The organism is Salinisphaera hydrothermalis C41B8, assembly GCF_000732535.1.
GTDB lineage: Bacteria > Pseudomonadota > Gammaproteobacteria > Nevskiales > Salinisphaeraceae > Salinisphaera > Salinisphaera hydrothermalis.
The window spans coordinates 1-57671 of sequence record NZ_APNK01000014.1; the positions used below are offsets into that span (position 1 = coordinate 1).

Consider the following 57671-nt stretch of genomic DNA (forward strand, 5'->3'; position numbering starts at 1 on the left):
GTAGCAATCCAAGCTTAAGCCATGCGGTCACCGCCGCCTTTCACGCTTATCTGCGAAGAACCTAAAAAAAGGGCGCATCCATCGTGACGGATGCGCCCTTGAATGCTGCGGCGGCCGCCACGGGCCGCCTACAGTGCCTGCGGCCTAGCAGGAATAGTACATATCGAACTCGGCCGGGTGCGTGCTCATCTTCAGACGCAGCACTTCTTCCATCTTGAGATCGATGTAGCCGTCGATCAGATCGTCGGTGAACACGTCGCCCTTCTTGAGGAAGTCGCGATCGGCCGACAGCGCCTGCAGCGCTTCTTCCAGCGACTGAGCAACGGTCGGGATCTTCTTCTCTTCTTCCGGCGGCAGGTCGTACAGATCCTTGTCCATGGCTTCGCCCGGGTGGATCTTGTTCTGGATGCCGTCGAGGCCGGCCATCATCATGGCCGAGAAGGCGAAGTACGGGTTCGCGGTCGGATCCGGGAAACGCACTTCGATACGACGCGCCTTCGGCGAGGAGACCCACGGAATACGGATCGACGCCGAGCGGTTACGGGCCGAGTAAGCCAGCAGCACCGGCGCCTCGAAGCCCTTGACCAGACGCTTGTAGCTGTTGGTCGAGGCATTGGCGAAGGCGTTGATGGCCTTGGCATGCTTGATGATGCCGCCGATGTAATACAGCGCTTCTTCGGACAGACCGCCGTATTCGTCGCCGGAGAAGATGTTCTTGCCGTCCTTGGTCAACGACTGGTGCACATGCATGCCCGAGCCGTTGTCGCCGACGAGCGGCTTCGGCATGAAGGTCGCGGTCTTGCCGAAGGCATGGGCGACGTTCTGCACGCAGTACTTGTAGATCAGCGTTTCGTCGGCCTTCTTGACCAGCGTGTTGAACAGCATGCCGATCTCGCCCTGGCCCGCTGTGCCCACTTCGTGGTGGTGCACTTCGACGGTCAGGCCCATCTCTTCCATCGCCAGGCACATGGCCGAACGGATGTCGTGCTGGGAATCGACCGGCGGCACCGGCACATAGCCGCCCTTGATGCCCGGGCGATGGCCCATGTTGCCTTCGGGATAGCGGGTTTCGCTGTTCCAGTACGCTTCTTCGGAATCGACGGAGAACCCGGCGCCGCGCATTTCGTTGTGCCAGTTCACCGAGTCGAAGATGAAGAACTCGGCTTCCGGGCCGAACAGCGCGGTATCGGCGATGCCGGTCGAGGCCAGATACGCCTCGGCCCGCTTGGCCACGGTCCGCGGATCGCGTTCGTAGCCCATCATGGTGTTGGGTTCGAGCACGTCGCAACGAATGTTGACGGTCGGCTCTTCGAAGAACGGATCCAGCACGGCCGAATCGTCGTCCGGCATCATCACCATGTCGGACTCGTTGATGCCTTTCCAGCCATCAATCGACGAGCCGTCGAACATCTTGCCTTCTTCCATGAACTCTTCGTCGACGACGTGCGCCGGCATGGTCATGTGCTGCTCTTTGCCACGCGCGTCGCAGAAACGAAAGTCCACGAATTTCGCTTCGGTCTTCTTGATTAGTTCGAGCGCCTTACTACTCGCCATGATGACTCCTCTTGGATGGAACTCAGCTGCCCGGTATCGCCCGTACAACAGACGCACTATAAAGGCAGGTTCCGTGCCACGTCATCTACAACGCATCCGCAAACTGGCGACCGGCGTCCGCACCAAAAAAGATCACAAACCGCACCAAAAAAGAGCCGCTCTATATTGGTGCATTAAAATGGTGCAAAGCCCCGGCCCCAGCGGCGGCAAGCCTTCCGGTACAATCGCGGCCTGATCAAACGGTGCACTGGCATGGATTTCCAACAGCTCATTTTCACGCTGCAGCAGTACTGGGCCGAACGCGGCTGCGTCGTCGTGCAGCCGCTGGACATGCCCGTTGGCGCGGGCACGTTCCATTCGGCAACGTTTCTGCGCTCGATCGGCCCGGAACCCTGGCGGGCGGCCTATGTCCAGCCGTCGCGGCGTCCGACGGACGGTCGCTACGGCGACAATCCGAACCGGCTGCAGCACTACTACCAGTTTCAGGTGTTGCTCAAACCGTCGCCCAAGGACATCCAGGCCCAGTATCTCGGGTCGCTCGAGGCACTCGGTCTGGATATGTCGATCCACGACGTGCGCTTCGTCGAGGACAACTGGGAATCACCGACGCTGGGCGCTTGGGGTCTGGGCTGGGAAATCTGGCTCAACGGCATGGAAATCACCCAGTTCACTTATTTCCAGCAGGTCGGCGGCCTCGATTGTCGTCCGGTGTCCGGCGAAATCACCTACGGTCTGGAACGCATCGCGATGTACATCCAGAACGTCGAATCGGTGTACGACCTGGTGTGGTCGGATTCGTCTTACGGCACGGTCTACTACGGCGACGTGTTCCATCAGAACGAAGTCGAGCAGTCGACCTATAACTTCGAGCATGCCCCGGTCGAGGCGCTGTTCCGACGCTTCGACGAACTCGAGGCCGAATGCCTGACGCTGGTGGAATCGAACCTGCCGCTACCGGCCTACGAGCGCATGCTGGAGTGCTCGCACACCTTTAACCTGCTGGACGCACGCCATGCGATCTCGGTAACCGAACGCCAGCGTTTTATTCTGCGGGTTCGTACGCTGGCCCGTGCGGTGGCCAAGGCTTACTACGACGCGCGTGAAGCGCTCGGTTTTCCCATGCTCAAGAAGGACGACGACGCGGCATGAGTGCAGACCTCCTGATCGAAATCGGCGTCGAGGAACTTCCGCCGAAGGCCATGCAGCCGCTTGCCCAGGCATTCGCCGACGGGCTGGCGGCCCAGTTCGACGAGGCTGGTCTCGCGCATGGCGCCGTCCGTTGTCTGGCGACGCCGCGACGGCTGGCGGTGTATATCGTCGATGCCGCCTCCGCCAGTGCGGCCGAACGCGTGGAAAAATACGGGCCCACCGTCGACATCGCCTACGACAGCGACGGCAATCCGACCAAGGCTGGCGAAGGTTTCGCCCGCTCGGTCGGCACCACGATCGACGCGCTGGAAATCGAGGATAGCGACAAGGGCCGACGGTTGGTCTATCGCGGCACGGCCGAAGGCCGGCCCTTGGCGGAGCTGTTGCAACCGGCGGTGGATGCCGCGCTGCGCGCACTGCCGATTCCGAAACGCATGCGCTGGGGCGATTCCGAGGCGGCGTTCGTACGCCCGGTGCACTGGGTAGTCGCCCTGCACGGCGACGCCGTGCTGCCTCTATCGGTGTTCGGCGAACACGCGGATCGCCAGACTCTCGGGCATCGTTTTCATCATCCCGACACCATCGAGATCGCCAGCGCGGGCTCGTACGTCGAACAGTTGAGAAACCCCGGCCGTGTCGTCGTGGATATCGACGAACGGCGTCAGCTCGTGCTCGACGCCGTGGTCGCCGCCGCTCAGTCGCTGGGCGGACAGGCGTTGATCGACGATGAACTCGTGGCCGAAGTGACCGCGCTGGTCGAGTGGCCGGTCGGTATCGCGGGCCGCTTCGATACGCGCTATCTCGAGCTGCCGCGTGAAGTGCTTATCGCCACGCTCGAAGGACACCAGCGTTATTTCCCGGTCGAAGGTGAATCGGGTGCTCTGGTGGCGGGGTTCGTCACGGTCGCCAACATCGAAAGCCGGGATCCGGCGCAGGTGGTCGCCGGCAACGAACGCGTCATTCGCCCGCGCCTGGCGGATGCCTTCTTTTTCTGGGAACAGGATCGTCGCCACGGCCTGGCCACGCGTATTCCGGATCTCGGCCGTGTGAGCTTCCAGCAATCGCTGGGTTCGCTGGGCGACAAGAGTGTGCGCCTGGGCCGTATCGCCGGCGAGCTGGCGGATGCCGTCGGCGCCGATCATACCGATGTTGCCCGCGCTGCCGAACTGGCAAAAACGGACCTCCTCACCGAGATGGTCGGCGAGTTCCCGGAGCTTCAGGGCGTGATGGGCGGCTATTACGCGCAGCTTGAAGGCGAAAACGCCGCGGTTTCAGAGGCCCTGCCGGAGCAATATGCGCCGTCGGGCGCCGGCGCCCCGATCGCGACCACCGCCGTCGGACGCTGTATTGCACTGGGCGATCGCCTCGACACCCTGGCCGGCATCTTCGCCATCGATAAACGTCCGAGTGGCGACAAGGACCCGTTCGGGCTCCGCCGTGCGGCTCTGGGCGTTGTGCGCACCTTGATCGAAGGTGAAATCGCGATCGACCTGCGCCGGCTTCTGGACACCGCGCTGGACCTGCAACCGGTGGCGGCCCCGGAAGGGACAGCCGAAGCGCTATGGATGTTTCACATGGAACGTCTGCGCGGTTATTACACCGAGCAAGGCGTGCCGGTGGCTCACTTCGAAGCGATCGCGTCGCTGCAAATTTCGGATATGCTGGATTTCGATCGCCGAGTACGTGCCGTCGGCGAATTCGCGCAGCTGCCCGCCGCACCCGTCGTTTGTGGCGCGCACAAGCGAATTCGCAATATCCTCAAGCGCAACGCCGACGCCGAAGTGGCCGATGCAGCCGACCCCAATAGCATGGTCGACGCCGCTGAAAGCGCCTTGTATCGCAGTCTATCGGACAGCTCGACTACAGTTGAGGATGCGGCCCGTACGGGCGATTATGCAACGGCGCTCTCGGCAATCGCGCCCCTCGCCGAGCCGCTCGACACGTTCTTCAACGAGGTCATGGTCATGAGCGACGACCCGGCCCTACAGCGCAACCGGCTGGCTCTGCTGGCTCAGATCGACCGGCTTTGTCGGCGTGTTGCCGACATCTCTTGTCTCTCGGTGGAGGCCGCCTGAATGACCGTCTCGACGGCGATTCTCGACCGCGACGGCGTCGTTAATCACGACAGCGAAGCGTTCATCAAATCGCCCTCGGAATGGCAGCCAATCCCCGGCAGCCTGGAAGCCATTGCCCGGCTGAAACATGCCGGGCTGCGTGTCGTCGTGGCCTCGAATCAGTCGGGGCTCGGCCGCGGCCTGTTCGACTACGACGACTTGTTCGCCATCCACGACAAGATGACACGCCAGTTGTCAGAGCTAGGGGTCGCGCTGGACGGCATCTTCTTCTGCCCGCATACCGCCGATGATGCGTGCGCCTGCCGTAAACCGCGCCCCGGGTTGGTGGAAGACATTCTCCGCCGCTGGAACCTCAAACCACTCGACTGTGTGATGATCGGCGACAGTGCCACGGATATCGAGGCGGCGCGGGCCGCTGGCGTCACCGGGTTCGGCGTGCGTACCGGCAAGCCGATCGACCCGAGCGATCCCCGCTGGCGCGACACCCGGATCTTTGACGATCTGTCGTCGACGGTCGACCACCTGCTTGCCGCACGCAGCCGAGCCTGATCCTCCCTGAAGCCCCGGCCCGCACCGGGTTGTTGCGGCGTCGTGAAAGTCGAGGTCGCGTGCGGCTCACCCCATCGTCTCGATTGCCTGTCCGCCATTCCTCGACGCGACGCTCGTATCCGACGTCGATCATCCGCGCGCCGAGACGACACTCCCCGCTTCGGACGCACGCCGTGTGCAGGCACCTCACACGAAATCGATAGGCGTCGGAGCGTGTCGCCCTGATCTACACCCCACTCGGTCGGATCCTGGATCTGGTCCGGTCGGCTCCGTAAAAAGACGCTTCGTCCGTTCACGAACGCCAAACGTCGACCCAACCGACGCGCCACAAGGCCGCTGAGCCAACGATCGAACACCATGCAGGGCACCGGCCGCGCCAAGCCACTAAAAAGACCCTCAGCGAACGCTGAGGGTCTTGGTGCGAGGCGGTGCTTATCTTAGCGCTTGCCGGGACGCCAGGATACGCGGTCGGTCCGCGCTAGACGTCCAGATTCGACACCATCAGCGCATTGCGCTCGATGAATTCACGACGGGGCTCGACGTGATCGCCCATGAGCGTGGTGAAGATCTGGTCGGCGCCAACCGCGTCGTCGATTTTTACTTGCATCAAGCGGCGGCTGTTGGGATCCATCGTGGTTTCCCAGAGCTGCTCGGGATTCATCTCGCCCAGCCCTTTGTAGCGCTGGACGTTGAGCCCGCGTTTGGCCTGCTCGAGCAACCAGCGGTAGGCCTCGTCGAATGTCGAAACCTGCTGCTCGCGCTCACCGCGGGTCACATAGGCGCCTTCGCCGATAAGCTGGATCAGCTCCTGGCCCAGACCGGAGATGCGCGTGTATTCCGGGCTGGTGAAGAAGTCTTCGTGCCACACAAAAATATGCGGAATACCATGGCTGTAGCGCGTGACCTGCAGATGCAGCGGGTGCTCGTCGTCTGCCGGCTCGATTTGTACCTCGTAGCGATGCCGCGGCTCGTCGCGGGCATCGAGTCTTGCCTGTAACGCATTCGCCCATGCCTGCATACGATCGGCGTCGGCAAACAGGCTCGGCGAGACCGGCTCGAGATACGTCATTTCGGTGAGCGTCGCCGGGTCGAACCGACGCGCCAGGCGATCGATATCTTCCAGCATGGCCATATAACGATGCGCCAGATCCGCCAGGGCGTCCTCGGCGATCGGCGGGGCGTCGGCCGAGACCCGGAATTCCGCTTTGTTCAACGCCAGGCGCAGGAGATAGTTCGACAGCTCCTTGTCGTCCTTGACGTAGTATTCCTGCTTGCCCGACTTCACCTTGTACAACGGCGGCTGGGCAATATAGATATAGCCGGCCTCGATCAACTCGAACATCTGACGATAGAAGAACGTCAGCAACAGCGTTCGAATATGCGAGCCGTCGACGTCGGCGTCCGTCATGATAATGATGCGGTGGTAACGCAGCTTGCTCGGGTCGTATTCGTCGCGCCCGATACCGCAGCCCAGAGCCGTAATCAGCGTGCCGACCTCGGCCGACGACAACATCTTGTCGAACCGCGCTTTTTCGACGTTCAGAATCTTACCCTTGAGCGGCAGGATCGCCTGATTATGACGATCACGCCCTTGCTTGGCGGAACCACCGGCCGAGTCGCCCTCGACCAGAAACAGTTCGGAGGCCGACGGGTCTTTCTCCTGACAATCGGCCAATTTGCCGGGCAGGCCCGCGATATCCAGCGCGCCCTTGCGCCGCGTCATATCGCGTGCACGCCGCGCCGCATCGCGTGCCCGAGCGGCGTCGACTACCTTGGCCGCGATCAGCTTGGCTTCGCGCGGATTCTCCAGCAGGAAGTCGTTGAGCTGCTCACTGACCGAGGATTCCACGGCCGCCCGCACTTCGGAAGACACCAATTTTTCCTTGGTCTGCGAGGAGAACTTCGGATCCGGCACCTTGACCGAGATCACGGCAGTCAGTCCCTCGCGGGCATCGTCGCCGGTGGGCGAAACCTTTTCTTTCTTGGCCAGACCCTCGGATTCGATATAGCCGTTGAGCGAACGGGTCAAGGCACCACGGAAACCGGCGAGATGCGTGCCCCCATCCCGCTGCGGAATATTATTCGTATAGCAGAACACGCTCTCTTGATAGGAGTCGTTCCACTGCATCGCGACTTCGACGACGATCTCGTCGCGCTCGGTCGTGAAATAGAACACGGTGTCGTGGAGCTGTGTTTTGTTTTCGTTGAGGTTCTCAACGAACGCCCGAATACCGCCTTCGTATTCGAAGACCACATCGCGTTCGCTGGCCTCCTCGACCAGACGAATACGCACACCGGAGTTCAAAAACGACAGCTCGCGAAGGCGCTTGGCCAGAATGTCGTAATTGAAGGTGATATTCGTAAAGACTTCCGGGCTCGGGTGGAAATGAATCGAAGTCCCGGTTGCATCGGTATCGCCAAGAACGCTGAGCTCGTCCAGCGGTTCGCCCATGCTATACGTCTGGCGATAATGATGACCGTCCCGATGAATGTTGAGTTCCAACTTATCGGATAGCGCGTTGACCACCGACACGCCAACCCCGTGCAGGCCGCCCGACACCTTGTAGGAATTGGCGTCGAATTTACCGCCGGCATGCAGAACGGTCATGATGACCTCGGCGGCCGGCTTGCCTTCACCTTCGTGCATATCGACCGGAATACCGCGCCCGTCGTCAGACACCGTAATGCTCTGGTCACGATGGATCGTGACCAGGATCTCCTTGCAATATCCGGCAAGCGCCTCATCGATAGCGTTGTCGACGACTTCGAACACCATGTGATGCAAACCGGTGCCGTCATCGGTATCGCCGATGTACATACCCGGCCGTTTGCGCACAGCTTCCAGTCCTTTCAGGACCTTGATACTGCTGGAGTTGTAATCGCCGTTGGAATCAGCCATCGAATCAACCCGAAGGTTAGAAATAAACACTTGATTTTAGCACGACTGCCGTGCTTACGGCCCGATCATGTTGATGTGAGCCGTGAATTCGAAATCATGGGACGGGACACACCGCCGGGTTCTGCGTTGTGCCAAGCACCGACCTAATAACCCGCCACCAGCCGACATGTCGCAAACAGCCTTTGCCCGGTGACAGTATTGGGAATCCACTCTCGGATCCGTGTCGGCCAGGAAACGGTTTTCCAGGGATCAGGCCATTGCGATTCGCCCCTGTTTCACGTGGAACATTCGTGTCTCACTCAACTCTCGCGGGATGAGATCGGGGCTCAAAAATGTCAGAAAACATTGTACGCCGAGACGCTCGATTTCCGCGGCGAGAGCAGCACGATAAGTCTCGCCAAGCTCCGCGGCCATGTCGTCGAGTAGCAGAACGGGTTGAACGCCTCGCGTCGATTGGAGAATATCCGCTTGCGCCAACAGCAGCGCCGCAGTTAAAAGTTTTTGTTGTCCACGCGAAACCCAGTCCCGCGCGTTTGTCGAAGCAATGGAAACGCGGATATCCGCCCGGTGCGGTCCTTGTTGGGTAAAGCCAGCGCGTAAATCCTGTTTCAGGCTGCTGGCCATCGCATGGCCAAATCCCTCGTCACCACGCCAGCCCGGGTGATAAGTCAGATCCAGCTCATCGTCGCCGACGAGCTGTCGCGCCGTCACCGGTAATCGGCGTTTTATATGTTCGAGGTATTGTCGGCGACACGCGTCGATAATTTCGCCTTGTTGCACTAACTCGGCGTCCCAGGCGATGACTTGATGTTTGGGGCGGTGAGCACGCAAGGCGCGGTTACGTTGTTTCAGAGCGCGGCGATAACGTCGCCATGCCGGGAAAAAAGCGTGTTCCACGTGAAACACACCCCAGTCCAGAAAATGCCGTCGATATTTCGGGCCCTGTTCCAGCAGTCGATGAACATTGGGGTCGATGTGCTGTAAAGGCAATACGCTGATCAGATCGTAGCGTCTTGTTTCAGCCTGATCGTCGAGCTTTAACTGATGCGTCTGACGGGTCACATGGCAGCCGATGCGATGGCGACTGCCTTCATGATTATTCAGACGTGAACGAATCGTCAGCGCATCGCTGCCATGACAAATAGCTTGCCCCAATCGAGACTGGCGAAAAGACTCACCCCGACCGAGGATATAGATCGCTTCGAGGAAACTGGTTTTGCCGGATGCGTTATCGCCGACAATGCAATTGACCCCGGGCGACAGCTCGATATCGCAGCGTTCAATACATCGAAAATTCTCGATATAAAGCGACTCGAGTCGCATGCACAATCCTGAGTCGGCTACAACCGCATCGGCATGACGACATATCGGCTGTACTCGTCACCCACCGCCTGGAGCAACCCGCTGCTGTCCGGTCCCGACAGCGATAAGCGGAATTCTTCTGTATTCATGGCGCCGAGTGCATCGAGTAAATAGCTGACATTGAAACCGATTTCCATCGGTTCGTGGTCGTAGCTGACCTCAATCTCGTCTTCGGCTTCTTCGCGTTCGACGTTCTGTGCCTGCAGCTTGAGCGTATGTTGGGACAGGGATAACCGCACGCCACCGAATTTTTCGTTCGACAGAATGGCGGTTCGTGATAGTGCCTGCCGGATCGTATCGCGATGCGCCTGCATCTGGCGTTCCGGGTTGTCCGGAATAACGCGCTCGTAATCCGGGAAACGACCATCGATCAACTTGGTCGTGAAATTCAACCCGGCGAGCTGTAAACGAAGGTGTTTGTTCGACAACCAAAGCGTGATCTCGGCTTCGCTGTTACCGAGCAGGCGAACCAGTTCAGTAATCGCTTTACGGGGAACGATTGCCTGTTGCGCTTCTTCGATATCGAGATCGATTGGAGACTCACTCATAGCCAGGCGGTGGCCGTCGGTTGCTACACAACGCACGTGATCGTGCCGCAGGGATAGCAATAACCCGTTGAGATAGTAACGAACATCCTGGTGTGCCATCGCGAAATGAGTCCGGTCGAGCAATTGCTTGAGCATGCTCTCGGGAATATTGATGGCTTGTCCCGATTCGACTTCGTCCAGGTGAGGCCAGTCTTGTGCTGAGAGACTCGCTAACGTGAAGCGTGACCGGCCTGACTGAACACGGGTCTGGTTGGCGTCCTGTCGGCATGTGATCTCGGCGTCTTCCGGCAAACCTCGACAAATGTCGAGCAGCTTGCGAGCCGGTACCGCGATCTCACCGGGTGCCTCGATTACCGCCGGGCATTGGGTCACCAGTTCGAGTTCCAGGTCGGTTGCCGTGATCGTGAGCTGGTTGTTGCCCCCCTGGATCAAAACGTTCGACAGGATGGGCATGGTCTGCCGTCGTTCCACCACACCGATCACGGTCTGTAGCGCGGACAGGATATCTCTGCGTTGGACTGAGAACTGCATGGCTTGGGGTCTCCGAACGGTCTCCGCCTTGTTGTCTTAAGCGCTTAAAGAAAAGTCAGTAGTAGTCACAACAGTTGTGACGAAAATCTGTGAATAACTCGTTTTTATTTTTATATTCAATTATTTACTTTGCTTCTTATGTTGTTGTGAGTGCGGTGTCGAAGCTGTTGTCTGCCTGTGGACTTTTTGTGTGCTGTTTTTCGTCCCGGGGCAGCCTTCGATAACGCACTCGAGTTATGCACGACTTACCCACAACTAGCTGGTGAGAATTCGACTGAGATTGACGTAATCCTCGTCCATGCGGGTATCGGTCTCGCGTAGTTCCTTGACCTTGCGGCAGGCGTGCAGAACCGTCGTATGGTCGCGTCCCCCGAAACCCTGGCCGATCTCCGGCAGGCTGTGGTTGGTCAGTTCCTTGGCCAGTGCCATGGCCAGCTGACGCGGCCGTGCGATCGACCGGGTCCGTTTCTTACCGAGCAGATCGGCGAGCCGGATCTTGAAATACTCCGCGACGGTCTTCTGGATGTTCTCCAGCGTGACCAGCCGGTCGTAGACCGCGAGCATGTCGTAGAGCGCCTGTTTGGCGAAGTCGACGGTGATCGGGGCACCGGTGATCTGGGCCGAGGCCTTCAGGCGATGCAGGGCCCCTTCGAGATCGCGCACATTCGAGCGCACCCGCTTGGCGATGAAGAACGCCACTTCCTGCGGCAGATCGACGTTGTGGGCTTCGGCCTTGGACAACAGGATGGCGACCCGGGTCTCGAGCTCGGGTGGCTCGACGGCCACCGACAGGCCCCACGAGAAACGGGATTTCAAGCGATCCTCGAGGCCTTCGACTTCTTTCGGGAAGCGATCGCAGGTAATCACGATGCGCTGGTTCGCTTCGAGCAGAGAGTTGAACGTGTGGAAAAACTCTTCCTGCGAGCGGTCTTTGTTGGCGAAGAACTGGATGTCGTCGATCAACAGCGCTTCGAGGGTGCGGTAATGCTCCTTGAACTGATCCATCCGGTTATGACGGATAGCCGTGATCATTTCATTGACGAAATGCTCGGAGCGCACATAGGCGATGCGTGCCCGCGGATTATTGGCCAGTAGGCGGTGGCCGACACTCTGCATCAGATGCGTCTTGCCCAGCCCCACGCCGCCATAGATCAGCAGGGGGTTGTAGGCCATATTCTCGGGGTCGGCGGCTTGTTCCGCCGCGGCCCGGGCGATCTGGTTCGACTTGCCCTGAACGAACGATTCGAAGGTATAACGCGAATCGAGATTGTGGCGTTTGGTATCGGTGAGAGCCGGGCCCTCGTCGATTTCGGCTGCCTCGCTGCGCCGGCCACCGCCGACCAGCACACGAATACGCCGGGGTTGCTCGCCGAGTTCGCTCAGAGCATTGGCGATGGGCGCCCGCAGCTCGCGCTCGACCTGATCGCGCACCACCTCGTTGGGGGCCATCAGATCCAGTCCATCTTCGCCGAAGTGGGCCTCGAGCGGGCGCAGCCAGAGATTGACGTCTTTTTCCGGAAGTCGCGTCTCGATGTGGCTCAGACAGCGCTGCCAAAGGGTATTCGCCAACTCGATCGCTCCATTGCGGCAAAACACGGCGTGCCCCGCCGAGCACGACGGCCCGACAAGATAACCCAGCAATCACAACTTATCCACAGTGTTATTCCAGCTTGCAAGCGGGCTCGGACGAGACTAGAATCCCGCGCTCTTTTCCTTGCAATGCGCCGACGCAGGCGCGAGTCGAGAACGTTATGAAACGCACTTTTCAGCCCAGCAATCTGCGTCGTAAGCGTACGCACGGTTTCCGCGCACGCATGGCGACGAAAAACGGCCGTCGTGTCCTGGCCGCCCGTCGTGCCAAGGGCCGCAAGCGCCTGACGCCGTAAAACCGTGAGGCAGCGGCAGGCGACGTTTCCACGCGCGGCGCGCCTGCTTCGACCGTCGCAGTACACCGCCGTTTTTGCCGGCGGTGAAAAATTCGTCTGCGATGGGTTTGTGGTCATTGCCGCCGCTAACGGCAACGATCACGCGCGACTCGGGCTGGCGCTGGCCAAGCGGCGAATCCGCCGTGCCGTGGATCGCAGCCGCGTCAAACGCGTCGTCCGCGAATCCTTCCGGCATGTGCGGGCCGATCTGCCGGCGACTGATATCGTCGTGCTGGCTCGTAGCCGAACGGCCACCATGGACAACGCAACGCTGACCGCGCAGCTCGCCCGCATCTGGCGACGGCTGGCGCGGACCGCGGACTAGCGCCCAACGTCAGGGATACACGCCTCGCATGGACAATATTCGTTTCGCACTGCTTTGTGCGGCCGCCGTCATCTGCTTCTTCCTCTACCAGGCATGGCAGACGGACTACGCGCCGAAGAATTCGCCCGGCAGCGCGCAGCAGACGAGTCAGCAGGCCCAGTCCGACAACGGTTCCGACGTGCCCGATATCGGCACGCCATCGAGCCAGGGCTCCAGCACGGCCAGCAGTGGCAGTGGCGGGAGTGGCACGCCAAGCGCGACGGCCGCTGCACCCGGCGCCGAGCCGACCCCGGTATCCGATGCCGGCCAGAAGGTGCATATCGTCACCGACAAGCTGGACGTCACGATCAATACCCATGGCGGCGATCTGCGTGAGGTCGCGCTGCGGGGCGTACCGCTGTCCGACAAGCATCCCGACACCAATCTGCGCCTGATCAACGATTCGCTGCCCGATTTCTTCATCGAGCAGAGTGGTCTGATCTCGCAGGGCGGGGATGCGCCCAACCACAACACGACTTATCAGTCGGCGAAGACCGAATATCGCATGGCCAAAGGCCAGGACACGCTCCGCGTGCCGCTGACCTGGACCGATAACAAGGGCCACAAGGTCACCAAGATCTACGTCTTCCACCGTGGCAGCTACAAGATCGGGCTCGACTACAACATCCAGAACCAGTCGTCGCAGCCGTGGCCGCTATCGCAATACGTGCGCTACTGGCGTGCCCCGCACGAGAACACCGGCGACGTGCCCTTCTCGCACGCCTTCTTCGGCGTGGGCTGGTATCAGCACAAGAACGGCAGCGACTACTCCTATCAGCAGCGCGGCCGCGACGATCTGGCCTCCGACAAGCTGTCGCTGAACCAGCAGGGCGGCTGGATCGCGATGGTCCAGCACTACTTCATTGGCGCGGTCATCCCGCCATCCGATGCCAAGGTGCGCCTGTTTGCCCAGCCCAAGTCCATCAAGGGCGCCTCGGGCGGTTACGCCGCAGGCTTTGTCGGCCAGCAACACAGCGTTGCGCCGGGCAGCACGAGCGAGCTCAAGTCCACACTGTTCATCGGCCCGAAATACCAGGACCAGCTCGACGCGGTCGCGCCCGGCCTTGGCCTGACGGTCGACTATGGCTGGTTCTCGGTGCTGGCCCGCCCGATTTTCTGGGTGCTGGATCATTTGCACTCGATCGTCGGCAACTGGGGCCTGTCGATCATCCTGTTGACCTTCCTGATCAAGGCGCTGTTCTACAAGCTCTCCGAGATTCAGTTCCGCGGCATGGCGCGCATGCGCAAGTTCCAGCCGCGCATGCAGAAACTCAAGGAGCAGTACGGCGACGACAAGCAGGAACTGCAAAAGCGGATGATGGAGCTCTACAAGAAAGAGGGCTTCAATCCGATGGCCGGCTGCTGGCCGTTGCTGGTCCAAATGCCGGTGTTCATCTCGCTGTACTGGGTGCTGCGTGAATCGGTGGAACTGCGCCATGCGCCGTTCGTGCTGTGGATCCAGGATCTGTCGGCGCCAGACCCGTACTTCATCCTGCCGATCATCTTCGGTCTGGTGATGTTCGCCCAGCAGAAGCTGAACGCGAACGTCGCGATGGACCCGATGCAGCAGCGGATCATGCAGATCATGCCGATCGGCATGGCGGTGTTCTTCTGCTTCTTCCCGGCCGGCCTGGTGCTCTACTGGTGCACCAACAGCCTGCTGACCATCGCCCAGCAGTGGTACATCTACCGCAAGCTGGATGCCGAGGGCCTGCATCGGGACGCGCCCAGCAAGAGCTGATCGCATGAGCGGCGCGGCCGCCAACGACACCATCGCCGCGCTGGCGAGCGCCGCCGGCCAGGCCGGCGTGGCGGTGGTACGGGTCTCCGGGCCCGCGGTGCCCGAAATCGCAAAGCGCCTGATCGGGCGCCTGCCGGTACCGCGCCGGGCCGAGTTGGCGCGATTCACGGACGCCGACGGCGCCACCATCGATCAGGGCGTGGTGCTGTATTTCGCGGCCCCGGCCTCGTTCACCGGTGAGCATGTGCTCGAGCTGCAGGGCCACGGCAGCCCGGTTCTGGTGGATGAACTGCTCGCTCGGCTGGTCGAACTCGGCGCCCGGCTGGCCGGCCCTGGTGAGTTCTCCCAGCGCGCATTCCTGAACGACAAGCTCAGCCTCGATCAGGCCGAAGCGATCGCCGATGCCATCGCTGCCGGCAGCCGGGTATCGGCCCGTGCCGCCATTCGATCGCTCGAAGGCGCCTTCGCCCGCGAAGTGGAAGCGCTGGTCGAGGCCCTGACCCGCCTGCGCGTCTATACCGAGGCGGCCATCGATTTCCCGGACGAGGACGATGTCGATTTCCTCGCCGACGGCGAGATCGAGGGTCGTCTCGCGGCCATCACTCGGGATCTGCAAGCACTGCGTGCCCGCGCGGCCCAGGGCGCGGGTTTTCGCGACGGCCTGCGGCTGGTCATTCTCGGCCGGCCGAACGTGGGCAAGTCCAGCCTGCTCAACCGGCTGGCTCGCCGCGAAACCGCCATCGTCACCGAGATCGCCGGTACCACGCGCGACGTGCTCCACGAGCAGTTGTCGATCGACGGCCTGCCGCTCACCCTGGTCGACACGGCCGGGCTGCGGGAGACCGACGATCCGGTCGAAGCCGAAGGCGTACGCAGGGCCCGGGCCGAAGTCGCCGCGGCCGATCGTGTCCTGCTGGTGATCGACGATCAAGCCGGACTGACCGATGCCGATCGCGCGCTGCTCGACGAGATTCCGCCCGATATGGGCGTGACGATCGTGGCCAACAAGATCGATCTGTCCGGCCACGCGCCCGGACCGGAGACGCTCGGCGGCCGCACAGCCGTCCGAGTGGCGGCGATTGACGGGCGCGGCTTCGAAGAGCTGACGGCGCATCTCAAGTCGCTGGTGGGCGTCGAGGGCGATGCCGAACCGGCCTTCGTGGCGCGGCGTCGCCATCTGGCTGCGCTCGATCGGGCAGCGGAGGCGCTGGCCACCGGGCACGAGCGGCTGGTGGTCGATGCCGCCGGCGAGTTGTTGGCCGAAGAGCTGCGGCTGGCCCAAAACGCGCTGGCCGAAATCACCGGCCGGGTCAGCAGCGACGATCTGCTCGGCGAAATCTTCTCCAGCTTTTGCATCGGTAAATAAACGGTTGGAGCCGCCGCCGGGGCGGGTGCATGATGCTCCGATCAATTTCGATGCCCGGGAGCACGCGGTATGTTCGGCTATCCCCGCCTCATCTACGCCATTTATTTATTGTTCACATTGGCGGTGGGGGCCGTACTCGCGATATTCGCACCGGTCTGGCTCTGGGCCTGGGGCGTTCTGTTGTTGCTGGCGGTGCTCGGCGCGTTCGATCTGCGCTCGCACCACAACGTGTTGCGCAATTTCCCGGTCATCGGACACCTGCGCTACATGATGGAATTCCTGCGCCCGGAGCTGCGCCAGTACTTCTTCGAGTCCGAGACCAGCGGGCGGCCATTCAATCGCGAGCAACGCGAAGTTATCTACAAGCGCGCCCGCGGCGAGCCCGATACCTCGCCGTTCGGCACCATGCGCGACTTTGAGGACGCCGGCTTTTCGTTCTCGCAGCATTCGATGGCGCCCAAGACGCTGGACGACAAGCACGCGCGCATCACCATCGGCAACAGCCAGTGCTCCCAGCCCTATAGTTCGTCGCGCCTGAATATCTCCGCGATGAGCTTCGGTTCGTTGTCGGGCAATGCCGTGGCGGCCATGAACCGCGGCGCCAAGCTCGGCAATTTCGCCCAGGACACGGGCGAGGGCGCGATCAGCGACTACCATCGCGAACATGGCGGCGACCTCATCTGGGAGATCGCCTCGGCCTATTTCGGCTGCCGGCACAAGGACGGCTCGTTCAACGCCGACGAGTTTGCCGAGAAGGCGAACACCGAACAGGTAAAGATGATCGAGATCAAGATCTCGCAGGGCGCCAAGCCGGCCCACGGCGGCTTGCTGCCCGGCAAGAAGGTGACCGCCGAGATTGCCCGCGTACGTGATATCGAGCAGGGCCAGGATTGTCAGTCGCCGGCCACTCATCCCGAGTTCGATACGCCCCGGGGCCTGCTCGAGTTCATGCAGAAGCTGCGCGAACTCACCCACGGCAAACCGGTGGGCTTCAAGCTCTGCCTCGGTCATCAGTACGAGTTCATGGGCATCTGCAAGGCCATGCTCGAAACCGGCATCACGCCCGACTTCATTACCATCGACGGGGCCGAAGGCGGCACGGGCGCGGCGCCGACCGAGTTCGAGGACTTCATCGGCACCTATATCAACGAAGCCCTGCCGTTCGTGCACAACTGCCTGACCGGCATCGGCCTGCGTGACGATATCGTCGTTATTGCCAGTGGCAAGGTGGCGATGGGCTACGACATGGTGGTCAAGATCGCGCTCGGCGCCGACATGTGCAATTCGGCGCGCGGTTTCATGTTCTCCACCGGTTGTATCCAGTCGCGGCGCTGCCATACCGATACCTGCCCGACCGGCGTCGCCACCCAGGATCCGCGCCGGGCCAAGGCGCTGGAAGTGATGAGCAAATCGTTGCAGGTACGCAACTTCCACGACGCGACCATCAAGTCGTTCATGGACATCACGGGAGCGTTGGGGGTGGCCTCGCCGGAAGAGCTGTCGCCGGTGCACGTCTACCACCGGCCCGAACACGGCCCGGCCGCGACCTACGAGAGCATGCATCCGAAAGTGGGCTCGGGCGATTTCCTCAACGACCGGGTCCCCGAGGCTTATCAGCGCGACTGGCAGCGGGCGTCGGCCGACGCTTTCTGAAGGCCGGACGGAGCGGGCGGCGGGGCGATGCGGAACAGCGTCGGCCAGTACTTGCCGGTGATATAGACGCGATCGCGCCGGGCGTCGTAGGCGATGCCGTTGAGCACGTCGGCCGACGCCGGCATCGAATCGGCCAGCGCTGATACATCGAGGCGATCGACCACGTGCCCGTCGGCCGGGTCGATCCGCACAATGTCGTCCGTGAGCCAGACGTTGGCCCAGATCAGCCCGTCGATCGTTTCCAGTTCATTGAGATGGGTCACCGGTGAGCCGTTCTCGGTAACACGGAGGCGGCGCTGGACCGTGAAATCGGCCGGATCGACAAATTGCAGCGTCGCCGAGCCGTTGCTCATCACCAGCTGTGCCCCGCAGCGCGTCAGCCCCCAGCCCTCGCCGGCATAGTGAAACCGCCCGACCGGGCGCAGCGTGTCGGCGTCATAGATGAAACCGGTGCCGGATTTCCAGGTCAGCTGATACAAGCGTCCGCCGAAAAGAGCCAGACCTTCGCCGAAGTAACGATCGGCCAGCGCGTGCCGGGCCAGGACGCGGCCGCTGGCGAGGTCCACGCGTCGGATGTCCGAGTGGCCGTAGTTGCCCGTGCTCTCGTAGAGCATGCCCTGACTGATTAGCAGGCCTTCGGTGAACGCGGCCGGGTCGTGCGCGACGCGCGCGAGCGCGCGTACAGGCTCGACCGTGGGCGGAGCCGCGCAGCCCGTGCCACACAGCAACAGCCAGAATGCAACGGCCGCCGTCACCGCACTGCGCCAGCGCGCTCGAAAGCCCGTCGCGGCGCGGTTTTTCGGCGTAACATGATGCATCTCTTCGACCCTTCCCATACCCATGACTGAACAATCCCGGGCCGATGTCGAGCACGACCATAAACCGACGCCCGAGCCCGACGAACGCGACCACGATCTCGATTCACGCCAGCGCCGCGATGCCCGTCGTCGCGAGGCGCCCAGTGCGGCCGTGGTGTACGAGGCGATCCGCGCCGAGGCCGAATCCGAGCTGACGCGGCCGCTGCCGGGCCTGGCGTGGTCGGCGCTGGGCGCTGGCCTGTCGATGGGCTTTTCGTTCGTCGCCCAGGCGTTGCTCATGGCCTATACGCCCGACAGCGCGTGGCAGTCGATCATCTCCAGCTTCGGCTATTCCATGGGCTTTCTGTTCGTCATTCTAGGGCGCCAGCAACTGTTTACCGAGAATACGCTGACGCCAATCCTGGAAGTGCTGCGCGTGCGCCGGATGGACACGGTCAATCGCACACTCAACCTCTGGGCGGTGGTGTTGGTCGCCAATATCGTCGGGACCGCCATATTCGCGGCCGTGCTCGCCTACGGCCATGTACTGAGCGCGGATATCAACGGCGCGCTGGCCCGTATCGCCGGTACCGAATACGAAGCCTCGTTCGTCACCACCATGATCCGCGCGGTGTTCGCCGGTTGGCTGGTCGCGCTCATGCTGTGGCTGATGCCGTTCGCCGAGACGGCGCGCGTCGGCGTAATCATCATCGTGACGTTCCTGATCGGGCTGGCGCACTTCCCGCACATCATCGCCGGCTCGGTGGCCGCGCTCTACGGTGTCTTTCACGGTAGCCACTCCGTATTCGAATACCTGCTGCATTTCTTCCTGCCGACGCTGATCGGCAATATCGTCGGCGGTATTCTGATGGTGGCGGTCATCAACTACGCCCAGGTCGCCTATAGCGATTCCAGCCGGGAAAGTTGAGGCCGTGCGTCATTCATATGGGGTACGGCTGGCCCGGTTACGATCGAGCTTCGTTCTTCAGCAATAAGGACAACTGCCATGGCGCAATCCAGTGATAAATGGGAAGGTCGTTGGGACCGAGTCAAAGGCAAGGCCCGCGAGCATTTCGGACGTCTCACTGACGACGATGTCGAAGAGGCGCGCGGCAAGCGCGAGAACCTGCTCGGCAAGATCCAGGAAAAATACGGCGAGACCAAGGAAAAAGCCGAGGAAATGCTCAAGGACTTCGAGCGCCGCCACTTCTAGCGGTATTGCACGGTTCCAAACAAAGCCGGCGGGGGGCGACCCTCGCCGGTTTTTTTGGTTCTTCGCGGATCACCGAGCCATGGCGCTCTGCGACTTCCGAGGGTTAAAGCATCGGTAGATACCAATAAGCAGTTCAATGGGGCGGCAACAGTCCCTGGAAAGGCCTACCCGCGCGTTTTCGCCGACCTTTGGTTTCGCGCTGCAGCGCGAGTCACTTCTCTTGCTTGCTCGGCAGATGTAACCAAGAGAAGAGCACCCGGCGCGGCGCCGGCTTCGCCGGTTCACGTCGAGGCGTAGTGCCGGCGGGATGCGCCCAACTAGTTAATAGCGATGGCGCGCCGCTTTGGCGGCGCTCAGACAGGCTGGCCGCACCGGCGCCGTGCGCCGGACACCCGCCGACACCGCGCCTCGCCGTCGCCGCACAACGGGCCTGGAATACAGACACGGCACATCAGGGATTAGCGTATTCCGTAGACAATGGCATCGCGGTCCATCTAACCATCCAGCCGAGGCCATGATCCGGCTCGCCTTGGCCCTGGTAATTCGCGAAGCACCTTTTTCATGAACCCCGTTGGCGCGCCACTGTAACGAGGGCGGTGAACAGCCGCCGCGAAGCGCGTCGATAGATCAGATATTCGGGGTGCCACTGAACACCCAGAACGGGAGCGCCGGCACGATCCTCGATGGCTTGCACGAAGCCGTCGGCGTCGCGCGCGGCGATTATCAGCCCTTGGCCGAGCCGGTCCACGGCCTGATGATGCAGGCCGTTTACACGCAGGCGTGAGACGCCCAGCACCCGGGCCAGGCCCGTGGCCGAGCGGATTACGATCGTCTTGCAGGGCAATGGGTTCGCGCGCGCCGAGGTGGACCGGCGCCGGGGCGTGATGTCAGCGTGCAGGCTACCGCCGGCGGCCACGTTGAGTAGCTGGGCCCCGCGGCAGATGCCGAGAATCGGCTGGCGGCCGGCCCTGGCCACGCGGATGGCCTCGAGCTCAAAGGCATCGCGGGCGCGATCGGCACCCTGATCGGTCTCGACGCTGGCGGCATACCAGTCGCTGGCGATGTCGTCACCGCCCCCGATCACCACCCCGGCGACGTCACGTGGCCAGGGTCTCGTCGGTGTGGCACGTACCGGCCAGCCGCCGGCCAGCACGATCGCCAGCCCGGCACACCACCAGCCCGGTGCCCAGCGACTGGCCTTGCCGGTAACGGCGATCCGCGGTCGGCTCATCGCAGATACTGCTCGAAGCGTTCGCCCCAGCGGCCGAACGGGTCGCCCAGGGGCGCATCCAGCACGTCGCAGTAGTCGGCACAGATCATGTCGAGCCGATCGCGATCGGCGGCCAGTTCCTCGATCACGCACCAGTGCTCCCAGGCCGGGTGCAAGTCCCAGCCCGGCTGCTCGATTTCGCAGTTCGGCAAACGGTAGTGCAGCGTGGGGCGGGCCTTCACCAGGGCATCGTCGACCACCGCGCCGACGCGCTCGGCGTCCAGCCAGGCGAACAGCGGCAACATGTCCAGCGCGCGGTTGCGGCTGGCATTGGCGGCCAGATAATCCTCGATCAGCGTAGTCTGGTCGGGCTTGTAGGCGGTGTCGCAGATGCGGCGCACATAGGGCGTGGTATAGGGCTGGATATAAGGGAAAACGCGGCGGCTGATATCGATCGCGCTCACTCGCTTGAGCCAGTCAAAGGCCACGGCAAAGGCGCGCATATAGTCCAGCAACGTTTCGGGCGCGGTGTCGGGCACCTCGATATTGAAATGCAGACCGAAGGCATAGATCGCGGACACATTCGTGCCACGTGCCCCGGCCGCGCGCAGATCGGCAATCAGCGGATGCAGTTCGTGCACCCGGTCCAGCACGATCGGCGGGGCCACGATCTCCAGTGGCACGATATGCTTGGCGACTGCCCCCAGCAAGTCGTCCGACAGCTGCGCGATCTCGTCCCAGAAGCCGGAGCCGCCTTCTTCGCGGCCGCGCGCCTTGAGATAGGCGTAGTCCAGTTCGACCGCGAAATCGCCGAATGTGGTGTCGGCCACCGTGTATTCATATGCGCTATGCGGTACGATCCGTCCGCCGAGCACGGCTTGTATGCGCGTTGCCATGCGCTCGATCGATAGGCCGGTTAATTCAAGTTCCACGCCGAGCCGACGCTGAACATGCGCTTGCGTATGGCGGCGCGAAGGCTGTCGCAGCGGTCGATTCGCCGTATCGGCGGCAGTGTGGCTCATCAGATCGTGCAGTGCAGCATATTCAACCCAAGCCTGAATATGCCAAGCCCGGCGCATATCGGCTAGTTGTCGCTGTTCCGAGTGCGGGCGTAATATTTGCCCGCAATAGACCCACGAAAAATGCTTTGTCGAAGGAGCATGGTATGGCTCAAGCGAGCGCCCACCCCGAGCATGTGGATGACGCCAACGACGTCGATCCCCAGGAATCTGCGGAATGGCGCGATGCGCTTGACGCGGTTATCGAATACGAAGGCCCCGAGCGCGCCCACTTTCTGCTGGAGATGCTCATCGAGCGCTCCCGTCGCTCCGGTGCCCAGATCCCCTATTCGCCGAACACGGCGTATGTGAACACCATCCCGCCGCATATGGAGGCCAAGTCGCCCGGCGACCCGGCCATCGAGTGGCGGATCCGGTCGTACATCCGCTGGAACGCTATGGCCATGGTGGTACAGGCCAACCGGCACCACGCCGGCGTAGGCGGCCACATCGCCAGCTTCGCCTCGGCAGCCACGCTGTATGAAGTCGGCTTCAACCACTTCTTCCATGCGCCCAGCGAAGAGCACGGCGGCGACCTGGTGTTCTTCCAGGGCCATTCGGCGCCGGGCTTCTATGCCCGCTCGTATCTGGAAGGCCGGCTGACCGAAGATCAGCTGTACAACTTCCGCGCCGAGTCCACCGGCAAGGGTCTGTCGAGCTACCCGCACGCCTGGCTCATGCCCGACTACTGGCAGTTCGCCACCGTTTCGATGGGTATCGGTCCCATCAATGCCATCTACCAGGCGCGCTTCATGCGCTACATGGAGAACCGCGGCATCGAGAAGACCGAGGGCCGTAACGTCTGGTGCTTCTGCGGCGACGGCGAGATGGACGAGCCCGAGTCCAAGGGCGCCATCGGCATGGCCGCTCGCGAGAACCTCGACAACCTGATCTTCGTGGTCAACTGCAACCTGCAGCGCCTCGATGGTCCGGTGCGCGGCGACTCCAAGATCGTCGACGAGCTGGAAGGTTTCTTCCGCGGCGCCGGCTGGAACGTCATCAAGGTCCTCTGGGGCGCTCTCTGGGACGGCCTGTTCGCTCAGGATCACGACGGCAAGCTCGTCCAGCTGATGAACGAGACGGTCGACGGCGAATACCAGGCCTACAAGGCCCGCGGCGGCAAGTACACGCGCGAGAAGTTCTTCGGCAAGTATCCCGAGCTGGAGAAAATGGTCGCCTCGATGTCCGACGAAGACATCGGTCGGCTCAACCGCGGCGGCCACGATCCGCACAAGGTCTATGCCGCCTACCACCAGGCGGTCAACCAGAAGAACGGCAAGCCGACGGTCATCCTGGCCAAGACGGTCAAGGGCTACGGCATGGGCGAGGCTGGCGAAGGCCAGAACATCACCCATCAGCAGAAGAAGATGGCCGAGGACGCGCTCAAGGAATTCCGCGATCGCTTCGAGATCCCGATCTCGGACGACAAGATCGCCGATGCGCCGTTCTACAAGCCCGATGACGACTCCGAGGAGATCAAGTATCTCCACGAGCGCCGCAAGGAACTCGGCGGCTACCTGCCGCAGCGTCGCACCGAAGGCGACAAGCTCAAGATTCCCGAGCTGAAAGCCTTCGACAAGCTGCTGCAGGGCTCCGGCGATCGTGAGATGGCCACCACCATGGTCTTCACGCGCATTCTGCAGATCCTCACGCGCGACAAGAACATCAAGGACCGCGTCGTCCCGATCATTCCGGACGAAGCGCGCACCTTCGGCATGGAAGGCATGTTCCGCTCGCTCGGTATCTACTCGCCGGTCGGCCAGCTGTTCACGCCGGAAGACTCCGACCAGCTCGCCTTCTACAAGGAAGCCAAGGACGGCCAGATCCTGGAAGAAGGCATCACCGAGGCGGGGGCGATCTCGTCCTGGATGGCGGCGGCCACGTCGTACTCGAATCACGGCAAGACGATGATCCCGTTCTATGCCTTCTATTCGATGTTCGGCTTCCAGCGCGTCGGCGACTTCTGCTGGGCCGCCGGCGACATGCGCGCCCGCGGCTTCATGATGGCCGGCACCGCCGGACGCACCACCATCAACGGCGAAGGCCTGCAGCATCAGGACGGCCATTCGCACGTCATGTTCGAGTGCGTACCCAACGCCAAATCGTACGACCCGACCTTCTCCTACGAGATGGCGGTGATCATCCACCGCGGTCTGGTGGAGATGTACGAAGAAGGCCGCGACGTCTACTACTACCTCACGATGATGAACGAGAACTACAGCCACCCGGCGATGCCGGAAGGCGTGGAAGACGACATCATCGCCGGCATGTACAAGTTCTCCGAGTCGGGCACCGACAAGAAGAACCAGGTCAACCTGCTGGGCTGCGGCACCATCCTCCGCGAAGTGATCGCCGCCGCCGAGATGCTGGAAGAGGAATACGACGTCGGGGCCACCGTGTGGAGCGCGCCGAGCTTCCCCGAGCTCAAGCGTGAAGGCGCCTCGGTCGAGCGCTGGAACATGCTGCACCCGGAACAGGATCCGAAGCAGAGCTTCGTCGCGCAGAAGTTCGCCGATGCCAAGGGTCCGGCGATCGCGGCCACCGACTATGTCCGCGCCCTGCCCGAGATGATCCGGCCTTATATGCCGGTCGCCTATCACACGCTGGGCACCGACGGCTTCGGCCGTTCGGATACCCGCGAGGCGCTGCGCGAATTCTTCGAGGTGGATCGTCGCTGGATCACGGTCTGTGCGCTCAAGGCACTGGCCGATGAAGGCAAGGTCGAACGCAAGGTCGTGGCGGATGCCATCAACAAATACGGCATCGACCCGGAAAAGCCCGAACCGCTGACCCATTGATCCGCGCGTATCGCAAAGGGTAGAACGAACCAACCGAGACAAGACGGTCGGATGTTTCACATGAAACATTCGGCCCGTCCAGCCAAGGAAACGCTTTATGGCGGCGCAGGAAATCAAGGTCCCGGATATCGGCGATTTCGACTCGGTCGAAGTGATCGAAGTGCTGGTCTCCGAGGGCGACACGGTTGAACAAGAACAACCACTGATCACGCTCGAGTCGGACAAGGCGACGCTGGAAGTGCCGTCGACGGCCGCCGGCAAGATCACCGAACTCAAGGTCAAGGAAGGCAGCACCGTTTCCGAGGGCGACGTCATCGCCCTGGTCGAGGCCGCCGAAGACGACGGCGACTCGGATGGCGACGAGCCGGAGTCCGACGACTCGGACGACGCCCAGGCCGAACAGAAGGCCGACGAATCGGACGAGCAGCCGTCTGATGACCAAGCCGAAGGCGACGCCTCCGGCGGCGGCGAGACCGTCGAGGTGAAGGTCCCCGACATCGGCGACTTCGACTCGGTGGAAGTCATCGAAGTGCTGGTGGCCGAAGGCGATACGGTCGAGAAGGAACAGCCGCTCATCACGCTGGAATCCGACAAGGCCACGCTGGAAGTCCCCTCTTCCGCTGCCGGCACCATCAGCGAGCTGAAGGTCAAGGAAGGCAGCACCGTCTCCGAAGGCGATGTGATCGCCCTGGTGCAATCCAGCGGCGGCGGCCAATCCTCGGGCGGCCAGAGCCAGAAGAAATCCGGCGGCGACCAGCAGTCTGCCAGCCAGTCGCAGGCCCCATCGGGCAGCGGCAAGGCCGCCAAGAAGGACGACGACAAAGACAGCGAAGAGCCGTCGAAGTCGCGTTCGGGCACTGCCTCCAAGGACGACAAGCCGCTCGACCGCAGCGCCCAGGCCGCGAGCGGCGGCGATCCGTCCAAGCTCAAATCGGTGGATGAAGAGCGCTTCGGCAAGGCCCATGCCTCCCCCAGCGTTCGCAAATACGCCCGTGAGCTCGGCGCCGATCTGGGCAAGGTCCAGGGCTCCGGCCACAAGGGCCGTATCACCTTCGAGGACGTCCAGTCCTATGTGAAAGGCGCGCTCGATCAGGTCCAGAGCGGCAAGGGCGCCGGAACGGCCGCGCCGGCCGGTGGTGGTGGCGGCGTGCCCGCGCAGCCGGATATCGACTTCAGCCAGTTCGGCGAAGTCGAGATCACCGAGCTGCCGCGTATCCGCAAGATCTCGGCCAAGGCCGTACACAAGAACTGGCTGCTCATCCCGCATGTCACCCAGTTCGATACCGCCGACATCACCGAGATGGAGCAATTCCGTCAGGCGAACAAGGAAAAAGCCAAGGCGGACGGCGTCAAGCTGACCCCGCTGGCCTTCCTGCTGAAAGCCGCGGCGGCCGCGCTCAAGCAGTTCCCCGATCTCAACAGTTCGCTCACGGCCGACGGCGAATCGCTGGTGCACAAGAAGTACGTGAACATCGCCGTGGCGGTGGACACCCCGGGCGGCCTGCTCATGCCGGTGATCAAGGATGTCGACAAGAAAGGCATCTACGAGATCGCACGCGACCTGGACGACGTCTCGTCCCGCGCCCGCGACGGCAAGATCAAGGGCGACGACATGAAGGGCGCCTGCTTCTCGATCTCCAGCCTCGGCGGTGTCGGCGGCACGGCGTTCACGCCGATCGTCAACTCGCCCGAGGTCGGCATCCTGGGTGTGTCCAAGCACAGCTGGCAGCCGGTCTGGAACGGGTCCGAGTTCGAACCCCGCCTGATCCTGCCGTTGTCGTTCTCCTACGATCACCGCGTGATCGACGGGGCCAAGGCGGCACGGATTACCGGGTTTATCAGCGAGAAGCTGTCGGATCTGAGAACGTTGTTGTTATAGGGCCGCGGCCGGTTCGTCGCAATCCGGCGTTGCGGCTCACTCGTGTAGCGTGGCTACACCGCGATCGCCGCGCCTTGGCTTGCAACGAACTGACTCGCGCCGGGTCGACCGGATTGTCGTACGAATTCCGGTCGGCCCGATTACCAGAACGCAAGGATCGGCACGTAGTCGGTCGAAGGTGCTAAACCATGGCGCAGGAAATCAAGGTCCCGGACATTGGTGATTTCGACGAGGTCGAGATCATCGAAGTGCTTGTCGCCGAAGGCGACACGGTCGAGAAGGAACAGCCGCTCATCACGCTGGAGTCTGACAAGGCCACGCTGGAAGTGCCGTCGACGGCCGCCGGCAAGATCACCAGCCTGAAAGTCTCCGAGGGCGACAAGGTCTCCGAAGGCGACGTGATCGCCACCGTCGAGGCCGAGGACGAATCCGGCGATGACGATGGCGACGAAGAGCCGGCCGGCGACACCGCCGAAGCCGACAAGCAGTCCGACGAGCCCCGCGGCGCCGACGAGCCTTCCGGAGAAGCCGACGACAGCGGCAGCGGAGAAACCGTCGAGGTGAAGGTGCCCGACATCGGCGACTTCGACTCGGTGGAAGTCATTGAAGTGCTGGTGGCCGAAGGCGATTCGGTCGAGAAGGAACAGGCGCTCATCACCCTGGAATCCGACAAGGCCACGCTGGAAGTGCCCTCCACGGCCGCCGGTACCATCAGCGAACTGAAGGTCAAGGAAGGCAGCACCGTCTCCGAAGGCGACCTGATCGCCCTGGTGGCCTCGAGCGGCGGCAGCAAGCAAACCCAGAGCGAATCCAAATCCGGTGGCAACAAGCCGGCCAGCGGCGACAGCGCCAAGGCCTCGTCCGGCAGCGGCTCGAAGTCCGAGCCCAAGGCCACCACGTCCGCCAGCGACGACCATAACTACGATTGCGATGTGCTCGTGCTGGGCTCCGGCCCGGGCGGCTACACCGCTGCCTTCCGCGCCGCGGACATGGGCCTGAACGTCACGCTGGTCGAGCGCCACAGCGTGCTCGGCGGTGTCTGCCTCAACGTCGGCTGTATCCCGTCCAAGGCCCTGCTCCACTCGGCCAAGGTCATCGAGGACGCCGCCAACATGGCCAGCCACGGCGTGACCTTCGGCAAGCCGGAGATCGATCTCGCCAAGCTGCTGGACTACAAGCAGTCGGTCATCGACCAGCTCACCGGCGGCCTGAAATCCATGGCCTCCAAGCGCAAGGTCAACGTCGTCAACGGCACCGGCACCTTCGCCGACGATCACACGCTCAAGATCGACGGCAACGACGACGTCAGCCAGCTCACCTTCAACAAGGCCATCATCGCGGTCGGCTCCGAGCCGGTCATGCTGCCCGGCTGGCCCGAAGACGAGCGCATCTGGACCTCCGAAGACGCCCTCTCGCCCGACGAAATCCCCGGCTCCCTGCTGGTCGTCGGCGGCGGCATCATCGGCTGCGAAATCGCCAACGTCTATGCCGCCCACGGCACCGAGGTCGACATCGTCGAGATGACCGACTCGCTCATCCCCGGCGCCGACAAGGACCTCATCAAGCCGCTCACCAAACGCATGAACAAGCGCTGCGGCAACATCTGGGTGTCCACCAAGGTCACGGGCCTGGAAGCCGGCGACAAGCTCACCGCCAGCTTCGAAGGCAAGGACGCGCCCGAGTCCAAGGACTACGACCGCGTGCTCGTCGCCGTCGGCCGCAAGCCCAACGGCAAGAAGATCGGCGCCGAAAACGCCGGCCTCGAAGTCAACGACCGCGGCTTCATCCCGGTCGACAAACAGTGCCGCACCAACGTCGATCATATCTTTGCCATCGGCGACGTCTCCGGCGAACCCCAGCTCGCCCACCGCGCGACGCACCAGGGCAAGGTTGCGGCGGAATGTTGCGCCGGCGAAAAATCCGCCTTCGACGCCAAGGTCATTCCGTCAGTGGTCTATACCGACCCGGAAGTTGCCTGGACGGGCGTCACCGAAACCCAGGCCAAGAAAGAAGGCATCGAATACACCAAGGGCGCCTTCCCCTGGGCCGCCAACGGGCGTGCCATCGGCCTGGACGCCACTGACGGCAACACCAAGCTCCTGTTCGGCAAGGACGGCCGCATCATCGGCGCGGGTGCCGTGGGTAGCGGTGCCGGCGACCTGATCGCCGAAACCTGCCTGGCGATCGAAATGGGCGCCGACGCCCACGACATCGGCCTCACGATCCATCCGCACCCGACGCTGGCGGAAACGGTCGGCATGGCCGCCGAGGCCGAGGCCGGGACGCTGACGGATCTGTATATTCCGAAGAAGAAAAAGTAGCGGCGTTACCGGTTGCTACGACTAAAGGCCGGCTTTTTGCCGGCCTTTTTATTGGTGCTTCGCGAATTATCGGGGCTATTGCGCCCTGCGGGTCCCGAGCGTTCAAGCAGGGGAGTAGATCGGAGTCAGCAGTGCATTGGGCTGGCAACGCCGAACAGGCGTTCGGGAAGTCCCACCCCGGGCGTTTTCGCCCACCTTTGGTTTCGCGCTGCAGCGCGAGTCACTTCTCTTGCTTGCTCAAGAGAAGTAACCAAGAGAAGAGCACCCGGCGCGGCGCCGGCTTCGCCGGTTCACAGCGAGGCATGGTGCCGGCGGGATGCGCCCAGAACTCGCATCGCTTTGGCGATGCTCAAACAGGCTGGCCGCACCGGCGCCGTGCGCCGGACACCCGCCGGCACCACGCCTCGCCGTCGCCGCACAACGGGACGGGAATACAGACGCAGCGCATTAGGGCTTGGCGTATTCCATGCACCGTGGCACCGCAGCCCATCTAGCCATCCAGCTGTGGCCATGGTCCGGTTTGCATCGTCCCCGCAATACGCGATGCATCTTTTATTTCGGCACTTGCCAAGGGCATGGTTCGAAGTCGGCCCGTTAATTTACTCATGCAGCTGATGGCTCTATGCTTTTTAGAACCGCATCGAGCTAATTGAACGCCATGGCTACGAACACCGACAAGGTACTGGAAGACGCGCTAAGCCTATCGGCGAATGAGCGCGCTGCGTTGGTAGAAGAGCTGATCGCCAGTCTCGATCAACCCGACCGGGACGTAGACTCCCTATGGGCTAAAGAAGCGGAGGCACGTATCGACGCCGTCGACCGAGGCGAAATGAAGTCGACTCCGGCGTCGCAGGTATTCGCTAAATACGATTAGCCTTGGATATCCGCTTTTACGAGGCCGCAGAAGCCGAGCTCGACGAAGCGATTGCATACTACGAGCATCAGCTTCCGGGTCTCGGCGTTCGCTATCGACTCGCTATCCAGGCAGCCCTGCAACGAATTGCACAGTTCCCCGAGGCTTACCCGCCACTCAGCCGACGAACGCGGCGCTGTCTCGTCAACGGTTTTCCGTACGGTGTGATCTATCGAATAGAGGAGCGTACGATCAGCATTGTGGCGATTGCTCACTTGCATCGGCGCCCGAACTACTGGACTAGTCGGAGTTAGCTGTCGATGCACCGTAAGATCTGCGCCGGCGATTGTTCTCAATCGACGATGGCAGCAACGGTCGGCATGGCCGCCGAGGCCGGGACGCTGATGGATCTGTATATTCCGAAGAAGAAAAAGTAGCGGCGCTGCTTTTCGCGTAAGACTAAAGGCCGGCTTTTTGCCGGCCTTTTTTGTGGGCGGCGTTATTTACAGCCGTGGCGGGATTGCCTAACGTCTGTATGAGGCAACGAGTGATCGTGCGCCGAGGGGGGAATCTTGACCGAGCTTGCCAACATTCATCCAGGTGACGTGTTGCTTGAGGAATTTCTCAAGCCGATGGGGATTGGTGTGTCTCTATTTGCTGACGAGATCGATTTGTCGCTGGATAGCGTCAATCAGCTTATTGCTGGTCGGAGAAGCGTGGCGCCGGCTGATGCTCACAACTTTGCGAATTACTTCGGGATCGCGGTTTCGTTTTAGGTAGGGCTTCAGCGTAACTTCGAGGAAGAGATTGATGCACAACGCAAGATCTGCCTCGAACCTGAATCAGCATTGGCGGCTCTGCGTCATCTGGAACTACGGCCAGATCGATGATGTGGAAATCGTCGATTTCCACTGAGGTATTGTCATGACGGAATTAGCGAACCTTCATCCCGGAGAAGTCCTGCTGGAAGAATTTCTGAAACCGATGAAGCTCAGCCAGACAAGCCTTGCCAATGAGATTGGCGCGCCGCCTCGTCGTATCAACGAGATAGTGCGGGGTAAGCGGGCTGTTAGTGCCGATACCGCGGTCAGGCTGGCGAGGTACTTCGGTACGAGTGAGAAGCTCTGGATGGGATTGCAGGCTAATTACGACTTGGAAGAAGTGCATCGGCATGACGCGGATGACTGTTAGCCGTGGTCTGTCTCCTATTATTCCCCGATGCGGCTTGAAGTGGATTACGGTTCGCCGTGGCCTGAGCTTTAATCTTTAAATACTCAAACTCGATATGACGATCGATAGAACGCAGGAATTTCTCCGTAGCTTGCTAAACGAACTCAGGCGCCTGCCTGCAGAAACTGAGTGGCTCGAATTTAAGCAAAAAAACAAAGACCCTGAAATAATCGGAGAATATTTGTCAGCCTTGGCCAACTCAGCTGCTCTGGTTGGAAAAGCTCACGGATATCTAGTTTGGGGCATTGAGGATAAAACCCACGAAATCGTGGGATCAAATTTTTTTCCAAAGAAAAAAAAGGTTGGTCAAGAAGAGCTTGAAAATTGGCTTTTGCGATTGCTTGCTCCTAAAGTTAATTTCCATTTTCACGAGTTCGAAGTAGAGGATAAAAACGTAGTTGTCCTTGAAATAGGAGCAGCTTTTAGACACCCAGTTCAATTCAAGAATATTGAATATATTAGAGTCGGTTCTTACAAGAAAAAGCTCAAAGATTTTCCTGAAAAAGAGCGAGAGTTATGGCGAATATTTGATCAGGTTCCATTCGAACGTGAAATCGCGGCAGAAAATGTTAGCGCTGAAGATGTAGTTAAGTTACTTGATTATCCTTCTTACTTTGATCTTATCGGGACACCCTTGCCGGAAGGTCGTGCCGGTATAATTGAAGCGTTCGAGTCCGAAGAAATGATATTGCCAAGCACAGACGGAAAGTGGAATATAACAAATCTAGGGGCAGTGCTTTTTGCTAAAAAACTTGCAGATTTTAGGTCGTTAAAGCGGAAAGCAATTCGAGTAATCCTCTATAAAGATGAGAGTAAAGTGCATACCGTTCGGGAGCAGGTGGGGAACAAAGGGTACGCATCTGGTTTTGAAGGCTTAATAGATTTTGTAAGTGGACTATTGCCGAGTAATGAAATTATCGGTCAGGCAATTCGGAAAGATGTCCCCATGTTTCCTGAGCTTGCTATCCGAGAATTAGTGGCGAATGCTTTAATACATCAAGACTTCCATGCCACCGGCACTGCTCCAATGATAGAAATATTTTCGAACAGGATGGAGATAACTAATCCCGGATTGCCTCTAGTCAAAACCGATCGGTTTCTTGATAGTCCACCGAAATCTCGGAATGAAGCGCTTGCTTCTTTTATGAGAAGAATAGGCGTATGTGAAGAGCGCGGAAGTGGCGTAGATAAAGTTGTGTTCGAAACTGAATTCTATCAATTGCCAGCTCCTCTCTTCGAAACTACACCAGAGCATACTTGTGCTGTACTCTTCAGCCATCGCGAGTTTCGTAATATGGATAAAGAAGATCGGGTTAGAGCTTGCTACTTGCACGCATGCTTGCGTTATGTTCAGCGCGACTCGATGACTAACGGTACCTTGCGTGAACGTTTTGGAATCGAGGAACGTAATAGTTCGATGGCATCGAGGATCATAAAAGACACGATGGTGGCTGGATTGATTCGCTGTTACGACGATACCGTTGGCAGTAAGGCGAGGAAGTATTTACCTTGGTGGGCATAGGTGAGCGTGGTTTTGCTTGACCGTTGCTTGACTGACGGCTGGTTCGACAGGCCAGTTTTCATGATAAACATTGTAAAACAATAACTTGTGGGTTTTATTTGGCTGACCGGAGGTTGCTTTCCTCAGTTGCAAGCCTTCCAAATCCGGAGAACAGTATTGAGCTGGTTCAGTGGTAATCCTCCCAAGAATTAACGCAGGTCAAGGAGCTTTTGGGGTCACGTCTTGCGTTTTGCCTAAAGCTGGGTAGATCCAACGCCCAACTGCAGCACGAAGACCCTTTCTTAGCGCCATTCGGGACAGGCCACGGTTTCGACTGCGCCGTAAATGATCGTCCTTCGTCCGGTTTAGTTCGCTGGGTAAGCGTTATAGATCGGGCTCGTTTTTTGCATTGGGTTGCTTAAAGTCTTTTGGCTAGGTGCGCTGCATCGGCGTAATAATGACGCCGCAACCAGCGCCATCCGCCGTTGCGAAAGGGATTACCCGCGAGGTGTTTGAACCGGACGAATTACGTGAGGCGCCCGCCACGGTGCGTCCGGACGTCGAGATGGTCAGTGCCACGCAGATGCAGCGCCGGTCCACCGCCGATATCGACGCTTGGGTATAGGTCTTCGGCTAGGGATTGTTGCTTGGAAGCTCGTGTGTGCCGGTCGCTGAGTGGCTCCATGCGCTGCTTTACCGCTTTTATCTCCGTTTCCGCATATGGCTGACGTCGGATCGCGGCTCGGTTCAAGCGCTACGATCCCGAGTCGCGCCGATCGCCTTAACCGAGTGGCGGTCGTCAGACCCGCGTTTCCGCTTTAGCGGCCAATCAGCCCGCCTGATCGTCTTCGAGCAAGTCGATCGCCATTCGGACGTAGTCCACCACGGACAGTATGCCGACCAGCGCGTCGTGGTCGACCACGGGCAGACTGGCCTGACGATGCTCGAGCAAAAGGCGCCCGGCGTCCGCCAGCGATGTATCGCCGGACAAGGTCTTGAAGTCTGCGTCGAGAACCTCGAAGACCGGGATTTCGGCCATTCGATCATCGAGTTGCTCGTAACCATGTGCGTCGGTAAGCCGCAGGGCTTCTCGCAGTATGATCTTCTGATTCACTAGGCCAACGAGGCGCCGATTTTCATCGAGCACCGGGACATTGCGAATCTGGTGTTCGCCCATCAGGCGACGGGCATCACAGAGCGTGTCGTGGCGGCCGAGCGTAATGACCTCTCGGGTCATGATGTCTGCCACACGGGCGTAGGTCGGGGCGCTCATGGGTGGCGGTCATCCTTTATCTATTGCGAAAAATTCGGGCAGCTCAACACAACCAGTAGTCTATGATTACCGGGTTTCGGCAAACGGGCGGAACACGGTGATCATTCAATAGTGGTCCGTATAGAAATCGATCACGGGTCGCGTGTTGGCGGTTCCGGGGTACGGGGTGCTGGCCACCATGCCTAGACAGTCACGATCTATCGGCCGAATCGGCGCGAGCGTGAGCCTTGCGCCGCCGGTTCCGGGTTTTTTTGGCCGCGACGACGGGGCAGCGTAATAATGACGGTATGACACCATCCGATTCTCGCCATCGTCCGTTGCCCAGCGGGATTACTCGCGAGGTGCTTGAACGGGACGAATTACGGCAGGCGCTGGCCACCGCGCATCCGGGCGTCGAGATGGTGAGTGATGCGCAGATGCAGCGTTCGATTCACACGATGCTGGCGCAGCGCCCGGCGAACGCCGATCTCGATGCGGGCGCCTGGGTGTTCGGCTATGGCTCGCTGCTTTGGAACCCATGCGTGCCGGTCGCCGAATGGCTGGATGTTTTGCTTTATGGCTTCCATCGCGATTTCCGCATCCGGCTGACGCACGGTCGCGGTTCGGCAGAAGCGCCGGGGTTGATGCTGGGCCTGGTGCCGGGCGGTTCCTGCCGGGGCATGGCGCTGCGGTTGCCGCCGGATGATGTGGAACACGAGCTGCTGATGATCTGGCGGCGCGAAATGCTCACCGGCGTCTATACGCCGCGTTGGGTCACGTTGTATGACCGCGCTGGCGCGTCGCTGCCGGCCATGACCTTCGTCGCCAATGCCGAACACGACAGTTTCTGCCGACGTCTGGAAGACGCGACGGTGATCGAGATGCTGGCCACCGGCCACGGCATGATCGGTTCGGCCGCGGAATATCTCAACAGCACCGTGGCCCATCTCGACGAGCAGGGCATTCACGACCGACGGTTGCGCACGTTGCGTGCCCGGGTGAATGCGGCGGTGGCCGAGCGTCGAGCCGCCGACTGAGGCGGGCCGTGTTCGGCGGCCCGGCGCTGCCGGCATACGGGCTCGCCGATCCGGGCTAAGTTAGTGCGCTGCGGTGCTGTTTACTGATCGCGAAGGATGGTTATGTCACGACCTGCCCGGTTTGTCGCCGCGCTGTCGGTTCTATGGATCTGTGGATTGTCCGGCTGTGCCCAAACCTCGGCGGGCGGCACAACCGTCGACACTTCGCCCGCCTCGCCCAGGGTGGCAACGTTGCCGTTGCACGAGGGCACTTTCGTTACCGAAGACTCATCCTGCGGCGATCCGCCGTTGGCGGCGTTGCTGGTATATAACGGCCAGGGTTTTGACGGCGCGCATTCGCATGCCTGCCGAGCGCACGTGGTGAAACGCCGCGGAAATCTCGTGACGCTTGCCAATAGTTGTATCGACGCCGGGGTCGGTGAGGCGCCACGTACGACCATGCCCCTGACGATCAAGCTGATCGATGCCGATCATTTCGCCGTGGATTCGAAGGCAGGCGACGTAACCTATCGACGTTGTCCGGCGGATCAGCTGCCGCCCAGCCTCCGGCAGCGTGCATCGGCCGAGAACTGACGCCCGGCCGTCATATATCCTGAGACGAAGCGCTGATCGAATACGCCGCGATCATTGAATACCCGCCGCGGATTCAATTCCGAGCCTGTAACCGAGGTGAACGTGGGTTCTCGGCGCGCTGCGGTCACGACCGCGAGGCGGATGGCTTCCTCTTTATCGCTGCATGGCCCGTAGCCTAGGGTCTGTTGAGGTTTCGTGCGGGTCCGCGCCAAGCGCTGTTTTGCGGCAAGACGAGGCGTAGCGAACGTGGCGTAGTTGTTCTACGCGAGAGAGCTATAGCGCTGGATTGCCGCAAAACAGCGCTTGTCCCTTCGGGTTGGGCCGCCCATAAAAAATTAACTAGGGGCGCCCGGCGGCGTTGCGAGTCTGGGTCGTGGCACGCCACGACGCGGCGACTCACGCCTTGCCGGTCACGATTTGCGGACGCCAACGCGGCGCTCGCACGAAACCTCAACAGACCCTAAGGCGTTCGGCTTCGCTGTTGTTCCCGTAACTGTTGCTGCTGTAGCCGTTGTTGCTCGCCGCGCTGCTGGAGTTGCAATTGCGAGCGCTGTAGCTGTTGCTGGTTCTGCAGCGTGTTTTGGCGCGCTTGCTGTTCAAGGCTCGGCGGGCCCGAGAACGAATGCTGTTGCAGCTGCAGCTGTTGGCGTTCGTGGGCTTGCTGGCGTTCCAGGCTTTGGGATTGCATCTGCTGGCGGCGGTTCAGTTGCTGTTGTTGCCGCGTCTGCTGTTGTGTAAGTACTTGATGGGGTGCCGTGTCGCGCTGAGGCGGCGTGGTATCACCCGATAAGCCTGCCGCTGATGCAACCGATGCAATGGCGGGGAAGATAAGACCGATTGCGGCTATCGCCAGTCCGTGACGACGTTTCCGATAAAGCTTCATTGCATCCACCTCTCGACGGTTCCAGTCATCGCTCGCTGGCATTGTTTTTCGGAATAAGTATTTCTACTTAAATTTGGAGCCGGACTCTTCAAGCACAATAGGGCCTGGCTCGGGGGCAAACAGACAAGCACGAAGTCATGTGCATGGGTACGGAGTCGACGATCCTGCTGATGCGCCGTATGACGTGTCGGCGTCTTACGGATTCAAGCGGTTGAGACACGTACTGTCGTCGCTTATGGGAGGAGAAAAGAGCCACAAGCTCGAACCTCGAATGCTCCGTTGGCCTTGGCATCTTGTCTGTAGTTCGCATGAAGATAGAACAGTCAAACATCAAGGCTCGACCTCACCTCGCGCTGCTCCTGGATAACCTGACAACGGGCGGGGTTCAGCGCGTCATACTTTCGCTGGCCGAAAAGCTTGCGAATATGGGGTATCGCATCGACCTACTGGTGTGCGACACCCCGGTCGCGACCGACATGGCGGTTCCGGCCAATATCGCGGTTATTGAGCTTACGAAATCCCGCAAGATCGCCCGCATGGGCCAGATTGCATGTGGCCAAGGATGGCAGACTTCACGTTATACGTTGCTGCCCGTTCCGGCGTTGCGTCGCGCGTTGCGGTTTCTGGGCTCGCTTGAGCGATATCTGCGGCAGGCCCGGCCGGCGGCGTTGCTTTCACCCAAACCCGCTCTGAATGTGCTGGCGATTCTGGCGCGCGAGCGCGCCGATTGGTCGGGCCGGGTGGTCGTCTCGGAGCACACCCAGTTTACCGGCGGTCAGGCCTGGGAAGCATTGGCGACGGTCGCGGCCGCGACGTATCGACGTGCCGACGCCGTTACCGCTGTATCCGAAGGGGTCGCGTCGAATCTCGCCGCGACGATCGGGCTCAGCCCCGATCGCATCACCACGATTTACAATCCCGTGGATATTGCGTCTATTCGGGCCTCGAGCGGCGCCGAGATCGATCGGCCCTGGCCGACGGATGCGCACGCATGCGAGATGATTCTGGGCGTCGGCGAGCTGACCGAGAGAAAAGACTTCGCCACGCTGGTCCGGGCATTTGCCCGAGTACGCGCGCAACGCCCCTGTCGCCTCGTTCTTCTGGGCGATGGGCCCGAGCGTGACCGGCTCACGGAATTGAGTCGCGATTTGCGGATCGAATCCGACGTCTATATGCCGGGCGCGCAAAAGAATGTGTATGCCTGGATGGCATGCGCCAACGTTCTGGTGTCGTCGTCGCGGCGTGAAGGCTTCGGCATGGTTCTCGCCGAGGCACTCGCGGTAGGCTGCCCGGTCGTGAGCACGGCGTGTCCGAGCGGGCCGGCGGAAGTGCTGCGCGACGGGCGCGATGGCCGGCTTGTTCCGGTGGGCGACGATCACGCGCTCGCCGCTGCTATCGTGGCTACGCTGGAGCGGCCGCCGGATCCGGCAGATCTTCGAAAACGGGCCGCCGATTTTTCCATGGACACGGCAGCTCGCGCTTATCTCAATCTCTTGTTGCCGAGTTACGACGAACTCCCACGACCAGACACGGGCGAACGTTTGGCTCGATCAACGCTCACTTTTCCCGATCAAGGATGCCCGCGGCACGCAGACCATGTCGACCCTTCGCCTACTGAATAAGCTGATCAAACCCTTCCGCTATGAAATTTCACGCATCGACGAGTTCGAGAAAGCTATACGGAAGACGCTGAGAAAACAGGAACAGTTCTACTTCGTGCAGGTCGGCGCCAACGACGGCGTTCATTTCGATAATCTGTTCGCGCTGGTATCCAACGACAAATGCCGCGGGCTCGTGGTCGAGCCTCTTGAATATTATTTCGAGAAACTGGAACGGCATTACGCCGGTTTTCCCAACATTCAGCCGATTCGTTGCGCCATACATGAATCGGAGTCCACGGCGGTGGTCTACCATATCGACCCGGATAGCCTGGACTCGTTCCCGCCCTGGTTCGCGGGGCTAGGTTCGTTCGACCGCGAGCACTTGATTCGAGCCGGCGTTGCGCCGGAACAGATCGCTGCCGAGCAGGTCGATTGCATGCCGCTGACGCGGCTGATCGAGGACTATCGGCTGCCCCGTGTGGATCTGCTGCAGATCGATACCGAGGGTTACGACGCCGAAATCGTAAAATCCATCGACTTCCAGCAATATCCGCCCCGGATCATCAAATACGAACAGACCCATCTGTCGCCGGCGGACGTACAAGACACGCGACGTCTTCTGCGCGACAACGGCTATCGCGTCCTAACACAAGGCAACGATTGCGTCGCGCTGAGACTTGAGTGACCGCGCCAGGCCGGCCGCGATGCGCTGGGATGGATCGAGAGGCCGTGCTGTTCAACGATCGACCGCGAACGCAAACGCGGCGTCGCACTGCAGGGTCAGAGGATCGAGCAATGGCAAGGGACTGGTTTCGGCATTCGTTGCCGCGGGCAACTCGGTGCAGGCGAGTACCGCTGCGTCACAGTTGGCATGACGCGACAGAAGATGCTGGAAGTAAGCCTCGGCGTCATTGGGCGTGTGGCCTGCCGAGATGGCCGACTGGATGTGCTGAATGCGGGCGCGCTCCTCGGCTGCGGGTATATCGACCGTCAGGCCTGCCGCCTCGAGGCGCCCAGCGTAGTAGCCGTTTTCCATCGTGAACTGTGTCCCGAGCAGCAGGACACGATCGTAACCGCGGTCGATGGCGACACGCGCTGTTTCGTCGACGATATGGATGATCGGAACATCGGTTGGCCAGCGGTCCGCCAACTCGTCGATCGCTCGATGCAGCGTATTACAGCAGACCACCACGCAGTCGGGGCGCATCGCGAACAGTTCGGCGAGTTCCGGTTCGAACAGCCGGAGCACGCCGGGCCAATCGGTCCCGTAGCAATCGATGAAAGGCGCGTAGTCGATGCTTTTGAGCAGCAACCGAGCGGAATGCCGCGGGCCGAATTCGCGCTGCGCGAGCTGGTTGAGATACCGGTAATACTCGAGGGTCGACGGCCAGGCCGTGCCGCCCGGAAGACCGATGGTTTTCATGAGGATAATCGGGTTTTCACGGGTTGCGGCTCGGCAGCCGGCGTCGAACGAGCGATGGTGGCTCGCCAGCCCTTAACCGTACAACAACGCACGCAAACCGAGCATGAGACGAAAAAAAGGCCGCATTAACTGCGGCCTCTATCGTTTCAAAAACATACGGCCGAATCGCCGTCAGGCGTAGGTATTGATCTGCGTACCGATCGATCCGGTGGTGGCCAGTGCCGGCTGCGTTTCCAGCGACGACATGAGCTGGCTCATCTGCGAGGCCTGACTGTTAAGCGATTTGCGCAGCAGGTTGGCCTGCACATCCTGGTTCTGGTTGTGTTGTTGCAACGCCATGGCGGTGCTGACGGTCGAGTTCACACTTCCTGCGTCCATGCGAGATTCTCCAAGTCCGGAAAATAAGAACCGGATTCGCTATATCGGCCGGCGGTCGGCGGACTTTAGGCACCGGTTGATGCGTTTACCGTGAGCGTTCTCCCCGCCGCGTCGTCGAGTCGACCCCGCGGCCGGGGCGCCCCGCGTTATCCTGACTACCCACGCCTCGCAATACGAGGCCTATCAATTTTCGTAAAGGAGCGCCCAATGCGCTGGAACATCCCCGCTGACAGGATGCCCATGGCGGCGAGTGGTGACGCCGCCGCCGGTGGTGTCCGTGATGTGCCTTTGATCGAACGCGAGCGGTTGTTCGGCAACCCGAGCCGTATTCAGGGGCGGCTGAGCCCGGACGGCCGCTGGTTGTCGTGGATCGCGCCGTCCAACGATGTGCTGAACCTCTGGGTTGCGCCGGCCGACCGTCCCGATGAAGCCCGCGCGTTGACGGACGAGCGCGTTCGTCCGATCCGCAGCTATTTCTGGTCGCCGGACAGCCGTCAGCTGTTGTTCGTGAACGATCAGGGCGGCGACGAGAACTTCCGCCTGTTCGGCGTGGACGTGGAAAGCGCCACCCAGCGCACGCTCACGCCACAGGAAGGCGTGCGGGTCCAGATGTTCGGCGTCAGCCGGCACGTGCGCGACCATATCGTCGTCGGCATCAACGATCGCGATCCGCGCTGGCACGATGTCTATCGTCTGGATCTGGACAGCGGCGCGCTGACGCTGGCGATGCAGAACGACGGGTACGGCGGTTTTCTGGTGGATGAGAGCCTCGAGATCCGGCTGGCGCAGCGCCCGCGCGAGGACGGCGGCGAGGATTTCTTCCGCGTGCAGGACGGCATGGTGGAAGACGAGCCGTTCGCCCGCATCAGCTTCGAGGACAGCGCCAACACCGGCCCGGCCGGTTTCACTCGCGACGGCAACACGCTGTACTGGATCGACAGTCGCGGCCGCGATACCGCCGCCCTCGTGGCCCAGAATCTCGACACCGGCGAAATGCACGAGATCGCCGCGTCGCCGAAGGCCGACGTGACTGGCGTGATGGCCGATCCGGACACCCACGAAATCCAGGCCTGGGCGGTGGATTATCTGCGCACCGAATGGCACGTGATCGACCCGGCCATCGGCGACGATCTGGCGTTTCTGGACGGCGAGCTCGAAGGCGACGTACACGTCACCTCGCGCACCGACGACGATCGGCGCTGGGTGGTGGTCAACGACCCGGTCACGGCGCCGCCGATCACGCATCTCTACGATCGCGATCGCCGCACGCTCACGACGTTGTTCGTTAGCCGTCCGGAGCTGGTCGGCGCGCCGCTGGCCGGCATGACGCCGCTGGAAATCACCGCGCGCGACGGGCTCACGCTCACCGCGTATCTCACCTTGCCGCATGGCAGCGGCGCCGACGGCTTTACCACGCCGGATCGGCCGCTGCCGATGGTGCTGCTGGTCCACGGCGGCCCCTGGGCACGCGACGACTACGGCAGCAACCCATACCACCAGTGGCTGGCCAATCGCGGCTATGCCGTGTTGTCGGTCAACTATCGCGGCTCGACCGGTTTCGGCAAATCCTTCACCGCCGCCGGCGACGGCGAGTGGGGCGCGGCCATGCACGACGACCTGATCGACGCCGTCAACTGGGCGGTCGAGCAGCGCGTGGCCGATGCCAAGCGTGTGGCGATCATGGGCGGCTCCTACGGCGGCTATGCCGCGCTGGCCGGGCTGACGCTCACGCCGGAGACCTTTGCCTGCGGTGTGGATATCGTCGGCCCGTCGAACCTCAAAACGCTGCTGGACAGTATCCCGCCCTATTGGGAAGCCGGCCGCCGCCAGATGTACCGCCGCATGGCCGATCCCGAGACCGAGGCCGGTCAGGCCTGGCTCAGCGAGCGCTCGCCGCTGACCTATGCCGATCGCATCGTGCGGCCGTTGCTGATCGGTCAGGGCGCCAACGACCCGCGGGTGAAACAGGCCGAGAGCGACCAGATCGTGAATGCGATGGCCGAGAAATCGATCCCGGTCACCTACGTGCTGTTCCCCGACGAAGGCCACGGCTTCGCCCGCCCAGCCAACAATATCGCCTTCAATGCGATTATCGAGGCGTTCCTGGCGGAGTATCTCGGCGGCCGCGCCGAGCCGATCGACGACGCGCTCAAGCCGTCGACGGCCACCGTGCCCCACGGCGCCGACTACGCGCCCGGGCTGGCCGCGGCCTTGCAGACCGCTATCGTCTGAGCGGTGTCTGCGGGTGGTGCGGCGCCCGCAGCGCCCGGGATGTTGCCGCGGGCCCGGTTTTCAGGCGAGCGGGCCCAGCGAGGCGGCGTATCGTCGAATCGCGGGGGCGTCGTGCGTGCCGACGCCCCTCAGGCTCGCTGGCGTCGGCGATGATGGAGGAATGCGGGCAGCGTCAGGGTCAGCACACAGGCCAGGGTATACACGACGTGCAGCGCCGGGCTGCCCAGCGCCTCGACCCGGAAGCCGATACCCATGTCGAGATAGACGAGGAGCACCTGGAACGTGAATACCTGGATCGACGAGCGGCCGAGATAATCCAGCCACGGCACCCGGGCCGTGCGCGGCACGAACCGCAACAGCCCGGCGGTGAGCACCAGCAGACCAAGCGTATCGAACAGTCGCAGCCAGCCCATCTTTGTGCTGTCGAGCGCCGAGTCCTGTGCAGAGAGCCCGATCGACAGCAGATCGTGGCGGGCCAGGCACAGGGCGCCGAGAAAAACGAGCAGCGCCAACCACGCCGAGGCGGGCATCCGGCCGAGTGCACGCCGCACGGTGTCGCGATAACAGCCCAGTAGAAGCCCGAGCGTCCATAGCAGCTGCCAGCACAGCAGATTGAAATGGCCGGCCCGGTAGTCGCCGGCCAACAACGCGGTGAGTGGCCCGGCCGGATGCAGCAGGCTGCCGATTGCCCAGATACCCACACTCGCTGCCGCCACGAGCCCCGCATAGCCGCGCCGAATGCCCAACACGGCAAACGGCGTGACCAGTACGAACACCACGTACATGGGCAGAATGTCGAAATAAGCGGGCTGGTTGACCATCGCGAACGACAGCAGATTCCAAACCCAAGGGTGATGGATGGTCCCGCCCAGATGCCAGTACACGCCGAGCCGCGGCAATAACCAGGTCAACCCGACGAGCAGCGCCAGCGCGGCAATGTAGTAGCGATAAATCAGGGCCGCGCGGCGGATCGAGGTACGGCGCAGCGTACGCAGGTCGGGTGCCCGCAGAACATACGCCAGCGCAAACATATAGCCGGACAGAAAGACGAAGCCTTCGGCCGCGGTCACGAATCCGAGCGGCGAATAGCTGATGGCATACAGCGGCCCGCCGAGATGGTCGATCGTCATGATCACCAGCAACAAGCCGCGCAACGTGTCGATGCGATTGTCGCGCCCGGGGCGCCGATGCTCGCCGGGAACCTCGGGCTCACGAGCAGGGCGGTGTGCGCGACGCGGGTCCGTATTGCGCTCGTCGGGGGATCGCCACAATGCGTGGCCCACGGTCTGCAAGGACGGCTTCAACACAAGTGCTCCCCAAATATCCGCCGGGCAGTTCGCAACGGTTGTGCCACGCCCGGCGATGTCACGGCTTGGCGGCGACGCGACGGCTGTAAGTGCCTGTTGTCTCCAAGCGGCGCGAGCCGAGCCTGACCCGACGCCCCGCTCAAACCGGATCTGCGTCGCGAAAAGGGTTCTGGGCCGCCATGGCGATTGGCTTGCGACGTCATGAAGACCGACGGCCCTGGGACGGATCGATTATTTAAAATCAATCGAATCAAGACGTTGAAAAATCACAGCTGGAATATACGGCGTCGATCCTGATGACAGCCGGAGGCCATTCTATGATCGCGGGAGGCGAGATGCTCGATTGCTATACCCCTGTATAAGATGCTGAAAATAATAATTATTAGCAGCATATTAGTAAGCCGACACGCGGATCGTCACGCACGTCGAAATGGCTTACAGAAGCGGCCTGCGCCCATGTCCGGTCGCTAAAACCAGCGATCCATGAAAAAAGCCTCCGCTGTCGAATCAACAGCGGAGGCTTGCGATCGGACGTGTATCCGAAGTCGAATCCGCCTAGCCGTCGAGGTGGCCGAGCAACTCGTCGCAAGCGGTGGCGCAACGATTGCAGGAATCGGCACATTCGGCGCAATGCTGGTGTTGATCGCGATGCGATTCGCAGTCGCGGGCACAGGTCTGGCAGGCATCACGGCAGGCTTTGACCAGCGTGGCGGCCGCCGATTTGTCGATATGCGTCTGTCGCGACAGCACGCGCACGGTGGTGCTGCAAATGTCGGCGCAATCGAGATCCGTTCGAACGCATTGCGCCATGCCGTCATGGCCGAGGCAGGCGTCGGCGCATACCGAGCAGCATTGGCTGCATTCTGAGGGCCTGTTGCCGTTTCGTGCGAGTCCGCGCCAAGCGCTGTTTTGCGGCAAGACGAGGCGTAGCGAACGTGGCGTAGTTGTTCTACGCGAGAGAGCGACAACGCTGTATTGCCGCAAAACAGCGCTTGTCCCTTCGGGTTGGGCCGCAAATCGCGCCCGGCGGCGTTGCGAGTCTGGGTCGTGGCACGCCACGACGCGGCGACTCGCGCCTTGCCGGACACGATTTGCGGGCTCCAACGCGGCGCTCGCACGAAACGGCAACAGGCCCTAGCACGCGGCGATGCAGTCGGCCAGTTCCTTGTTGAAGTCGACGGGATTCGAATGCGTGTTGAGTCGTTCCTGAATCTGCATGGCAGAGTCCTTTATCGAGTCGATGAAGCCGTGTCATGCAAACGCGGCCGGTAAGCTCGGGTCGATAGGTGCAACTCCATAGTCGATCGGTGCGATTCGACTATCTTCGGACCGGCCGCGTCCGCGAGCGGTGACTCGGCGGCTAGCGGCACATCACGACTGCGGCGGGAATAGTAAGATGCGCCGGTCATTCGAAAATCCGGCGCGGACAGTACATGGGTACGGCCGCCGTCGGGCCTCAACGCGGAGCCGGTTGTGCAGATATGGGTCGATGCCGATGCGTGCCCGGTGGTGATCAAGCAGATTCTGTTTCGGGCCTCGAAGCGGACCGGCATGCCGGTAACGCTGGTGGCGAATCAGCCCTTGCAGGTGCCGCGCCAGCCGCAGATCCAGGCGGTGCAGGTCGCGAGCGGGTTCGACGTCGCGGACAACGAGATCGTCCGGCGCATGACGGCCGGTGATCTGGTGATCACCGCCGATATCCCGTTGGCCGCCGAGGTGATCGACAACGGCGGCCAGGCGCTGAGCCCACGCGGCGAGATGTATTCGCCTGATGACATCGCGGCCAAACGCACGATGCGCGATTTCATGGACACGCTGCGCGCCAGCGGCATCCACGGCACCGGGCCGTCGGCGCTCGGCGAGAAGGAACGCCAGGCTTTTGCCAATGCACTCGACCGCTGGCTCGCGAAAGCACGTGGCTGAATTCCATCCGGGAACGGCGATCGGGCCGCCTCTTCAAGGCGCTCGTGTCGCTCCGGCCGGAGAGGCGCTCTGCGGGTCAATGCGCGCCTGGAACGCAGAAATCGCGCAATTTCGGCCTGCGGGCGAAAAATCTCGGCCCCGGCGAGATGACATTTTTCGGTGCCGAGTCTTTTCCTTTGAGATGGCCGTAAGATTATGTTTATAAAATAATTGTTTGGGTATATAAACGCTCTCGATACGGCCCGTGAGCGGTCGATCAAGCGGCGCGGCTGGCAAATTCACCACATCAATGCTCGTGTGTTGGAGCCGTGGTGCGTATGCTTGATCGGGCAGGCAACTGCACTTATCAAAATCGTAGTACCAAGAGTAAATTATGGCCAAAGGCACAGTGAAGTGGTTTAGTTCGGAGAAAGGCTTCGGCTTTATCGCTCCTGAAGATGGCAGCAAAGATCTGTTCGTCCATCATTCGGAAATCAAAATGCAGGGTTTCGCCTCGCTCGAGGACGGACAGGCAGTGGAATTCGAAGTCGGTGAGGGCAAGAAGGGCCCTTGCGCGACGAGCGTCGTCCCGCTTTAAGGCGCGGATAACGTTTAAGCAAAAGCGGGCTGCGTAAGCAGCCCGCTTTTTTTATGTCCGGCGTATGGCATTGAACGGCGCCCCGCACCAAGCCACGCCGCCGGTCGGATCGGCTTGGGCCGTCGCGCTCCACCCGACCACAGCCCGGAATTGCCGTAATATGCGCGGTCCGTGATTTCTCGAAGCAGGAGCTTTCCCATGGCTAAAGCCAGTGCCCGTCATATCCTCGTCGACAGCGAGGACAAATGCCTCGAACTCAAGCAGCAGATCGAAAACGGCAGCGATTTCGCCGATGTCGCCCGCGAGCATTCAACCTGCCCGTCGGGCAAGCAGGGCGGCGAGCTGGGGACGTTCGGCCGCGGTCAGATGGTGCCGGCGTTTGACGAAGTGGTCTTCAGCGCCCCGTTGAACGAAGTGCAGGGTCCGGTGAAGACGCAGTTTGGCTATCACCTGCTGGAAGTGACCGCACGCGGCTAAGCGTTTGTTGTCTCGATCGACGGCGGCGGAGGCTCAGACCTCGCCGCTGTCGATGGTCAGGCGGCCGTTGAGCCGGGCGTCCAGTTCCGCCAGATCGGCCGCGGCATCCAACGGCCAGTCTACCGCCAGCGTGACGCCCTCGGCATGGTATGCCGCGTCAGCGATGACGCCTTCATGTCGCGCCAGCCAGTCGCGGGCGGGTTGCTCGTCGGCAAAGGCCAGGTCGAGCGCGACGCGCCGGCGCGGGATGTATTCGCGCGTGGGAAGATCCGCGAGCAGTTCGCTCACGGTCTGGCCGTAGGCTCGTGCCAGGCCGCCGGTGCCGAGTTTGATACCGCCAAAATAACGGATGACCACGCAGGCGATTCGGCCGAGCCCGCTGCCCTCCAGCACCTGATACATCGGTCGGCCGGCGGTACCCCCGGGTTCGCCATCGTCGGAAAAGCCGATCGCCTGATCCTCGCCGGGTGGCCCAGCGATGAAGGCGGAGCAGTGATGGGAAGCATCCGGATAGTGCGCGCGGGCCCGCGCGATCAGTTGTTCCGCGTCGTCGCCGTGCTCGATGTGGGCGCACCAGCCGATGAAGCGGCTTTTCTGGATCTCGAGCGTGGCGGTGTGAGGCACATCGACGCTCGTTGCCGGTATGGAATAGCGCATCGGCACTCCGCGGAATGAAGTCGGCGGCTGTTTGCACGCCGATTAACATGAACAGTCGCTTGAGCCGGCATGCTAGCGGTTTTCCGTGCCGCCAGGGTATGCCGCTGTCATACGTGGACCCGGGCGGCACAGGGGATGGCTTTTTTCGTATAGTGAGGCGCCTTTTCTTCGCGCCATTGGACTCCGCCTTGATCACGCATCGTCGACGCGAGCGAGCGATTGCGGTCGCCCTGACTGGGCTGGCCGGTTATGTCGATGCCCTGGGCTTCATGACGCTCGGGGGCTATTTCATTGCCTTCATGAGCGGCAATACCACCCGACTGGGCGTAGGCGCCGTGCGCAGCGTATCAACGGCGGTCGTACCGGCCGCGGTCATTATTCTGTTCGTGCTGGGCGTGGTGGGCGGATCGCTGGTCAACCATCGGGTCGGCGCGCACCGGCGGGCGGTGGTCATGGGCCTGGTGACGTTGTTGCTGGCGCTGTCGGGCGTTTGTCAGCGGGTTGATTTTTTCTGGGGCGCCATCGTGTGCATGGCGCTGGCCATGGGGGCCGAGAACACGGTATTCGAGCGCAATGGCGAGGTCAGCCTGGGGGTGACCTATATGACGGGCACGCTGGTCAAGCTCGGCCAGCGCCTGACCAGTGTGCTGCTGGGCGGCGATCGCTGGGCCTGGGCCTGGTATTTCCTGCTGTGGGTGGGGCTGCTCGCCGGTACGGTGCTCGGCAGTCTGGCCTATCTGCACTTTGCCCTGGATAGCCTCTGGTTCGCCGTAGCGCTCGGCGTGGGATTGACCGGTCTGCTGTTGTGGTGGGCTCCGGCCAGCGATTGAGCGATCAGTCGGCGCGGCGGAGCCGGCGTGGGGCGCGTTGATCGATGGTCTCGTCGCCGGACAGCGCGACGCGGTTGCGCCCGCTGCGCTTGGCGCGATAGAGCGCCGCATCGGCATCGGATAATAGCTCGTGGGCCCGGCGACGCTGGGCGGTCGCCGCGCTGACCCCGATGCTCACGGTGGTGCTGATCGTGGCGCCGCATTCCAGCCGGATGCGTTGCTCGGCGACGGTACGACATAACCGTTCGGCCACCATGAGCGCCTGGGACGGGGTGGTGTCGTAGAGCAGCATGGCGAATTCCTCGCCGCCGAGGCGGGCCAGCAGGTCGCGCCGTTTGATGCGCTCGCCGCAGACCCGGGTCACGGTCTGGATGACGCGATCCCCTTCGAAGTGGCCATGGCGATCGTTGATCGTTTTGAAGCGGTCGATATCGAGTATCAGCAGCGCGATGTTCGACCGCTCCGGGTCGTAGTCGCACAGCATTTCGTCGAGCCGGGCCAGGAATAGCCGGCGGTTCGGTAGACCGGTCAGCGCATCGGTCTCGCTGAGTTGTCGTAGACGCACTTCGAGATCGTGGCGGGCGGTGATGTTGCTGGCGAGCCATGCCACGGCGCGTTCGCCATCCACCTGATAACGCATCGGCTGGATGCGGCCTTCGAACCAGAGCTCGCCCTCGGGCCCCTCCGCGCCGCTCAAACCTGTGACGTCGGCCGCGGCCAGCGTGTATTCGACCACGCGTAGACGATCCTCGGCGAGCGTGCGGCGAATTTCGCCGAGAAACCAGTCGGCCTTGGCTTCGGGCAGCACGTCGTAGAGCGTGAAATCCACCAGGCAGGAACCATCATGGTACAGCCCCCGGTCGTTGCCGCCGATGATGGCGGCATACCGGCCGCTTTCGGTAAGCACGAAGATGGGATCGGGTAACGCCCGGAGTGCTTCGAGCTTGAGACGTGTCTCGCCGTCGTAGTCGTGGATCGCCATCGTTGTGCTGTCGCCCCCCGTTTGCGGCCTAAATGTCGCTGCTTGCAGCGCACGGCGCAACTGTGGCGGGGTGCCGCCAGCAATCACATGGGCTTGCGTCGGTCGCCGCCGAACATCAGGGCACGATACGAATACGGGTTGCGCAAATAAGCACGGCCCGGAGCGCATCGCAGGGCTGGGCGCGCCTGTCTGACGCGAGTCTTTGGCTCGTCTTGCATGATCGAGGCCGGGGCCTCGATCATGCCCGCGATGTCACGCGCGCAGTACGCCTTTCTTGAGGATGATATTGCCGTACAGCCGGCGTTCGCCGGTGGCGACGACGGCATAGGCCTGTTTCGTGCGGTCGTAGAAATCGAAGCGATCGATGAGTTCGATCGGGATCTCGCGGCCTTCGGCATCCGCCAGCATGCGATCGAATTCGGTATACATCGCCGGGCGCCCGTCGGGCGCGTCCATTGCCGCTGTCGGCGTATCGACGAAGTCGTCCAACGGTAGCAGGTCGAGCACCGCTTCCAGCGTCGCCGTGGCCGTGATGCCGGGCAGCTGGACCAGGCGCTGCGCGAGCGCGTCGGCGGGGAAATTGGCATCGACAATAACCAACTCGTCGCCGTGTCCCATGTCGGCGAGGATAGCGAGAAGCTCGCCTGTCAGCAGCGGGTTGATGTGTTTGAGCATGGTTTCGTTCCTTGATCGCGTCGCCGCCACCGACAGGGGTCGCGGCCTCGGGCGCCGGAGCGGCGCATCATTTCGGGTGCGGCAAAACTGGCGGTTTGCGGCCCGTCCGTCCATTGCACCATCGACGCATTTTTCTGGCGCACACTCTGAGCCGTCGGCGGCTTTGATCTAGCTCAATCGACGGCGCGGTCGAGCCGCATAGGATGAGTCGGGTCCCGTATTTACTCGATTGACCGATGCAACGGTCGACGGCTCGCGAACCATGACCATGCCGGTATCCGATCGTTCGACGCGGGGTGATCTCACCCGCGACACATTGCTGCAAGCCGCGATGCAGGCATTTGCCGCCGAGGGCTACGACAAGGTGAGTCTGCGCGCGCTCGCGGCGCGGGCGGGGGTGAATCAGTCGTTGATCGGGTACCACTTCGGCCACAAGCAAGGGCTGTATCGCGCCGTGTTCGTGGAGATCGCCGCGCGCATTCGGGCCCGTCTGGATCCGGAAATGGCCGCCGTGGAGGCGGCGTTGTCCGAAGGCGAGGGGGCTCGCGACCGGGCCGCCGATTTCGACGCCCTGTTCCGTCTCACCGATGGCGTACTGGCTTTGATGACCGGCCCGGGCTCGGATGCCTGGGCCCGGTTGATCATGCGCGAACAACAACGCCCGACCGAGGCTTTCGATATTCTCTACGACGGCTTCATGGGCCGTTTTCTGGACCTGGTCGAACGGTTGGTGGCGCGCTTGGCCGGGCCGATCGAACCCGAGGCGGCCCGCGTGCTGGCGCTGACCGTTCTCGGTCAGATTCTGGTGTTTCGCTCCGCACGCGCCAGCGTGCTGCGCGCGATGTCCTGGCGCGATATTGACGCGGCGGCGATGGCCACGATCCGCACTGCCCTGCATCGCAACCTGCAGGCGCTGCTTGCTGCGGCCCCGCCATGAACCACCGACGCAGTGCCATCGCGGCGGCCGTGCTGCTTGCGACCGCGGTCGTGGCGGGGCTGGCGTCGTGGTGGGACCGCGATCGTGGCCCCACCGGGCTGCGCCTCTACGGCAACGTAGATATCCGCCAGGTAGAACTCGCTTTCCGGCAGCCCGGGCGTTTGACGTCGGTGGCGGTCGAGGAGGGCGATCGGGTCCATGCGGGCCAGTGGGTGGCCGCGATCGATGCCGCGCCCTATCGCCAGGCATTGGCCCAGGCCGCCGCCCAAGTCCGGGCGGATGCCGCCGTACTGACCAAACTGGAGGCCGGCAATCGCCCGCAGGAGATCGCCGAGGCGAAGGCGGCGGTGGAACGTGCGCAGGCGACTTATCGCAACGCCGAGCGCGATTATCGACGTGAACGTCTGATGCGGGCCTCGAACGCCGCGGCACAACGTAGCCTGGATGCCGCGCGCGCGGCCCGCGATCAGGCGGCCGCCGAGCTGGCCTCGGCCGAACAGGCGTTATCGCTCCAGCGGGCCGGGGCGCGCAGCGAGGACATCGCGACCGCCCGGGCGACGCTAGCCGCGGCCCGGGCCCAGCGCGATCAGGCGCGCATCGCCCTCGGCGATACCCGGCTTTATGCCCCGGCGGCCGCCACCGTACTGTCGCGGGTGCGCGAGCCGGGCAGCATGGTGGGCCCGAGCGAGCCGGTGCTCACCCTCAACCTGCGTAATCCGGTATACGTCCGCGCCTATGTCGACGAGCCGGATCTGGGCCGTATCGTGCCCGGGGCAACGGTGACGCTGCACACCGATTCGTCGAAACGCGTCTACCACGGCCGTATCGGTTTTATCGCGTCGCAGGCGGAATTCACGCCGAAATCGGTCGAAACGCCCCAGTTGCGGACCGATCTGGTTTACCGGCTGCGGATCGTGGTGTCCGATGCCGACGAAGGGCTGCGCCAGGGCATGCCGGTAACGGTCGATGTGGCCGAACCGAGGTCGTGACGTGGCCACGTTGCCGGAACCGGGCGCGGCCCCCGTCGACGCGCCGGGCATCGAGATCACGGGGCTGACCAAGCGCTTCGGCGAGACCGTGGCCCTGGCCGGCATCGATGCCGAAATCCGGCCGGGTCGACTCACCGGGCTGGTGGGCCCGGACGGCGCCGGCAAGACAACGCTGATGCGAATCCTCACCGGGCTGATGACGCCGGACGGTGGCCGTGCGCTCGTGGCCGGGCGGGACGTCGCCGCCGGGGGCGACATCCACTCGATCACCGGTTACATGCCGCAGCGTTTCGGTCTGTACGAAGACTTGTCGGTGCTACAGAACATGCGTCTGTATGCCGAACTGCGCGGCGTGGCGGCGGCCAGCCACGATGCGGTTTTCGCCCGGCTGCTGGCATTCACCCGGCTGGCCCCGTTCACGAGCCGGCTGGCCGGCCGGCTCTCCGGCGGCATGAAGCAGAAGCTCGGCTTGGCCTGTGCGCTCATGGGCCAACCGCAGGTGCTGCTGCTCGACGAGCCGGGCGTCGGCGTGGATCCGCTCAGCCGGCAGGATCTGTGGCGCATGGTCAACGAGCTTACCGGTGCCGGCATGACCGTGGTCTGGTCTACCGCCTATCTGGACGAGGCCGAGCGCTGCGGTCATGTGTTGTTGCTCGACCGGGGGCGGCTGGCCTTCGACGGCCCGCCGGAAAAACTCACAGCGCGCCTGGCCGGGCGCAGTTTCCGGCTGGAGGCCGTGAGCGGCGAACGACGCGCCGTGCTTGCCGAGGCGCTCGAGCTGCCCAGTGTTTGCGACGGCGTGATCGAAGGCAGCGGCGTACGCGTGGTGCTGCGCCGTCAGGCCCGGCGCGACGAGATCGAGGCTCTGGCCAGCCGGTCCGGCGCCACCGTCGTGCCGGTGGCCGCGCGCTTCGAGGATGCCTTCGTCGATTTGCTGGGCGGCGGTCCCGGCGGCACGTCGGCCCTGGCGGCACGCATGGAACCGGTGACGCTGGCCGATTCGAGCCCGGTGGTCTGTCGCGATCTCAGCAAACGCTTTGGCGATTTCACCGCCACCGACCGGGTGAGTTTCGAGGTCGGGCGTGGCGAGATCTTCGGTCTGATCGGCCCCAACGGCGCCGGCAAGTCCACCACCTTCAAGATGCTCTGCGGCCTGCTCAAGCCAACCGCGGGCGAGGCCCGTGTAGCGGGCCACGATCTACGTCGGGCGGCGGGGGCGGCCAAGAGCCGCCTCGGCTACATGGCACAGAAATTCTCGCTCTATGGCCTGTTGTCCGTGCGCCAGAATCTCGACTTCTTTGCCGGCGTCTATGGCCTCGACGGCGCGCTCCGGCGCGAGCGCGTGGCCGAGATGATCGAGATCTTCCAGCTGGCGCCGTATCTGGATGCGGCACCGGAATCGCTGCCGCTGGGTTTTCGGCAGCGCCTGGCAATGGCCTGTGCATTGATGCATCGCCCGCCGGTGCTGTTTCTCGACGAGCCGACCTCCGGCGTGGATCCGCTCACCCGACGCGAATTCTGGACCCATATCAACGGGCTGGTGCGACGCGGCGTGACCGTGATGGTGACCACGCATTTCATGGACGAAGCGGAATACTGCGACCGCGTGGCGCTCATGTATCGGGCGCGGCTGATTGCGCTGGATACGCCCGATGCCCTCAAGCACGCGGCGGCGACGGCCGAATGCCCGGAGCCGAGCATGGAACAGGCGTTCATCCATCACATCCAGGCCGCCGACCGCGAAGACGAGGCCACGACGCGGTCGGCGTCACCATGAGCACGCCGCTCGTGCGCCGACACGACGGGTTCAGCCTGCGGCGTCTGGTGGCGTTGATCCGCAAGGAAAGCCGGCAATTGATCCGCGATCCGTCGACGCTGCTGATCGCCGTCGTGCTGCCGGTGGTGCTGTTGTTTCTGTTCGCGTACGCGGTATCGCTGGATATTCGCAGCGTCCGCCTCGGCGTGGTGCTGGAATCCGACAGCGCGCCGGCCCAGTCGCTGGCGGCGGCCTTCGCCGGTACGCGTTATTTCCGCGTCACGACTGTCCACGATCGCCAGGCCGTGGGCGACGCGTTGGTCTCGGGCGCGCTGCGCGGCATGGTGGTGATCCCACAGGATTTCGATCAGCGCCTGGCCGCGCGCGGCGACCGGCCGCTGGTGCAGATCATCACCGACGGGTCGCAGCCGAATACCGCCAATTTCGTGGCGAACTATGCCCGTGGCGTGGTGAGCGGCTGGCTGGCACTACAGGCACGGCCGCCGGCCGGCGCGGCGCCGCCGATCGCACTCGCGGCTCGGTTCTGGTTCAACCCCGAGATCGACAGCCGGCGCGCGCTGATTCCCGGCGCCATCGCCATCGTCATGACCATCATCGGCACCATGCTGACCGCGCTGGTGGTGGCTCGCGAATGGGAACGCGGGACGATGGAGGCGATCATGTCCACGCCGGCCTCGGTAGCCGAGATCCTGCTTGGCAAGCTGTTGCCGTACTTCGCGCTCGGTCTGGCCGCCACCGGGGTGGCCGCCTCGCTGGCCGTTTTCATGTTCGACGTACCGCTGCGCGGCTCCTGGGCCGTGCTGCTGTTGTTGTCGTCGGTGTTTCTGGTGCCGGCGCTGGGGCAGGGCTTGTTGATCTCGGCCCTGGCGCGTAATCAGTTCGTGGCCGCACAGATCGCGTTGATGACGGGCTTTCTGCCGGCGTTTCTGTTGTCGGGCTTCATCTACGAGATCGCGGGCATGCCGTGGCCGATTCGCTGGCTGACCTGCGTGGTGCCGGCGCGTTATTTCGTGGCGTCGTTGCAGACGGTGTTTCTGGCCGGCGACGTGTGGCCGCTGCTGCTGCGCGATCTGGCGGCCATGCTGGCGATCGGCGCATTGTCCTTTGCGGTCGCGCTGTGGCGTACGCGCAAGAGTCTGGATTGATGTTCCGGCGCCTGTTCAACGTCCGGCTTCGGGCTCAGATCGTCAAGGAGCTGCTCAGCATCCTGCGCGATCCGCGCAGCCGCCTCGTGCTGATCGGCCCGCCGCTGATCCAGCTGCTGGTGTTTTCCTTTGCCGCGACGCTCGAGGTGAACCACGTCGATCTGGCGGTCTATAACCGCGATACCGGGCGTGCGTCGTATGAACTGCTGGCCGAGATCGGCGCGGCCGGCTTCGTGAATCGGGTCTACGCCGTCCATAGCCCGGCCCAGCGCCGAGCCCTGATCGATCGCGAACAGGTGATCGCGGCGCTCGATATTCCGCCGGATTTCTCGCGCAACGTCGCCGCCGGGCATACCGCCACCGCGCAAGTGATTCTGGACGGCCGACGGGCCAACGCGGCCCAGATCACGCTCGGCTATCTCGACCGGATCGCGGCGCGAACGGGCGCCGAACTCGTGCCCGACAGCCCGGGCGCGCGCGATCCGACCGTGGTGCGCCACTGGTTCAATCCGAACCTGATCTATCGCTGGTATATCGTGCCGAGCCTGTCCGGCATTCTGAGCACCATCATCGCGCTGATCGTCACGGCGTTGTCGATCGCGCGCGAACGCGAACTCGGCACCTTCGACCAGCTCATGGTGTCGCCGACGACCCCGTTCGAGATCATCGTCGCCAAGACCGTGCCCGCGGTACTGATCGGCACCGTGCTCGGTCTGGTGATGATCGGTGCGGCGGTGTTCGTTTTCGGCGTGCCGTTCCGCGGCTCGTTCGGGTTGCTGTTGCCGAGTCTGGTCCTGTTGATCCTGTCGATGGTGGGGATCGGCCTGATGATCTCGGCAATCTCCTCGACCCAGCAACAAGCGATTCTCGGCGCCTTTGCGGTCGCGGTGCCGATGGTGGTGATGTCGGGCTTCGCCACGCCGGTGGACAACATGCCGCGCGTGTTGCAGTGGGTGGCCGAATGCCTGCCGCTGACGCATTTCCTGGTGATCGTGCAGGGCTGCTTCGTCAAGGCGTTGCCGCCCGGCGTGGTGTGGGGCCAGGCCTGGCCAATGGCGGCCGTGGCGGTCGTCACACTCGGCATCGCCCATGTCGTGGTACGAAGCCGGCTGGGCTGAAGCCGGCTTCGGGCGGTCACGCTTGCGGCTGCTGCATGAAGCGCTGCAGCGCGTCGATCTCCGGCTGCGAGACCTGGTGTCCGCCGTCGGTGATCAAGGGCTCTACCGCCGCACCCTGCGCCCGCAGCCAGTCGATCAGTGCGTCGGTGAGTGCGGGCGGGCAGATCGGGTCGCGAAGGCCGGCGCTGACGAACACCGGCAGGCCGTCGAGCGCCGGCTGGGGCTTGGGCGTCCAGGGAATCAGCGGGTGCAACAGCGCCACGCGCTCGAATAACCGCGGCTGCTCGAACATCACGGCGGCCAGAATATTGGCGCCGTTGGAATAACCGAGCGCCTGGATCGGCCGGCCGGGATGCGCCTCGCGCGTGGCCCCGATGAAAGCCGCCATGCGCTGGGTGCGTGTGGCCAGATCGGCCATGTCGTAGACGCCTTCGCCGGTGCGCCGGAAAAAACGCAGCGCGCCGCCTTCGGAGACATCGCCGCGTGGGGCCACGATGCCGGCACGCGGCCACATCTGCTGGATCAGGCCGACGAACTGGTGTTCATCGGCCCCGGTGCCGTGAAAGGCCATGACCACCGGCGCATCGGGATCGCCGGCCCGGCGGTAGGCTGTATAGAAGGATTCGGACATGACGGGCTCCGGGGCAACCGAGCCCCACGGCTCGGCTGCGTTGTGGCGATCGATCAGTCGGCGATCGGTTCGAGACGGGACTCGATCCGGTCGCGATACGGCTCGTAGCGCTCGGGCAGCTTGAGCGCCTCGCCGAGATGGGCCGTGTCTTCGTCGCGATCGAAACCCGGTTCGTTGGTGGCGATCTCGAACAGCACGCCGCCCGGCGTACGAAAATAGATCGCCCAGAAATAGTCACGATCGATCACCGGCGTGACCTGATAACCGGTATCCAGCAGCGCCTGGCGCACCTCGGCCTGGGCCGCACGATCCGGCACGGCGAAGGCGATGTGATGCACCGACCCGGCGCCTTGGCGCGAGGCGTCGACGCTGGGCAGCACTTCCACGTCGATGGTGTCCGCGCCGTTGCCGTCGGGCATGACGAAGCGGGTGACCTGATCCTCGCGCTCGGCGCGCTCGTAGCCCATGAATGCCAGCAGCTCGGTGGTGGCGCCGTCATCCTTGAGCCGCAGCCGTGCGCCGGCAAAGCCGTGCACCGCCGACTCGGCCGGAACACCGCCGCCGGTCCAGACCGGGCGCGCGTCGTTGGGCCGCTCGATCAGCGCGAGCGCATCGCCATCCGGGCCGATGAAGCGCAGCCGACGCTGGCCGAACGTGGTGTCGAGCGTCGGTTCCGTTGCGCCCATCGCTGCGAGCCGGTCGGCCCAGAACTCGAGTGCGCCGGGCGCTACGGCGAACTGGATTTCTCCTACTTCGCCGGTGCCCGCCGTGCCGCGGGCGGCATGCGGGAACGGGAAATAGGTCATCACCGAGCCGGGCGTCCCGATCTCGTCGCCGTAGTAGAGATGGTAGACGCTGGGCTCGTCGAAGTTGACCGTTTTCTTGACCCGCCGCAGGCCGAGCGCGTCGGTGAAGAACCGATTGTTGCGATTGGCATCGGCGGCCAGCGAGGTGATGTGATGCAGGCCCTGAATCTGCGTGATCATGCGAGTCGTCCTGCCAGCATGGCGCTGACGTTGTAAGAATCTTCATGATCAATCTAGCAACGCGCCGCCCGACAGAGAATTGGCATAATCCTTTTTATATTATTTCGTGCAGCGCAATAAACGGCATGGACGACTTCAAGGCGTTACGGACCTTTCTGTTGGCGGCGGAGCGCCATAATTTCACTGCGGTGGCCCGTGAACTCGGGGTCACGCCGGCGTCGATCACGCGCACGATCGCGGCGCTGGAACAGGATCTGGGCGTGCAGTTGTTCGTACGCACGACGCGCCGGGTCAGTCTGACCAGCGCCGGCGCGGCCTATGCCGCCCGCCTGCGGCCGGCGATGCAGGCGGTGGAAGACGCCCGCAGCGAATTGATCGATGCCCATCGCGCCGATGCCGGCACGCTGCGTATCAACGCGCCCATGTCGTTCGGCATGCGCGTGCTGCCGGCGGTTCTGGCCGATTTCCGGGCCGCGCATCCGAACATTCGGGCGGAAGTGTCGTTGTCGGACGAAATGGTCGATATCGTCGACGCCGACTTCGACCTGGCCGTGCGGATTTCCGGGCCGCCGTCGGACAAATTCACGATCTGGCGCAAGATCTGCCCGATCGCACGCTATCTGGTCGCCGCGCCGGATACACCGTTCGCTGCCGTGTCCCATCCCAACGAACTGCCGCGCGACGCTTGTCTGGCCTTCAGCCCGG

Annotated in this window: 52 protein-coding genes (1 of these 52 running past the window's edge); 33 read left to right on the top strand and 19 right to left on the bottom strand. The window is 62.4% G+C overall.

Annotated features, from left to right (window positions below; all coding sequences use genetic code 11):
* Positions 1-144: 144 nt before the first annotated feature.
* On the bottom strand, positions 145-1554 hold the full coding sequence (gene glnA / locus C41B8_RS10430; protein ID WP_037337598.1) for a glutamate--ammonia ligase: 1410 nt from the start codon (positions 1552-1554) through the stop codon (positions 145-147).
* A 252-nt stretch (positions 1555-1806) separates the two neighbouring features.
* On the opposite strand from glnA, the gene glyQ reads away from it, so the two are divergent.
* From glyQ to gmhB, 3 genes are read left to right on the top strand one after another with little or no spacing between them, the layout of a single operon-like run.
* Complete coding sequence (gene glyQ / locus C41B8_RS10435; protein ID WP_037337601.1) at positions 1807-2703, top strand: glycine--tRNA ligase subunit alpha; 897 nt, start codon at positions 1807-1809, stop codon at positions 2701-2703.
* Positions 2700-4778: a glycine--tRNA ligase subunit beta gene (gene glyS, locus C41B8_RS10440; RefSeq protein ID WP_037337604.1), complete on the top strand. Its 2079-nt coding sequence runs from the start codon at positions 2700-2702 to the stop codon at positions 4776-4778. The genes glyQ and glyS overlap by 4 nt, the downstream gene beginning before the upstream one ends.
* Complete coding sequence (gmhB, locus tag C41B8_RS10445; protein WP_037337607.1) at positions 4779-5327, top strand: D-glycero-beta-D-manno-heptose 1,7-bisphosphate 7-phosphatase; 549 nt, start codon at positions 4779-4781, stop codon at positions 5325-5327.
* 478 nt (positions 5328-5805) lie between these two features.
* On the opposite strand, the gene gyrB is transcribed toward gmhB, so the two are convergent.
* The 4 genes from gyrB to dnaA all read right to left on the bottom strand — a co-directional run bounded on the left by gyrB (position 5806) and on the right by dnaA (position 12236).
* On the bottom strand, positions 5806-8226 hold the full coding sequence (gyrB, locus tag C41B8_RS10450) for a DNA topoisomerase (ATP-hydrolyzing) subunit B (protein ID WP_037337609.1): 2421 nt from the start codon (positions 8224-8226) through the stop codon (positions 5806-5808).
* Between the two features lie 249 nt (positions 8227-8475).
* The gene (gene recF, locus C41B8_RS10455) at positions 8476-9549 is read right to left on the bottom strand and encodes a DNA replication/repair protein RecF (RefSeq protein ID WP_051883379.1); all 1074 of its coding nucleotides are present in this window, start codon (positions 9547-9549) and stop codon (positions 8476-8478) included.
* A 17-nt stretch (positions 9550-9566) separates the two neighbouring features.
* A complete protein-coding gene (gene dnaN / locus C41B8_RS10460; protein WP_037337611.1) occupies positions 9567-10667 on the bottom strand; it encodes a DNA polymerase III subunit beta in 1101 nt (366 codons plus the stop codon).
* Positions 10668-10922: 255 nt separating this feature from the next.
* Entirely contained in the window at positions 10923-12236 is a 1314-nt protein-coding gene (dnaA, locus tag C41B8_RS10465) for a chromosomal replication initiator protein DnaA (RefSeq protein WP_037337614.1), read from the bottom strand.
* A 182-nt stretch (positions 12237-12418) separates the two neighbouring features.
* On the opposite strand from dnaA, the gene rpmH reads away from it, so the two are divergent.
* The 5 genes from rpmH to C41B8_RS10490 all read left to right on the top strand — a co-directional run bounded on the left by rpmH (position 12419) and on the right by C41B8_RS10490 (position 17716).
* Positions 12419-12553, top strand: a complete 135-nt coding sequence (rpmH, locus tag C41B8_RS10470; protein WP_037337617.1) for a 50S ribosomal protein L34 — start codon at positions 12419-12421, stop codon at positions 12551-12553.
* 4 nt (positions 12554-12557) lie between these two features.
* Positions 12558-12917, top strand: coding sequence for a ribonuclease P protein component (gene rnpA / locus C41B8_RS10475; protein ID WP_037337619.1), 360 nt, complete (start codon positions 12558-12560; stop codon positions 12915-12917).
* A 28-nt stretch (positions 12918-12945) separates the two neighbouring features.
* Entirely contained in the window at positions 12946-14697 is a 1752-nt protein-coding gene (yidC, locus tag C41B8_RS10480; RefSeq protein WP_037337622.1) for a membrane protein insertase YidC, read from the top strand.
* A gap of 4 nt (positions 14698-14701) precedes the next feature.
* Complete coding sequence (gene mnmE, locus C41B8_RS10485; protein ID WP_037337624.1) at positions 14702-16063, top strand: tRNA uridine-5-carboxymethylaminomethyl(34) synthesis GTPase MnmE; 1362 nt, start codon at positions 14702-14704, stop codon at positions 16061-16063.
* 69 nt (positions 16064-16132) lie between these two features.
* Entirely contained in the window at positions 16133-17716 is a 1584-nt protein-coding gene (locus tag C41B8_RS10490) for an FMN-binding glutamate synthase family protein (RefSeq protein ID WP_037337627.1), read from the top strand.
* Here C41B8_RS10490 and C41B8_RS10495 read toward each other — a convergent pair.
* On the bottom strand, positions 17677-18534 hold the full coding sequence (locus C41B8_RS10495) for a glutaminyl-peptide cyclotransferase (RefSeq protein ID WP_051883380.1): 858 nt from the start codon (positions 18532-18534) through the stop codon (positions 17677-17679). The two genes, C41B8_RS10490 and C41B8_RS10495, sit on opposite strands and share 40 nt — an antisense overlap.
* A gap of 22 nt (positions 18535-18556) precedes the next feature.
* Here C41B8_RS10495 and C41B8_RS10500 point away from each other — a divergent pair, with 22 nt between their 5' ends.
* Positions 18557-19441 (top strand): formate/nitrite transporter family protein, encoded by an 885-nt coding sequence (locus C41B8_RS10500; protein WP_037337630.1) that lies wholly within the window; start codon positions 18557-18559, stop codon positions 19439-19441.
* Between the two features lie 78 nt (positions 19442-19519).
* Positions 19520-19726, top strand: coding sequence for a CsbD family protein (locus tag C41B8_RS10505; RefSeq protein WP_037337632.1), 207 nt, complete (start codon positions 19520-19522; stop codon positions 19724-19726).
* A 559-nt stretch (positions 19727-20285) separates the two neighbouring features.
* On the opposite strand, the gene C41B8_RS10510 is transcribed toward C41B8_RS10505, so the two are convergent.
* Together C41B8_RS10510 and C41B8_RS10515 are read right to left on the bottom strand one after the other, a co-directional pair.
* Positions 20286-20957: a gamma-glutamyl-gamma-aminobutyrate hydrolase family protein gene (locus C41B8_RS10510; protein WP_037337635.1), complete on the bottom strand. Its 672-nt coding sequence runs from the start codon at positions 20955-20957 to the stop codon at positions 20286-20288.
* Positions 20954-21958, bottom strand: coding sequence for an amidoligase family protein (locus tag C41B8_RS10515; protein WP_037337772.1), 1005 nt, complete (start codon positions 21956-21958; stop codon positions 20954-20956). The genes C41B8_RS10510 and C41B8_RS10515 overlap by 4 nt, the downstream gene beginning before the upstream one ends.
* Before the next feature lie 143 nt (positions 21959-22101).
* Here C41B8_RS10515 and aceE point away from each other — a divergent pair, with 143 nt between their 5' ends.
* The 8 genes from aceE to C41B8_RS20120 all read left to right on the top strand — a co-directional run bounded on the left by aceE (position 22102) and on the right by C41B8_RS20120 (position 32597).
* The gene (gene aceE, locus C41B8_RS10520) at positions 22102-24792 is read left to right on the top strand and encodes a pyruvate dehydrogenase (acetyl-transferring), homodimeric type (RefSeq protein WP_198025152.1); all 2691 of its coding nucleotides are present in this window, start codon (positions 22102-22104) and stop codon (positions 24790-24792) included.
* A gap of 97 nt (positions 24793-24889) precedes the next feature.
* Positions 24890-26671 (top strand): dihydrolipoyllysine-residue acetyltransferase, encoded by a 1782-nt coding sequence (gene aceF, locus C41B8_RS10525; protein ID WP_037337638.1) that lies wholly within the window; start codon positions 24890-24892, stop codon positions 26669-26671.
* A gap of 188 nt (positions 26672-26859) precedes the next feature.
* Entirely contained in the window at positions 26860-28992 is a 2133-nt protein-coding gene (gene lpdA, locus C41B8_RS10530) for a dihydrolipoyl dehydrogenase (protein WP_084188818.1), read from the top strand.
* 658 nt (positions 28993-29650) lie between these two features.
* Positions 29651-29866: an addiction module protein gene (locus C41B8_RS10535; protein WP_037337641.1), complete on the top strand. Its 216-nt coding sequence runs from the start codon at positions 29651-29653 to the stop codon at positions 29864-29866.
* 2 nt (positions 29867-29868) lie between these two features.
* Entirely contained in the window at positions 29869-30159 is a 291-nt protein-coding gene (locus tag C41B8_RS21140; RefSeq protein ID WP_084188820.1) for a type II toxin-antitoxin system RelE/ParE family toxin, read from the top strand.
* A 258-nt stretch (positions 30160-30417) separates the two neighbouring features.
* A complete protein-coding gene (locus C41B8_RS10545; RefSeq protein WP_051883382.1) occupies positions 30418-30621 on the top strand; it encodes a helix-turn-helix transcriptional regulator in 204 nt (67 codons plus the stop codon).
* Positions 30622-30769: 148 nt separating this feature from the next.
* A complete protein-coding gene (locus C41B8_RS10550; protein WP_037337649.1) occupies positions 30770-31036 on the top strand; it encodes a HigA family addiction module antitoxin in 267 nt (88 codons plus the stop codon).
* 94 nt (positions 31037-31130) lie between these two features.
* Positions 31131-32597 (top strand): RNA-binding domain-containing protein, encoded by a 1467-nt coding sequence (locus C41B8_RS20120; protein WP_084188822.1) that lies wholly within the window; start codon positions 31131-31133, stop codon positions 32595-32597.
* Positions 32598-33405: 808 nt separating this feature from the next.
* On the opposite strand, the gene C41B8_RS10560 is transcribed toward C41B8_RS20120, so the two are convergent.
* A complete protein-coding gene (locus C41B8_RS10560; protein ID WP_037337652.1) occupies positions 33406-33849 on the bottom strand; it encodes a CBS domain-containing protein in 444 nt (147 codons plus the stop codon).
* Between the two features lie 287 nt (positions 33850-34136).
* Between C41B8_RS10560 and C41B8_RS10565 the strand changes: the two genes are divergently transcribed.
* Together C41B8_RS10565 and C41B8_RS10570 are read left to right on the top strand one after the other, a co-directional pair.
* Complete coding sequence (locus C41B8_RS10565; protein WP_084188824.1) at positions 34137-34865, top strand: gamma-glutamylcyclotransferase; 729 nt, start codon at positions 34137-34139, stop codon at positions 34863-34865.
* A gap of 102 nt (positions 34866-34967) precedes the next feature.
* Complete coding sequence (locus C41B8_RS10570) at positions 34968-35438, top strand: hypothetical protein (RefSeq protein ID WP_156962503.1); 471 nt, start codon at positions 34968-34970, stop codon at positions 35436-35438.
* A gap of 460 nt (positions 35439-35898) precedes the next feature.
* Here C41B8_RS10570 and C41B8_RS20475 read toward each other — a convergent pair whose 3' ends face one another.
* Positions 35899-36321, bottom strand: coding sequence for a hypothetical protein (locus C41B8_RS20475; RefSeq protein WP_156962504.1), 423 nt, complete (start codon positions 36319-36321; stop codon positions 35899-35901).
* Between the two features lie 308 nt (positions 36322-36629).
* On the opposite strand from C41B8_RS20475, the gene C41B8_RS10575 reads away from it, so the two are divergent.
* Together C41B8_RS10575 and C41B8_RS20125 are read left to right on the top strand one after the other, a co-directional pair.
* On the top strand, positions 36630-37943 hold the full coding sequence (locus C41B8_RS10575) for a glycosyltransferase (protein ID WP_051883384.1): 1314 nt from the start codon (positions 36630-36632) through the stop codon (positions 37941-37943).
* Positions 37918-38607 carry an FkbM family methyltransferase gene (locus C41B8_RS20125; protein WP_037337784.1) on the top strand — a complete coding sequence of 230 codons (690 nt, stop codon included), beginning with the start codon at positions 37918-37920 and terminating at the stop codon, positions 38605-38607. The genes C41B8_RS10575 and C41B8_RS20125 overlap by 26 nt, the downstream gene beginning before the upstream one ends.
* 51 nt (positions 38608-38658) lie before the next feature.
* Here the strand turns inward: C41B8_RS20125 and C41B8_RS10585 are convergent, their stop codons facing one another.
* Together C41B8_RS10585 and C41B8_RS10590 are read right to left on the bottom strand one after the other, a co-directional pair.
* Positions 38659-39345 (bottom strand): aspartate/glutamate racemase family protein, encoded by a 687-nt coding sequence (locus C41B8_RS10585; RefSeq protein ID WP_037337661.1) that lies wholly within the window; start codon positions 39343-39345, stop codon positions 38659-38661.
* A 171-nt stretch (positions 39346-39516) separates the two neighbouring features.
* Complete coding sequence (locus C41B8_RS10590; RefSeq protein ID WP_037337664.1) at positions 39517-39723, bottom strand: putative motility protein; 207 nt, start codon at positions 39721-39723, stop codon at positions 39517-39519.
* A gap of 207 nt (positions 39724-39930) precedes the next feature.
* On the opposite strand from C41B8_RS10590, the gene C41B8_RS10595 reads away from it, so the two are divergent.
* Positions 39931-41955 (top strand): S9 family peptidase, encoded by a 2025-nt coding sequence (locus C41B8_RS10595; RefSeq protein WP_037337667.1) that lies wholly within the window; start codon positions 39931-39933, stop codon positions 41953-41955.
* A 128-nt stretch (positions 41956-42083) separates the two neighbouring features.
* Here C41B8_RS10595 and C41B8_RS10600 read toward each other — a convergent pair whose 3' ends face one another.
* Positions 42084-43262, bottom strand: coding sequence for an OpgC family protein (locus C41B8_RS10600; RefSeq protein ID WP_156962505.1), 1179 nt, complete (start codon positions 43260-43262; stop codon positions 42084-42086).
* Positions 43263-43817: 555 nt separating this feature from the next.
* Entirely contained in the window at positions 43818-44072 is a 255-nt protein-coding gene (locus C41B8_RS10605; RefSeq protein WP_156962506.1) for a four-helix bundle copper-binding protein, read from the bottom strand.
* 663 nt (positions 44073-44735) lie between these two features.
* Between C41B8_RS10605 and C41B8_RS10610 the strand changes: the two genes are divergently transcribed.
* The 3 genes from C41B8_RS10610 (at position 44736) to C41B8_RS10620 (ending at position 46239) form a co-directional block, all read left to right on the top strand.
* Complete coding sequence (locus C41B8_RS10610) at positions 44736-45185, top strand: YaiI/YqxD family protein (RefSeq protein ID WP_037337676.1); 450 nt, start codon at positions 44736-44738, stop codon at positions 45183-45185.
* 373 nt (positions 45186-45558) lie between these two features.
* A complete protein-coding gene (locus C41B8_RS10615) occupies positions 45559-45762 on the top strand; it encodes a cold-shock protein (RefSeq protein WP_037337678.1) in 204 nt (67 codons plus the stop codon).
* A gap of 198 nt (positions 45763-45960) precedes the next feature.
* On the top strand, positions 45961-46239 hold the full coding sequence (locus tag C41B8_RS10620; RefSeq protein WP_037337681.1) for a peptidylprolyl isomerase: 279 nt from the start codon (positions 45961-45963) through the stop codon (positions 46237-46239).
* A gap of 33 nt (positions 46240-46272) precedes the next feature.
* Here the strand turns inward: C41B8_RS10620 and C41B8_RS10625 are convergent, their stop codons facing one another.
* A complete protein-coding gene (locus tag C41B8_RS10625; protein ID WP_232226042.1) occupies positions 46273-46863 on the bottom strand; it encodes an IMPACT family protein in 591 nt (196 codons plus the stop codon).
* Positions 46864-47084: 221 nt separating this feature from the next.
* Between C41B8_RS10625 and C41B8_RS10630 the strand changes: the two genes are divergently transcribed.
* Positions 47085-47726: a YoaK family protein gene (locus tag C41B8_RS10630; protein ID WP_037337786.1), complete on the top strand. Its 642-nt coding sequence runs from the start codon at positions 47085-47087 to the stop codon at positions 47724-47726.
* Positions 47727-47730: 4 nt separating this feature from the next.
* Here the strand turns inward: C41B8_RS10630 and C41B8_RS10635 are convergent, their stop codons facing one another.
* Complete coding sequence (locus C41B8_RS10635) at positions 47731-48708, bottom strand: GGDEF domain-containing protein (RefSeq protein WP_051883386.1); 978 nt, start codon at positions 48706-48708, stop codon at positions 47731-47733.
* Positions 48709-48960: 252 nt separating this feature from the next.
* On the bottom strand, positions 48961-49383 hold the full coding sequence (locus tag C41B8_RS10640) for an RbsD/FucU family protein (protein WP_037337687.1): 423 nt from the start codon (positions 49381-49383) through the stop codon (positions 48961-48963).
* A gap of 229 nt (positions 49384-49612) precedes the next feature.
* Between C41B8_RS10640 and C41B8_RS10645 the strand changes: the two genes are divergently transcribed.
* From C41B8_RS10645 to C41B8_RS10665, 5 genes are read left to right on the top strand one after another with little or no spacing between them, the layout of a single operon-like run.
* A complete protein-coding gene (locus C41B8_RS10645) occupies positions 49613-50320 on the top strand; it encodes a CerR family C-terminal domain-containing protein (protein ID WP_156962507.1) in 708 nt (235 codons plus the stop codon).
* Entirely contained in the window at positions 50317-51309 is a 993-nt protein-coding gene (gene hlyD, locus C41B8_RS10650; protein ID WP_037337689.1) for a secretion protein HlyD, read from the top strand. The genes C41B8_RS10645 and hlyD overlap by 4 nt, the downstream gene beginning before the upstream one ends.
* Positions 51287-53086 carry an ATP-binding cassette domain-containing protein gene (locus tag C41B8_RS10655; protein ID WP_084188826.1) on the top strand — a complete coding sequence of 600 codons (1800 nt, stop codon included), beginning with the start codon at positions 51287-51289 and terminating at the stop codon, positions 53084-53086. The genes hlyD and C41B8_RS10655 overlap by 23 nt, the downstream gene beginning before the upstream one ends.
* The gene (locus C41B8_RS10660) at positions 53083-54231 is read left to right on the top strand and encodes an ABC transporter permease (protein ID WP_037337695.1); all 1149 of its coding nucleotides are present in this window, start codon (positions 53083-53085) and stop codon (positions 54229-54231) included. Before C41B8_RS10655 ends, C41B8_RS10660 begins: the two co-directional genes overlap by 4 nt.
* Positions 54231-55349 carry an ABC transporter permease gene (locus tag C41B8_RS10665; RefSeq protein WP_037337697.1) on the top strand — a complete coding sequence of 373 codons (1119 nt, stop codon included), beginning with the start codon at positions 54231-54233 and terminating at the stop codon, positions 55347-55349. The genes C41B8_RS10660 and C41B8_RS10665 overlap by 1 nt, the downstream gene beginning before the upstream one ends.
* Positions 55350-55365: 16 nt before the next feature.
* Here C41B8_RS10665 and C41B8_RS10670 read toward each other — a convergent pair whose 3' ends face one another.
* Positions 55366-55980: an alpha/beta hydrolase gene (locus tag C41B8_RS10670; protein ID WP_037337700.1), complete on the bottom strand. Its 615-nt coding sequence runs from the start codon at positions 55978-55980 to the stop codon at positions 55366-55368.
* A gap of 53 nt (positions 55981-56033) precedes the next feature.
* A complete protein-coding gene (locus tag C41B8_RS10675) occupies positions 56034-56966 on the bottom strand; it encodes a VOC family protein (RefSeq protein WP_037337703.1) in 933 nt (310 codons plus the stop codon).
* A gap of 125 nt (positions 56967-57091) precedes the next feature.
* Here C41B8_RS10675 and C41B8_RS10680 point away from each other — a divergent pair, with 125 nt between their 5' ends.
* On the top strand, positions 57092-57671 hold the 5' portion of the coding sequence (locus tag C41B8_RS10680) for a LysR family transcriptional regulator (protein WP_037337706.1). Its footprint extends 329 nt past the window's final position; only the first 580 of its 909 coding nucleotides appear in the window; it begins with the start codon at positions 57092-57094; its stop codon lies off the right edge, out of view.

Excerpts from the sequence above, each read along its gene's own strand:
- C41B8_RS10515 (WP_037337772.1), bottom strand. The coding sequence starts at position 21,958 with ATGAGCCACACTGCCGCCGATACGGCGAATCGACCGCTGCGACAGCCT.
- C41B8_RS10635 (WP_051883386.1), bottom strand. The coding sequence starts at position 48,708 with ATGGCGATCCACGACTACGACGGCGAGACACGTCTCAAGCTCGAAGCA.
- gmhB (WP_037337607.1), top strand. The coding sequence starts at position 4,779 with ATGACCGTCTCGACGGCGATTCTCGACCGCGACGGCGTCGTTAATCAC.
- yidC (WP_037337622.1), top strand. The coding sequence starts at position 12,946 with ATGGACAATATTCGTTTCGCACTGCTTTGTGCGGCCGCCGTCATCTGC.
- glnA (WP_037337598.1), bottom strand. The coding sequence starts at position 1,554 with ATGGCGAGTAGTAAGGCGCTCGAACTAATCAAGAAGACCGAAGCGAAA.
- C41B8_RS10665 (WP_037337697.1), top strand. The coding sequence starts at position 54,231 with ATGTTCCGGCGCCTGTTCAACGTCCGGCTTCGGGCTCAGATCGTCAAG.
- C41B8_RS10510 (WP_037337635.1), bottom strand. The coding sequence starts at position 20,957 with ATGAGCCGACCGCGGATCGCCGTTACCGGCAAGGCCAGTCGCTGGGCA.
- aceE (WP_198025152.1), top strand. The coding sequence starts at position 22,102 with ATGGCTCAAGCGAGCGCCCACCCCGAGCATGTGGATGACGCCAACGAC.
- glyS (WP_037337604.1), top strand. The coding sequence starts at position 2,700 with ATGAGTGCAGACCTCCTGATCGAAATCGGCGTCGAGGAACTTCCGCCG.
- C41B8_RS10535 (WP_037337641.1), top strand. The coding sequence starts at position 29,651 with ATGGCTACGAACACCGACAAGGTACTGGAAGACGCGCTAAGCCTATCG.
- C41B8_RS20125 (WP_037337784.1), top strand. The coding sequence starts at position 37,918 with ATGTCGACCCTTCGCCTACTGAATAAGCTGATCAAACCCTTCCGCTAT.
- C41B8_RS10655 (WP_084188826.1), top strand. The coding sequence starts at position 51,287 with ATGTGGCCGAACCGAGGTCGTGACGTGGCCACGTTGCCGGAACCGGGC.
- recF (WP_051883379.1), bottom strand. The coding sequence starts at position 9,549 with ATGCGACTCGAGTCGCTTTATATCGAGAATTTTCGATGTATTGAACGC.
- lpdA (WP_084188818.1), top strand. The coding sequence starts at position 26,860 with ATGGCGCAGGAAATCAAGGTCCCGGACATTGGTGATTTCGACGAGGTC.
- C41B8_RS10670 (WP_037337700.1), bottom strand. The coding sequence starts at position 55,980 with ATGTCCGAATCCTTCTATACAGCCTACCGCCGGGCCGGCGATCCCGAT.
- C41B8_RS20120 (WP_084188822.1), top strand. The coding sequence starts at position 31,131 with ATGACGATCGATAGAACGCAGGAATTTCTCCGTAGCTTGCTAAACGAA.
- C41B8_RS10660 (WP_037337695.1), top strand. The coding sequence starts at position 53,083 with ATGAGCACGCCGCTCGTGCGCCGACACGACGGGTTCAGCCTGCGGCGT.
- dnaN (WP_037337611.1), bottom strand. The coding sequence starts at position 10,667 with ATGCAGTTCTCAGTCCAACGCAGAGATATCCTGTCCGCGCTACAGACC.
- hlyD (WP_037337689.1), top strand. The coding sequence starts at position 50,317 with ATGAACCACCGACGCAGTGCCATCGCGGCGGCCGTGCTGCTTGCGACC.
- C41B8_RS10565 (WP_084188824.1), top strand. The coding sequence starts at position 34,137 with ATGACACCATCCGATTCTCGCCATCGTCCGTTGCCCAGCGGGATTACT.
- C41B8_RS10500 (WP_037337630.1), top strand. The coding sequence starts at position 18,557 with ATGACTGAACAATCCCGGGCCGATGTCGAGCACGACCATAAACCGACG.
- C41B8_RS10640 (WP_037337687.1), bottom strand. The coding sequence starts at position 49,383 with ATGCTCAAACACATCAACCCGCTGCTGACAGGCGAGCTTCTCGCTATC.
- C41B8_RS20475 (WP_156962504.1), bottom strand. The coding sequence starts at position 36,321 with ATGAAGCTTTATCGGAAACGTCGTCACGGACTGGCGATAGCCGCAATC.
- glyQ (WP_037337601.1), top strand. The coding sequence starts at position 1,807 with ATGGATTTCCAACAGCTCATTTTCACGCTGCAGCAGTACTGGGCCGAA.
- mnmE (WP_037337624.1), top strand. The coding sequence starts at position 14,702 with ATGAGCGGCGCGGCCGCCAACGACACCATCGCCGCGCTGGCGAGCGCC.
- C41B8_RS10575 (WP_051883384.1), top strand. The coding sequence starts at position 36,630 with ATGAAGATAGAACAGTCAAACATCAAGGCTCGACCTCACCTCGCGCTG.
- C41B8_RS10490 (WP_037337627.1), top strand. The coding sequence starts at position 16,133 with ATGTTCGGCTATCCCCGCCTCATCTACGCCATTTATTTATTGTTCACA.
- aceF (WP_037337638.1), top strand. The coding sequence starts at position 24,890 with ATGGCGGCGCAGGAAATCAAGGTCCCGGATATCGGCGATTTCGACTCG.
- C41B8_RS10615 (WP_037337678.1), top strand. The coding sequence starts at position 45,559 with ATGGCCAAAGGCACAGTGAAGTGGTTTAGTTCGGAGAAAGGCTTCGGC.
- C41B8_RS10560 (WP_037337652.1), bottom strand. The coding sequence starts at position 33,849 with ATGAGCGCCCCGACCTACGCCCGTGTGGCAGACATCATGACCCGAGAG.
- C41B8_RS10570 (WP_156962503.1), top strand. The coding sequence starts at position 34,968 with ATGTCACGACCTGCCCGGTTTGTCGCCGCGCTGTCGGTTCTATGGATC.
- C41B8_RS10590 (WP_037337664.1), bottom strand. The coding sequence starts at position 39,723 with ATGGACGCAGGAAGTGTGAACTCGACCGTCAGCACCGCCATGGCGTTG.
- C41B8_RS10585 (WP_037337661.1), bottom strand. The coding sequence starts at position 39,345 with ATGAAAACCATCGGTCTTCCGGGCGGCACGGCCTGGCCGTCGACCCTC.
- C41B8_RS10620 (WP_037337681.1), top strand. The coding sequence starts at position 45,961 with ATGGCTAAAGCCAGTGCCCGTCATATCCTCGTCGACAGCGAGGACAAA.
- C41B8_RS10495 (WP_051883380.1), bottom strand. The coding sequence starts at position 18,534 with ATGCATCATGTTACGCCGAAAAACCGCGCCGCGACGGGCTTTCGAGCG.
- C41B8_RS10550 (WP_037337649.1), top strand. The coding sequence starts at position 30,770 with ATGACGGAATTAGCGAACCTTCATCCCGGAGAAGTCCTGCTGGAAGAA.
- C41B8_RS10595 (WP_037337667.1), top strand. The coding sequence starts at position 39,931 with ATGCGCTGGAACATCCCCGCTGACAGGATGCCCATGGCGGCGAGTGGT.
- C41B8_RS10605 (WP_156962506.1), bottom strand. The coding sequence starts at position 44,072 with ATGGCGCAATGCGTTCGAACGGATCTCGATTGCGCCGACATTTGCAGC.
- C41B8_RS10505 (WP_037337632.1), top strand. The coding sequence starts at position 19,520 with ATGGCGCAATCCAGTGATAAATGGGAAGGTCGTTGGGACCGAGTCAAA.
- rpmH (WP_037337617.1), top strand. The coding sequence starts at position 12,419 with ATGAAACGCACTTTTCAGCCCAGCAATCTGCGTCGTAAGCGTACGCAC.
- gyrB (WP_037337609.1), bottom strand. The coding sequence starts at position 8,226 with ATGGCTGATTCCAACGGCGATTACAACTCCAGCAGTATCAAGGTCCTG.
- C41B8_RS10675 (WP_037337703.1), bottom strand. The coding sequence starts at position 56,966 with ATGATCACGCAGATTCAGGGCCTGCATCACATCACCTCGCTGGCCGCC.